This window comes from Streptomyces sp. NBC_01591 (genome assembly GCF_035918155.1).
Taxonomy (GTDB): domain Bacteria; phylum Actinomycetota; class Actinomycetes; order Streptomycetales; family Streptomycetaceae; genus Streptomyces.
In genome coordinates this window covers 6349336-6406537 of the sequence record NZ_CP109327.1, presented here as the reverse complement: position 1 = coordinate 6406537, position 57202 = coordinate 6349336, and the positions used below count along the sequence as shown (strand labels likewise).

Genomic DNA, 57202 nt, shown 5'->3' with positions numbered 1-57202 from the left:
GGTCGAAGCGCTGCAGCACGTCATCCCCGCCCGAACGGGATGGCTCGGCCGACACAGCTACCGGCAATGGACCAAGGAGGCCGCCGGTACGCAGACCGACCCGGCGCACTCCTGCCGACCGGACCGCACCGCGTGCGGCTGCCCCGGCATGCCGTACATGGTCGCGTGGATGGAAGAGGCCGCCAACACGCTCCGCGCCCTGGGCGACGACGCGTTCACCGGCATCGCCCAGGAAGCCCGGTCCGCCGGCGTCTCCCTCATCGTCTCGCTGCAACGCCCGTCCTACGACCAGATGTCGACCAGCACCCGGGCCTCTCTCCCGTCCGTGATCGCGCTCGGCTGCGACCCGAGGGACGAGGGTTTCAGCCTGCCCGAGTCCGTCATCGACCAGGGCGCCCACCCCGGAGCGTGGGGCAACCGCAAGCCCGGCTACTGCTACATCGTCTCGGGCGGTATCGACCCGGAGCGCTACGCCTCCCCCGGCCGCACCCAGCAGTTCACCACCCGGTCCGTGTCCGTCATGGAGATGCTCGCGCAGTGGGGCGTACGCAACGGCGCCGAGGCCGACCCGATCACCGCCGGAGCCGCCAAGGCGGTCGTCGGCCGCGCGTACACCGGCCGCCGCACCGACGAGACAGGGCAGGTTGCCGTGCCGGACCAGACCGACGACATCCAGACCGGCACCCAGCTCGACCCCGAGGACGCCGCCATGGACCCCGAGGCCGACCTTCCCCCGGCCCAGCAGGGTGACGACACCCCGCTGTTCGGTCAGGAAACCGGCCGCAAGCCGGGCCCGGAGGAAGCCAGGCAGTTGTTCGCCCGCGCGCTCGACGAGTTCGAGGCGGCCGGGCAAATGGTCATCGGACCGAAGGACTTCATGGACTGGTGCGACCGCAACAACCTCGGTCGGTCCTGGGTGTCCAAGCGGCTGAAGGACGCCGCCATGGAGGGCCGTCTCCAGCCGACCTCCCAGACCGGCCGGTGGCGCATCGTCCCCGTCCTCGCCGCCGCCTGACACCCGTCACATGTGACGGCCGCGTCACACCCAAACCCCTAGGCGGGAGCGGGTGTGACGCGCCCTCACAGCGGCCCGTCACACCCCCGTCACACCTACCCGACCCCCTGACCGGGGGCCCGGCGTCACACCCGACGCCGGGCCCCCGGCCCGCCCGGGAGGAGTACCCCGTGAACCGTCCCGCTCGCCCGCTCCCGATGACCGACGCCGAGGCCGCGGCCGAAGCCGCGCGTATCATCACCGACGCCTACCGGCCCACCCCCGAGACGCCCACCGCCTACCGCGACACGACCCCGCTGCCCCAGTACGGCAGCACGCCCCCGGTCGCCCAGCCAGGCATCCCGCCCATGTCCCAGAAGGCCACCGACGCGAGCAGGCTCATGCTGACCGCCGGACTCGCCACCGTGCCCCCCGGCCTGATCGCGATCGGCCTGCTCATCGCATCCCAGCACGCCGACCCCACCGTCCTCGCCCTGCTCCTCGGAGCCCCCGCCGTCCCGATCCTCGCCCTCGCCCGGCTGGTCCGCCGCGGCAAGGAAGCACTGCCGGACGTGCACCACCACCACTACAAGGGGCCCGTCCACCAGGACCGGCGCAACGTCCACACCACCACCCGTGGCGTGTGGGCCAAGACCACCAACCAGCAGTGAGCAGGGCGGCCCCCGTCTCGCCAAAGTCCGGGGCCGCCCTTGCCTGCCAGCACCTTCTACAGAACTGGAGACACCCAGCATGACCCATCCGATCCCGATCCGGCGAGACGGCCACCGGCCGCGCTTACTGGCACACCTGGAAACTGCTTTGGGGCTCGCGGCAGTCGGCGTGCCCGTGCTGCCCCTGCGGGCGGGGAAGCTCCCGTTCGGGAACTGCGCCGCCTGCCGGGACAACGCCTGTGGCGGCCGGCCGAACATGAAGACCGCCGGGCCCTGTCGGTGCATCGACATCTGCCACGGCTGGGCCGCCGCCACCGCCGACCCCGCCGTACTTCATTCCCTCGCTTGGGCGTCGGCGTGGCAGCAGGCGCAGGCCGTCGCCTACCACCCCGGCGGCGCCCGGCTCACCGTGGTGGACCTGGACGACGTCGACGCCGTCATCTGGGCCCGCGAATCGCTACCCGCCACCCGGACAGTGCTCACCACCCGTGGTGAGCACTGGATCTACCTGGGCTCGATGCGATCCGCGAACCACGTACGCCCCGGCGTCGACATCAAGTCGAGCATGGCCTACGCCCGGTGGCTCGGGCCTGGCACCGGCACCATGACCCGCCTGCCGGACGTCGTCCGCGCCCTGGTCGACAGGGAAGAGACCACCCCCGCCCGCGGCGAGGTGGTCTCTTCCCTCACCCGGTCGGCCACGTGGGATGCGACGGTGGCCACCGGATGCCGCCACACCGAGCGTTTCGTGCGTACCGGCTTGGACCGAGGCGTGGCCCTGGTCCGTGCCCGGACCGAATCCGGCGCCGGATCACAGGCGTACGGAGTCGCCCAGTTCCTCGCCAAGCAGCACACCGGTTGTCCCGGACCGTGCGGCCTGGACGCCATGGGACAGCAGATCATCGCTGCGGCCGTCTCCGTCGGTGTCCCCGAGGCATACGCCGAACGTGCCGTCACCAACGGCCTGTTCAGCCTCAATGCGGGGAGGACGGCATGACCACCCGCCCGCACCGCGCCAAGCAGACAGCGCCCTGGACGGCCTTGGGCGCGAAAGACGTCGGCCGCAAGGCCGTCCTTACTGCTGTTCGCCCTGACCAGCACGCGACCACCGTGTCCGGCATCCGCCCCGGTCTCCACATCCGGGGGCTGGACCGGGGCGGGATCCCTGTCGCGGACTGGCTGTGTGCCTGCGGCCACCACGAGCGGGCCCGGGGACGCCGAGCCGTCACCGAACTGAATGCCCGCGTACGCGTCGGGCAGTGCCCGCACCTCTCCCCCGAGCAGGACAGAAGGAACGCCGCATGACCGCCGATCTGTGGGAGGGCTTCAACGCCCTGGACGCCGAGACCATCGCCGGACCGGTCTGGGACGAGCCGGTACCCCTCAACCACCGCCGGGCCCTGCCCGCCTTCCCCGTGCACACCCTGCCGTCGTGGCTGGGTGACATGGTCGCGGCGGTGGCCGAGGAGACGCAGACACCGGCCGATCTGGCCGGGTGCCTGGCCCTGGGAGTCATCGCCACGGCGGCCGGTGGCCGGGCCACCGTGTGCGTGCGCGGGCACTGGCGCGAGCCGGTCAACCTCTACACCGCCGTCGCTCTACCGCCCGGCAACCGCAAGTCCGCCGTGTTCGCCCTCATGACCGGACCCCTGCTCGCCGTGGAGAAGACGCTCGTCGAACTCTCCGGCCCGCTGCGGGCCGAGGCCGAGACGACCGCCCGTCTCGCCAAGGCAGCAGCGGACAAGGCCGCCCAGAAAGCCGCAGCAGCCGAACCGGGACTGCGGGATCAACTGACCGCCGAAGCCGTCCACCTCGCCCAGCAGGCCGAAGAACTCACCGTTCCCTGCAAGCCCCAACTGGTCGCGGACGACGTCACCCCCGAAAGCCTCGCCACCCTGCTGGCGGAGCAGGGCGGGCGGATCAGCGTCATGTCCGCCGAGGGCGAGATCTTCGACATCATCGCCGGACGCTACTCCGGGGCCCCGAACATGGGCGTCTTCCTCAAGGGCCACGCCGGGGACATGGCCCGCGTCAACCGCCAGGGCCGCGAAGCCCAGCACATCGAGAACCCCGCCGTCACCATGGGTCTCGCGATTCAGCCCGAGGTCCTGGACGCGATCGGCCGGGTGAAGGGCGCCGACGGCCGGGGCTTGCTCGCACGGTTCCTCTACGCCAAGCCCGTCTCCCTGGTCGGCTCCCGCAACCTCACCCCGGAACTCATCACCGAGGAGACCGCCGCCACCTACGCCCAGCGCCTCGGCGGCCTGACGATGTCTCTCGCGGACTGGACCGACCCGGCCGTGCTCACGCTCAGCCCGGAAGCCGACGCGGTGATACTGGCCTATCAGAAGGTCACCGAGTCCCGTCTCGGCAAGGGCGGTTCGCTCGCCCCGATCGTGAAGTGGGCCAGCAAGCGGGACGGCGCCGTGGCCCGCATCGCAGGCCTCCTGCACCTGGCCACCCACCCCGACAACGGATGGGCCCTCCCCATCGAAGCGGCCACCATGGCCGCCGCGACCGAGCTGGGCGACTACTTCACCGCCCACGCACTCGAAGTGTTCGACGACATGGGCGCCGATCCCGCGCAGGAAGCCGCCCACCAAGTCCTCACCCACCTCAAAGACCAGCGACTGTCCGGCTTCACCAAGCGGGAGCTGTTCCGCGGACTGTCGCGCGGCGACTTCCCCGCCATGACCGACCTGGACCCCGCCCTGCTCCTGCTCGAAGAGCACGGCTGGGTACGCCAGCAGCCCCTGCCGCCGCGCACGGGGCGAGGTGGCCGGCCGCCGTCGCCCCGCTACGACACCCACCCCTCGCTCACCCCGCCGCTCGTCGGCGCGTGACAGAACCCCCATTCCGCTGACAGAACTGACACAACCCCCGCACCAGCCCGCTGACCTGCACAAACAGCCAAGATCACGGCTGTGACAAAACCTCCGGAAACTCTGACAGAACCTCCCCGCCCGGAAACGGGCGCTCTGACAGAACCCCCCACCTGGAGGTTCTGTCAGAGTTTTTCGAGGTTTTGTCACGACGCCGGAAACCGTAGAAAACCACAGGTCAGCGGGCTATCGGCGAGGTTCTGTCAGTTCTGTCACGGAAAACCGGCCCCACCACGCCGACCGGACGAACCGAGGAGCCCCCGGTGACCACCACCCGCGCCCCGGCAACCGACCCGCGAACCACCCTGCGCGCCGGACTGCCCGACCGCTACCTCACCCCCGAAGACCTCGCAGCCATGTTCAGCCTCCCGAGCGTCGAAACCGTCTACGCCTGGCGCAAGAAGCGGATCGGACCGCCCGCCATCCGCATCGGCAAGCACCTGCGCTACGACCCCGCAGCCGTCCGCGAATGGGTCGACAGCCTCAGCACGGACGAAGCCGCATAACGCCGACCACCACCAGCAGGGGCGCAACCCACAGGGGTTGCGCCCCTGCCGCATGACCACAGGAGCACCCCTTGGCAGGCCACATCCAAGACCGCTGGTACAAAACCGAAACGACCGACGGCAAGACCACCAAGGTCAAGACCGACCGCCACGGCACCGGCATGCGCTACCGCGCCCGCTACATCGGCCCCGACGGCACCGAGAAATCCAAGAGCTTCCCGGACCGGCAGAAGCGCCTTGCCGAGAAGTGGCTCACGGACATCGCGTCCGACATGTCTCGCGGCCAGTACATCGACCCGCGTGCGGCCCGAATCACCTTCAAGGGCTACGCCGAGAAGTGGCTCAAGGCCCACAGTGCGGATCTGTCCAGTCAGATCGTCACCGAACAACGGTTGCGCCTGCATGCGTTCCCCATCGTCGGCACGCGTCCCCTGGACTCGTTCCGCCCCGAGCACGTCCGTGAGCTCGTAGGCGCGCTGGAGATCAACCCCTCCGTCAGCGGCGCGTACGCGCGCAACATCTACGGCGACGTTCGAGCTGTGCTGAGCGCAGCTGTGGACGACGGGCTGTTGCCCCGGAATCCGTGCTCCGCGAAATCCGTCCGTCCGCCGGCCGTCGAACGGCGGCGCGTCGTGCCGTGGTCACCCGCACAGGTGCACGCGGTTCGCGCGGCGCTTCCCGAGCGGTATCAGACCATGGTGGACGCGGGAGCGGGCTGCGGGCTCCGACAGGGGGAGATCGTGGGGCTAGCTGAGGATGCACTCGACTTCGAGAACGGCATCCTTCATGTGGTCCGGCAGGTGAAGCTCATTCGAGGGAAGGCCGTGTTCGCCCCGCCGAAATGCGCCAGGGAGCGTGACGTGCCGCTGCCGCCCTCGGTGGCTGAGGCTCTGCGTGTGCACATGGATGCCTGCAAGCCGGCAGACATCACGCTGCCGTGGCGGAAGCCCGACGGGCCGAAGGTATCGGCCCGTCTCCTGTTCACGAACACTGCGCGCGGCGTGGTGTGGCGCAGCAATTTCAACATCCAGGAGTGGAAGCCTGCGCTCTCCACGGCTGGCCTCATCCCGGAGGCCGGGGAAGACGGCAAGCACGAATCCGCGCGCGAGCACGGCATGCATGCGCTGAGGCACTTCTACGCATCCGTTCTTCTGGACGCCGGGGAAAGCATCAAGGCCGTCAGCCAGTACCTGGGGCATACCGACCCAGCACTGACGCTGCGGGTGTACGCGCACTTGATGCCGTCGAGTCAGGAGCGTACGAGGAACGCCGTTGACCGAGTGTTCCTGCCCGCTGACCGCAAGCCGGACGGCCCAGAGACGGCCCAGTAGCAAGCAGCAAGCCCCCTACTTGTGCCAAACACGCAGGTAGGGGGCTTGATCGCACCCGGCGACTGTCAGTTCTCCGGGCTTAGGCATGGTTCATCCAGTGTCGCAGACAGAACAGTGAGGGCCCGCCGTCCTGTGGACAGCGGACCCTCACTCGTGAAATCCCAGGTCAGAGGCGTGTTCTCAGTCGGAACCCGTGCTCTCGGCCAAAACCCTTGCTCTCAGCCGGAACCGACGAACAGCACCAGCAGCAGCCAGACCACCGGGGCGGTCGGCAGCAGCGAGTCCAGCCGGTCCATGATGCCGCCGTGCCCCGGCAGCAGCGTGCCCATGTCCTTGATCCCCAGATCCCGCTTGATCATCGACTCGCCCAGGTCCCCGAGGGTGGCGCTGGCCGCGACCGCGAGGCCGAGCAGCAGCCCCTGCCACCAGGAACCGCCGTCGATCAGGAACTGCATGCACAGCGCACCGGCGACCATCGCGAAGGCGACGGCCCCGAACAGGCCTTCCCGGGTCTTGCCGGGACTGATGCGCGGCGCCAGCTTGTGCTTCCCGAAGCGCCAGCCGACGGCGTACGCACCCGTGTCGCTGACCACGGTCAGCAGCAGGAAGGTGAGCACCCGCCACGGTCCGTCGTCGGCGGTCAGGAGCATGGCGACGAACGTGGCGAGGAACGGTACGTAGAACGCCGCGAACACACCGGCCGTGACGTCCTTGAGGTAGCCCTCGGGCGGCTCGGTCATCCGCCAGACGAGCACCGCAAGCGCGGTCAGCGCCATCGCCACCCAGGCGCCTTCGGCGCCCCGCGCGTAACCGGCCACCACCATCGCCGCGCCGCCCACCGCCAGCGGGACGAGCGGCGCCTTGATGCCCTTGCGCTCCTGGAGCCGGGAGGTCAGCTCCCACAGGCCCACGACGACGGCGACGGCGATCACACCGACGAAGACGGCCTTCACGATGAACAGCGAGGCGACGATGACGGCGCCGAGCCCCACACCGACCCCTATGGCGGCTCGCAGATCACGGCCCGCACGTTTCTTCTGCGGGGGTGGCGGCGCGGTGGACATGGGCTCCTGCGGCTTCTCGTCACGGAACAGGGGACCGCCGCTCAGGCGTCCGGCCCCCTGGTCCCGGTCATCACGGTCGTCAGCGTCTCTACCTGCGTCGGGAACGTCCGGCACGATGGGCATGGGCCGAGTCTGCTGGGCGTCATTCACATCGTATGCAGGACCCGCCGGAGCAGCCTGCATCTCGGGCGCACCCCAGTGGCCGGCTCCCTGCGCGGCGCCCCAGGAAGAGTCGTTCATCAGACTTCGAGCAGCTCGGCTTCCTTGTGCTTGAGCAGCTCGTCGACCTGTGCGACGTACTTCGCGGTGGTGTCGTCGAGCTCCTTCTCGGCGCGACGCACCTCGTCCTCGCCCGACTCCTTGTCCTTGACCAGCTTGTCGAGGGTCTCCTTGGCCTTGCGGCGCACGGCGCGGATGGAGATCTTGGAGTCCTCGGCCTTGCCCTTGGCGACCTTGATGTAGTCGCGGCGGCGCTCCTCGGTGAGCTCCGGGAAGGTCACCCGGATGATATTGCCGTCGTTGCTCGGGTTGACGCCGAGGTCCGAGTCACGGATGGCCTGCTCGATGTTGCGCAGCGCGGTCTTGTCGAACGGCGTCACGACGGCCATGCGCGGCTCGGGCACCGAGAACGAGGCGAGCTGGTTGATCGGGGTCAGCGCGCCGTAGTAGTCGGCGACGATCTTGTTGAACATCGCCGGGTGCGCACGGCCGGTACGGATCGCGGCGAAGTCTTCTTTCGCGACGACGACGGCCTTCTCCATCTTCTCCTCGGCCTCGAGGAGGGTTTCTTCGATCACCACGTGCTCCTGCGTGTCTTGAGTGGGCCCGTCGTGCTCGGGCCCGGCGGGTCCTGCGTCGCGTCCTCACCTGCACGGTGTCCGACCGGCAGGCCGTTGTCCATCCTTCGGGGCCGGTCCCGGGGGATCCCCCGAGGGCCCGGACCTTCCCGTCGTACTCCGGGAAGGCCCCCCGGTCCTCAGGCCCGGGTGCTCCGGTCACTCACGAGCGTGCCGATCTTCTCACCCTTGACCGCACGGGCGATATTGCCGGCGGCGGTCAGCTCGAAGACGAGGATCGGCAGGTCGTTGTCGCGGCAGAGCGTGATGGCGGTGGCGTCGGCGACCTTGAGATCGCGGGCGAGAACCTCGCTGTACTCGAGCGCGTCGAACTTCACCGCGTCGGGGTTGCTCTTCGGGTCGGAGTCGTAGACCCCGTCCACCCCGTTCTTGCCCATCAGAAGGCCCTCTGCGTCGATCTCCAGCGCGCGCTGGGCGGCAGTGGTGTCGGTGGAGAAGTACGGCATCCCCATGCCGGCGCCGAAGATGACGACGCGGCCCTTCTCCAGGTGGCGCACGGCGCGCAGCGGGATGTACGGCTCCGCGACCTGCCCCATGGTGATGGCGGTCTGGACGCGGGAGTCGATGCCCTCCTTCTCCAGGAAGTCCTGGAGTGCGAGGCAGTTCATGACCGTGCCGAGCATGCCCATGTAGTCGGACCGGGCCCGGTCCATGCCGCGCTGCTGGAGCTCGGCACCGCGGAAGAAGTTGCCGCCGCCGATGACGACCGCGATTTCCGCGCCGTCACGGACGACCGCCGCGATTTCCCGGGCGATGGCGTGTACGACGTCGGGGTCGACACCGAGACCCCCGCCGCCGGCGAACGCCTCTCCGGACAGCTTCAGCATGAAGCGTCCGGCCACCTTGCCGTCGTCGCGCTTGTGGTCACCTTTTGCGGCGTCCGCGCCCTTGTTCATGGAGATTCTCCTCGTGCACATACGAAGAAGGCCATTGCCGGTGGGTCTGGTGTCCCTCAGCGGCAATGGCCTCCTCGTCAGATCTGCGGTCGTACGGCGTGAGTGCGGCCGACGACTGCACTAGACCCTATCGGGGTCCACCGTTGTTCGCGGACGGACTCAGATGCCGACCTTGATGCGCGAGAAGCGCTTCAGGGTGACACCGGCCTCGTCCAGAACCTTCTGGACGGACTTCTTGCTGTCCTTGGCGAAGGCCTGCTCCAGGACGACGACGTCCTTGAAGAAGCCGTTGACGCGACCCTCGACGATCTTCGGAAGGGCGGCCTCGGGCTTGCCCTCCTCGCGAGAGGTGGCCTCGGCGACACGACGCTCGTTCTCGACCGTCTCGGCCGGGACCTCGTCGCGGTTGAGGTACTTCGGAGAGAAGGCGGCGATGTGCTGCGCGACGTCCTTGGCGACCTCGGCGTTCTCCTTGTCGAGCTCGACAAGGACACCGACCTGCGGCGGGAGGTCGGGCATCGTGCGGTGCATGTACGCAGCCACGTAACCGCCGGTGAACTGCGCGAAGCGGTCCAGGACGATCTTCTCGCCGAGGTTGGCGTTGGCCTCGTCGACGTACGCCTGGACGGTCTTGCCGGCCTCGATCTCGGAGGCGAGCAGCGCGGCCAGGTCTGCCGGGGAGGTCGCGGCGACGTGGGCGGCGAGCGTGTTGGCGACGGTCTGGAACTTCTCGCCCTTGGCGACGAAGTCCGTCTCGCACTTCAGCTCGAGCAGAACGCCGGAGGTCTTGTCCTCGGAGATGAGGGAGACGACGGCGCCGTTCTCGGCAGAACGGCCCTCGCGCTTGGCGACGCCCTTCTGGCCCTTGATACGGAGCGCCTCGACGGCCTTGTCGACGTTGCCGTCGGCCTCGTCGAGCGCCTTCTTGCAGTCCATCATGCCGGCGCCGGTCAGCTCGCGGAGCTTCTTGACGTCAGCGGCGGTGTAGTTCGCCATGAGTCTGGGTTTCTCTCTCGAAGTCTGAAAGATCTACGGGTGAACGGCGGGGGCGGTGCCTGTGGCACCGGCCCCCGCCGTCATCAGCCGTGACGGGTGTCAGGCCTGCTCGGCGTCCGCGGCCGGAGCCTCGACAGCGGGGGCCTCAGCAGCAGCCTCGGCGGCGGGGGCCTCAGCGGCAGCCTCGGCGGCGGGGGCCTCAGCGGCCTCGGCGTCCGCGACCTTCTCGGTCTCGGCGGAGGTCTGCACCTCGGTGTCGGCCTTCTTGTCGCCCTCGAGCAGGTCGCGCTCCCACTCGGCGAGCGGCTCGCCGGCAGCCTTCTCGCCCGGCTTCGAGTCACCGGTGGCGGCACCGGAACGGGCGATGAGGCCCTCGGCGACGGCGTCGGCGATCACGCGGGTGAGCAGGGTGACGGAGCGGATCGCGTCGTCGTTGCCCGGAATCTTGTAGTCGACCTCGTCGGGGTCGCAGTTGGTGTCGAGGATCGCGACGACCGGGATGTGGAGCTTGCGCGCCTCACCGACGGCGATGTGCTCCTTCTTGGTGTCGACGATCCAGACGGCGCTCGGCACCTTCTGCATCTCGCGGATACCACCGAGGGTCTTCTCCAGCTTGGCCTTCTCGCGGGAGAGGACCAGGAGCTCCTTCTTGGTGAGGCCGGAGGCGGCCACGTCCTCGAAGTCGATGAGCTCGAGCTCCTTCAGACGCTGAAGGCGCTTGTAGACGGTGGAGAAGTTGGTGAGCATGCCACCGAGCCAACGCTGGTTGACGTACGGCATGCCGACGCGCGTCGCCTGCTCGGCGATGGCCTCCTGGGCCTGCTTCTTCGTACCCACGAACATGATGGAGCCGCCGTGGGCGACGGTCTCCTTGACGAACTCGTAGGCGCGGTCGATGTACGACAGCGACTGGAGCAGGTCGATGATGTAGATGCCGTTGCGCTCGGTGAAGATGAAGCGCTTCATCTTCGGGTTCCAGCGACGGGTCTGGTGACCGAAGTGGACGCCGCTTTCCAGCAGCTCCCGCATCGTGACGACGGCCATGGCCGTACTCCTTGAGGTGCTCGGTTGTCGCGACCGCAGGATTGCTGTCGCGCCTGACGCCCCGACGCGCCGTGCCACAAGGGACCGAGGAGCGCGGCCACCGTCCGCAGAGAGGGAGGTGGCGGGGCGTGCGAAGTCGACCCGGTGACCCGGATCGCCATAGGAAGTGTACGGGACGGCCCGGGTGCCGGGTGACGGCGCTGTCCACAACCGGCTGGTTGTCCACAGGTCCGGTTCATGATCCCCGCGGATCGGGGGGCTGCGGGACGGTTCTGCCATGCGATGCACAACTGATCCGACCGACCCGGCCGCTCCCGCGGGGTCCGCTTCCCCCCGCGTGCGGCAGGCGCTCGTGGTGGCGGTGGTGGCCCTGCTGGCGGTGGTGTGCGGCACACCGGTCGCCACGGCCGGAGGGCCGACGCCCGCGCCCGCTCCCGTGCCGGGGCCGGGGCCGGCACCCACGCCGGGACCGGTCGGCGACCGGGTCTGGCCGCTTGCTGGGCGGCCTGCGGTCGTACGGGGCTGGGAGCCCCCGGACGGCGCCTACGGGCGGGGCCACCGCGGAGTCGACCTCGCCACGGAGCCAGGCGCTGCGGTGCTCGCTGCCGCCTCGGGACAGGTCTCGTTCGCAGGGCGTGTGGCGGGGCGCGGGGTGCTGGCGATCGAGGTGTCGGGCAGCGGCGATCCGCCGCTGCGGACCACGTACGAACCGGTGCGCGCGCTCGTCGCGAAGGGCGAGAAGGTGACGGCGGGGCAGGTGGTGGCGGTCGTGGAGGCGGGGCCCTTCCACTGCGCGTCGGGCTGTCTGCACTGGGGACTGCGGCGCGGTGACACGTATCTGGATCCGCTGACGCTGCTGCCGCCGTCGCTGCTGCGACGGGGCCCGTCCCGGCTGCTCCCGGTGTTCGGCGTGCCCGAGCCCGAGCCCGAGCCCGAACCCGCGCACTCGGCCGAGGGGACCGGGGACGGGCTCGCCGCCCCCGGCGTTATGCTCGCGGTCGCCGCGACGCGGCGACCGCGTCAGTCCCGTACGCCCTGCACGCCTCGGAGAATCATGGTGACGGCGGTGTCCGCGATCACGGCCGGCTCCTCGGCCACGGCCAGTTCGATACGCCGCACCGCGGCGTCCACCGAACCCTGAAGCAACATCGCCGCCAGCCTCGGCTGTGCGTGGCCGAGGTCGCCGAGCGCCTCGACGATCATGGCGATCAGGCCGCCGTGCGCGGCCCTGATCTTCTCGCGCGCCCCGGCGTCCAGTTCGCTCGCCGAAATGGCGACGACCGCCCGGTGACGGCGGTCCCCGACGAGGTCGAGCTGCCGGCGCACATAGGCCTCGATCTTGCCCTCGGGCGTCGTGGCCTGCTCCATCGCGTTCTCGACCTCGGCCGCCCAGACGGGGAAGTCGACGGAGCAGAGCTCTTCGACGACGGCCGCACGGGAGCGGAAGTACTCGTACACGGAGGACCGGGCGAGGCCCGTGCGTTCGGCGAGGGCGGGGAAGGTCAACGCCTCCGTACCTCCCTCGGACAGCAGGGAGCGTGCGGCGTCCAGGAGGGCGCCGCGCTGCATGGTCCGGTGCTCGGCCACCGAGGCCGCTCGAATCCTGGGCACGCGTCCACTGTACGGCGACCGGTGTTCGAGAGGGCGCGTGCGGCCCTGATCGATGGCTGAAGCGGCCATGGCCGGCACCGGCCGCGAGTGGGTCTCAGCGTCCGGCGTCGGCCAGTTTCGCGCGCAGCTGCAGCACCGATTTGGTGTGGATCTGGCTGACCCGGCTCTCGGTGACCCCGAGCACATTGCCGATCTCGGCGAGGGTGAGGCCCTCGTAGTAGTAGAGCGTGACGACCGTCTTCTCGCGCTCCGGAAGCGTGTTGATGGCCCGGGCGAGCAGCCGCCTGAGCTCGCGGTCCTCGGCGACCTCCACCGGATTGTCGGCTGTGGTGTCCTCGAGCGTGTCCATCAGGCTGAGCCGGTCGCCGCCCTCGCCGCCGACATGGAGCAATTCCTCCAGCGCGACCACGTTCGCCAGCGACAACTGGCTGAAAACCGCATGCAGTTCCTCCAGCGCGATACCCATCTCCGCGGCGACCTCCGCCTCGGAGGGGGTGCGTCGCAACTGCGCCTCCAGCGTGGCGTAGGCGCGTTCCACGGCCCGCGCCTTCTGGCGCACCGAGCGCGGGATCCAGTCCAGCGCCCGGAGTTCGTCGATCATCGCGCCACGGATGCGGGTGATCGCGTAGGTCTCGAACTTGATCGCGCGCTCGATGTCGAACTTCTCGATCGCGTCGATCAGTCCGAAGACCCCCGAGGAGACGAAGTCCGCCTGCTCGACGTTGGAAGGCAGGCCCACGCTCACCCGGCCCGCCACGTACTTCACCAGCGGTGAGTAGTGCAGGATCAACTGCTCCCGCAGTCGCTCGTCGCCCGTGGACTTGTACGAACGCCACAACTCGTCGAGCGAGGAGGGTGCAGGGGGGCGCACAGTGCCACGCGCAGCCGGTGGTACTGCCGCGCGGTCAGACCCGGAGGTGTGCTGGGGCATGTGGTGCCTTGAGCCGTTCTGCTGTGAAGTGCTGGGACGTATGTCTGAGTCGGAATCCTTGTGAGCGTAGCGTGACTGTGATGTCGCGGTCCGCGCAGGATAGAGGATCAGCGCTGTGCGAATCTGGCCGATCCGACATGACTGAGGTCCGGGGCCGTCGCCGCCTGCGTCGGCCCCGGAGGCGTCACTGAAGGATCCGCCGAGGTCATCGGCATCACCTTTTCACCCGAATGCTCCAGGTCAAGTACCGCCTCGCCGCGCGTCGCCATTGCAAGTCGGTCGCGGCGTCAACTGCCATCCATCGCCATCCCGTTCGACGAACCCCAGTGAGTGCAGTTCGTACAGCCTGCCGAGCGCTTCGTCGGCGCTGGTTCCGGCGGCGCGGGCCACATCGCGCCCGCTGACGGCACCCCGGTACGGCAGTGCGTCGAGGACTCTGGCGGAGACCGCGTCCAGCTGGTCCCTGGGGTGCACGGGGCCGCGTCTGGCCGGGGCGAGTTCGCCGATCTCCCCCACCAGTTCGGCGACTTCCGAGGCATCGGTCACCAGAATGCCTTCTCCGCGGAGGAGTTCATGGACCCCTGCCGACAATCCACTGGTGGCGGGTCCCGGCACGCCCATGGTGAAGCGGCCGAGCCGCTGTGCGCAGCGCGCGGTGACCAACGAACCACTGCGGTATTCGGCCTCGACCACGACCGTCCCGCGCGTCAACGCGGCGATGACCCGGTTCCGGAGGATGAATCTGCTGCGGGTGGGATGATCGGACGGTGGTAATTCGCCGATGACGAGCCCCTGTTCCGCGATCCGTCCGATCAGCTCGGCGTGTCCCCGGGGGTAGGGGACGTCCACTCCGCAGGCCAGGACCGCCATCGTCGCCCCGCCGACGGCGAGCGCGCCGCGGTGCGCCGCCCCGTCGACCCCGAACGCGGCTCCCGACACGACCACCCATCCCAGCTCCGCGAGTCCCGCGCCGAGGCCGGCCGCCATGTGCGATCCGTAGGGTGTGCAGGCGCGGGCGCCCACCACGGCGACCGAGCGCAGCGCCCAGAGCCGCAGATCGCGGGGCCCCCGCACCCACAGGCCGGTCGGCCTGGCGTCCGCGAGGTCGTCGAGCTGACTGGGCCATTCCCGGTCACCGGGGCAGACGAACCGCCCGCCGAGCGCGGCGACCGCCGAGAGGTCCCGCCCGGGGGCGGCGCTCTCGGCCCGCAGCCGGTACCCGGCGAGCCGTTTCGGGGTCATTCCGCTCAACTGCTCCGCGGTGCCGTCCCTGGTGGTGATCCGCCGTATCAGCTCGACGGCACCGCACTCGCGCAGCCAGCGGCCGCCGTGCTCGTCCCCCGGCTCGATGATTCGGGTCAGGGCGGCCCTCGCCAACCGCTCCTGACCGCTCACCGCCATCCCCGGCCTCGCACCGGGCCCCTCCCCCTGGTCGTCTTCCGGAACCCGCCCCCGTACGTCCCCCGACGGGTCCTGCCCCTTCGCCCGCCCACCGTCCGCCTGCGGCTTCATGACGCCCCGGCGTTCGTCAGGGCGCCCCGCGAGATCCCGGTCCGCAGTTCCAGCGCGACCGCGATGTCGGACGCGTCCGGGCGGTCGGCGCCGCGCAGATCGGCAACCGTCCACGCCACCCTGAGAACCCGGTCCAGGCCCCGCGCGGTGAGCATGCCCCGTTCCATGTCCCGTTCGGCTTCCATGAGCGCGCCCGGTGCCGCGACCAGCCTGGTCCGCAGCTCATGGCCGGGCACCTCGCTGTTGGTGGACCACGCGGTGCCCGCCAGCCGGTCCGCGGCCCGCGCCCTGGCCTCCCGGACCCGGGCCGCGACGGAGGCTGTCGACTCGCCCCTGCCGCCCTGCCCCATCAGGTCCTCGCGCCTGACCGGGTCGACGAGCACTCGCAGATCCACCCGGTCGAGCAGTGGCCCGGAGAGTCTCGCCTGATAGCGCCTGACCGCGGACGGCGGGCACTCGCAGCCGGCCCCCCTGAGGCTGTGCCGGCCGCACGGGCAGGGGTTGGCGGCCAGCACCATCAGGAATCTGGCGGGCAGCCGCACCACCCCGGCGCTGCGTGCCACCACCACATGCCCCGATTCCAGCGGCTGGCGCAGCGCGTCCAGCGCCCGCACCGAGAATTCGGGCGCTTCGTCCAGAAAGAGAATCCCCCGGTGGGCCAGCGAGACCGCGCCGGGCCGCGGCAGTCCGTTGCCCCCGCCGACCAGCGACTGCATCGTCGCCGAGTGGTGAGGTGCGCAGTAGGGCGGCCGGCTGACCAGCGGCTCCCCCGGCGGCAGAATGCCCGCCACCGAGTGCACCGCGGTCACCTCCAGGGATTCCTTCCTGGTCAGCGCCGGCAGGATCGCCGGCAACCGCTCGGCCAGCATGGTCTTGCCGGCGCCCGGAGGTCCCGAGAGCAGCAGATGGTGACCGCCGGCCGCGGCGACCTCCAGGGCCTTGCGGGGCCGCTCCTGCCCCGCCACGTCCGCCAGATCCAGTGGGTTCCCGTCGCCCTGTCCGGCCCCGCGGGCGAGCTCGGTGCCGATGCCCGCGCCGGGCACCATCAGCCCGGCCAGCATGGTGTCGGGGCGCCCCTCGTCGTGCGCCTCCCGCTCGTCGGGCACCGGCTCCTCGCAGAGCACGGCGATCAGCTGCCGCAGGCTCCGTACGCCGAGGACGGAGACCCCGGGGACCAGCGCCGCCTCCCCCACCGTCTGTTCGGGCACGACGACCTGCCGGTACCCGGCCTCCGCGGCGGCGAGCACGGCCGGCAGCACGCCGCGCACCGGCCGCACCCGGCCGTCGAGCCCGAGTTCGCCGATCATCACCACATCGGCGATGGAGGCCGGATCGATCCGCTCGGCCGCCCCCAGCACCGCGCAGGCGACAGCGAGATCGAACCCGGATCCGCCTTTCGGCACGGAGGCGGGCGACAGGCCCACCGTGAGTTTCTTCTGCGGCCACTCGGCCCCCGAATTCACCACCGCGGCCCTGACCCGGTCCCGGCTCTCCACCAGGCTCTTGTCCGGCAGCCCCACCAAGGTGAACGCGGCCACCCCCGCCTCCAGGTCCGCCTGGACCTCCACCACCACACCCTCGACGCCGACGAGCGCCACCGAGCACGCCCGCGCGAACCCCATCAGGCCACCCCCCGCGCATGCTCGGCGACGGGCGCTCCGCGCCTGGGCAGCATCACGCCGACCAGGTCGATCCGGACCCCGCCGGACGGTGGGCCGCCGTGCCGGTCGATCCAGATGCCGGCCAGCCTCCGCAGCCGCTCCGCCTTGACCGGCGTAACAGCCGCCATCGGGTGCTCGAATGCACCCGCCCTGCGGGTCTTCACCTCGCAGACCACCAGTGCGTCGCCGTCCATCGCGACGATGTCGATCTCACCGGCCCGACAGCGCCAGTTCCGTTCCAGTACGGACATGCCGGCTTCGGCCAGCAGCCGCACCGCCAGATCCTCGCCGTACCGCCCGAGTGCCCCCCGTGCGTTCATTTCGGCACCACCTCCGGGACCGACTCTGACGCGTCCGGTCCCGGTTTGTGGATCTTGGTGGACAACTCGGGAATTGTGGATAACCCGGCCACCCGGAAGCGGGAATCAAGACCCCCTTTGAGTGGGCTCAGCCACCGGGAAGTTCGAGATCGCTCTTGTTGAGCTCCTCGATGTTGACGTCCTTGAACGTCAACACGCGTACCTGCTTGACGAACCTCGCGGGCCGGTACATGTCCCACACCCAGGCATCCGCCATCGATACTTCGAAAAACACCTCACCCTGAACCGAGTGCACCTGCATCTCGTAGTCGTTGGTGAGGTAGAAGCGCCGTTCGGTCTCGATCACATATTTGAACAGACCGACGACATCTCGGTACTCCCGGTAGAGCTTCAGCTCCATCTCGGTCTCGTACTTTTCGAGGTCCTCGGCGCTCATTGGCATGTTCCCCTTCAGCCGTGCGTCCCCCCATTGTGCGCCAGGCCCCGGGCCCCTGGGCGCTTAGGCGATTTCGGGGTCGAGAACCAGTGGCGTACGCGGAGGACCCTCGTCGAGCAGCGTGCGCAGCAACTCGGCGAGCCTGGTCGGGTACACCGTCTCACGCGCCGCCGACAGTTCGGCGGAGGTCCACCACCTCAGACCCGCGACACTGCGCTGCTCCAGCCCGGTCTGCCCACTGGTGTCGGTGGCGGTCTGCCTCGTACGTGCCAGGAAATACCACTCGTCCTGGTCCCAGCGGCGTCCGTCGAACGGGAATGAACACATCCGCTGCCAGAGCAGGGGGCCCAGCTCGACATCGGTGATCCCGGTCTCCTCCGTGAGCTCGCGCAGCGCGGCCTCCTCCCGGGTCTCGTCGCCCTCCAGGCCGCCGCCGGGGGTGAACCACCAGGTGCTCTCCGGATCCTCCGGTTCGAACCCGTGCATCAGGAGGATCCGGTCGTCGGGGTCCAGGAGCACCACCCTGGCGACCTTCCGCTTCTCAGTGCGCACCGGCGGTCACCCTTCCGCCCTTGTTCCGTGCCGATCGCGCGGACCGTGCCGCGATCGGGCCGTATGCCGCACCGCCCAGGATGAGCACCACGCCCACGAGAACGGCCCCGAGCTGCAGCCGCAGCGGTCCGGGCGAGGACACCCCGCCGGGGAGGGGGGCGAAGGCCCGTGGACGCTCGACCATGCCGTTCAGCGGCCAGGCGATGGCATCCACCCGGGCCTGTACGGCGTCGCGGGGGACGGAACCCTGGCCCGCGTCGTCCAGGTGGACCCGGGAGTCCAGTGAGGCTGTGCGTTCGTCACCCAGCAGGAAGAGCTGCCCCTTGGGCACCTCCGCCGTGAAGTTCTCGGCCGAGGCGCGGCCCTTCGTGTGCAGATACGGTTCGTCAAGGGGCTTGCCGTTGACCGTGAGCCGGCCGTCCTTCCCGCAGCAGGCGATCTTGTCGCCGCCGATCCCGACGACCCGCTTCACCATCGGCAGGTTGGCGTCCCACGTGGGATCGGTGAAGACGACCACGTCGCCGCGGTGCACCTCGCTGCCGTCGATCCGCTGCGCGAGTATCCGGTCACCGGCGTGCACCGTCGGCGTCATCGACTCGGTCGGCACCGTGTACGGCTTGTAGACCACCGCCCCCCAGGCGAACCCGCCGAGGAAGAGCACACAGCCGACGGCCACGGCCAGCCCCGACAGCATGCTGCCGAGCCGACCGTGGCCGTCCCCCGTACGTCCTTTTCCGCTCATCCCAGCGCCCCCACCTCGGAGATCGACAATCGCTGATCCGAGTCGGCACCCTACCCGGCGGTACGCCCGCTGGTCAGCCTCCTGCGGCGCCACAGCACGAGAGGCAGCGCACCCGCGACGCCGAGTGCCCCCGGGGCCAGGCCCGCCGCCACACTGATCCCCGGCTGGTCGAAGGTGTCCGGGACCGGCAGGGTCGCCCAGCGGTTGATCGGCCACGCCACCACCACGGCCCGCCCCACGACGTCCTCGACGGGCACGAAGCCCTTGGTCGCGTCCTCGGTGTGATAGCGCGAGTCCCAGGAGTTCTGCCGGTGGTCGCCCATCACCCAGATCTTGCCTTCGGGCACCTTGAACGGCCCGAACGGCTTGTCGTCGCACGCCGTGTCGCCCGGGAAGATGTACGGCTCGTCGAGCGCCTTCCCGTTGACCTCGACCGGACCGCCCTTCGCGCACTGCACGGTGTCGCCACCGACCGCGATCGTCCGCTTGATCAGGTCCTTCTCCTCGGTCGACGGCATCAGACCGATGAAACTCAGGAAGTCCTGCACCACGTTCGACTCAGGAGTCGGCTCCCCGGCCAGCCAGTTGTCCGGATCGTGGAACACGACCACCTCACCGCGGTCGGGCTCCCCGCCGAACCACGGCGTCAGCTTGTCCACCAGCACCCGGTCGCCCCGCTGGAGCGTGTTCTGCATCGAGTCCGAGGGGATCGAGAACGCCTGCACCAGAAACGTCTTGATCAGCAGCGCCAGCACCAGTGCGATGCCGATCAGCAGAGGCAGCTCCTTCCAGAAGGGACGCTGCTTCCTCGCCTTCCTGCCGTCCTCGTCCGCGGCCCGCTCTTCCGCGGGCACATCCGGATCCGGTGTCTCTCCTGCCGGATCGGGCGCAGGCTCAACGGGCTGGTCGGGCCTCTTCGCGGGCTCTCCATGTCCAGGTCGTACACCGGCAGCCACGTCACTCACATCCAGTCCTCACTCTGCGCCCCGCCTGCTCCAGGACCCTGTCCGAAAGGCCCCCTGCCCCGAACAACGAGCGGGAGTTCCTGAGGGCCACTGATCCACCGACCGCCCTGCCGTGCGCGGGCTGCCCGGCATCCCCGGGCCACCCACCACACAACCGCCCTCCGGTTACTCGGCGTGCTCGCCGAGCGACCGGAGGGCGGTTTCATCCGTACCGTCCGGTGCCCGCGTCACGGGCACCGGCATCCTTCATCACGTACCGGACGGCCCGGGCCGTCCGGTACCCCCTGTGCAGCTGTACTGATCGGTCGTCAAGATCCTATGAAGAACACCCGGCGAGCACTCCGCGTCTACTCGGCCTTGCCGCTTCCTTGATCACAACGTCATCGCGGCAGCCTGTCAAGTCAGCTCGATTCAACGGATCATGGCAGACCATCAGTCACTTCTGCCGAGCGGAATCCAGGCGGGCCCGCCTGCGTCGCCAGAGCACGATCGGGACAGCTCCGGCGATGCCGACCGCACCGGGCGCCATGGCCATCGCGGCGTTCAGGCCCGGCTGGTCGAAGGTCTCCGGGACCGGCAGCGTCGCCCAGCGGTTGATCGGCCACGCCACGACGATGGCCCGGCCGACGACCTCGTCGTTGGAGACCGTGCCGCTGCCCGGCAGTTCCTGGTGGTAGCGGGAGTCGCGGGAGTCCTGGCGGTGGTCGCCCATCACCCAGATCCTGCCTTCGGGCACCTTGATCGGGCCGAACGGCTCGTCGTTGCAGGGCGTGTTGCCCGGGAAGATGAACGACTTCTCGTCCAAGGCCTTGCCATTGACCACGACAGGGCCGTTCTCCCTGCACTCCACCGTGTCGCCGCCGATGGCGATGACCCGCTTGATCAGGTCCTTCTCCTCGGCGGACGGCATCAGGCCGATGAAGCTGAGGAACTTCTGGACCACATTCGGGTGGACCTCCTCGGTGTCGTCGAGCCAGCCGCCCGGGTCGTGGAAGACCACGACCTCACCGCGCTCGGGCTCCGCGCCGAACCAGGGGGTCAGCTTGTCGACCAGCACCCGGTCGCCCCGCTGGAGCGTGTTCTGCATCGAGTCCGAGGGGATCGAGAACGCCTGCACCAGAAACGTCTTGATCAGCAGCGCGAGAACCAGTGCGATGACGATCAGCAGAGGCAGCTCCTTCCAGAAGGAGCGTGGCTTCTTCACGGCCTTGCCACCGCCGTCCGGAGTGTCGCTGTCACTCCCCGCGCGGCCCGTCGTCCCGGCGGACCCGGCATTGCCCGACTGGTCCGGCCGGTCCTCGGGTTCCTCGCGTCCGGATCGTGCGCCGACGGCCAAATCCCCCACATCCACTCCTTACTCCGTGCCACCGCCCGCGCCCTAGCCGGTGCAGGCCCACCACTCCCATAACGAGCGGGAGTTCCGCAGGGGTCGGGAGAGGGATCATTCCGTTGAGATCCTGGGACGACACACTATTCGACGGGCCCGACGCAGGAGCCGTCCCGGCGCGCGCGTCAGGGACCGAGCCGAATGTCGCCGGCTCCTCCAGTTTCCGCCAGTGACCGAAGGGCCAGGCGATAACCACGGCCCGTCCCACGACCTCGTCCTCGGACACCGTGCCGTGTTCCGGCTCGTCCAGGTGATAGCGCGAATCAGCCGAATCGGACCGGTGGTCGCCCATCACGAAGATCCGGCCCGCCGGAACCTTTACCTCGAATTTGATGAGGGAGGGAGGGTTACCGGGATACAGATAGGACTCGTCGAGCGGTACGCCGTTGACGCTGATCCGGCCGTCCTTGCCGCAGCACTTCACCGTGTCGCCGCCGACCGCGATCACCCGCTTGATCAGATCCTGTTCGTCGTCGGAGGGCAGCAGCCCGATGAAGGTCAGCACCTCCTTCGCCTGCTTGACGACGACGGGCGGGTCCTTCTTGGCGACGTTCTCCTGATTCAGCCAGCGCCCCGGGTCCTTGAAGACGACGACATCGCCGCGCTGGGGTTTCGATCCGAACCAGGGCGTCAGCTTGTCCACGAGCACCCGGTCACCGATCCGGATGGTCTGCTCCATCGATCCCGAAGGGATCACGAAGGCCTGCACCAGGAACGTCTTGAGCACGAGCGCGATCAGCAGCGCGACAACGATGAGCAGCGGGATCTCCCGCGCGGCCGACACGCGTCGCCGCCGCTTGACCCTCCGGGCCAGCTTCCGCCGCTCCGCCCTGGTGGGCAGTGAGCGCGCGCCTTCCGGCTCGTTGCCGGTCGGCGGTGTCCCGGGTTCGGACCCGTTCCGCCCGCGACCGCGCTTACCCATGGCTCCCGCTCGGCGCCCGTACGGAGCCGAAGGCGGCGCTGTCCGGCACCGAGCCCAGCCGGCTCGGCGGCCAGCCGATCCAGTCCACCCTGCCGATCACCATGTCGACCGGGACCATGCCACCGCCCGGCTCTCCCAGGTGGTCACGCGAATCACGGGAGTTGCTGCGGTGGTCGCCCATCATCCACAGCTTGCCGTCGGGCACGACGATGTCGAAGGGGACCCGGGAGGCCGCGTCACCGGGATACAGATAGTCCTCGACGACCGGCCGACCGTTCACCTCGATCCGGCCCCGCTTGTCGCAGCAGACCACCCGGTCGCCGCCCACGCCCACCACCCGCTTCACGTAGTCGGTCTCGGCGGGCTCCGCCAGGCCCAGGGAAGCGGCCACCGAGTGCATCAGACCGGTGACGGGATTCTCCTGCGGGGGCTCCTGCACAAAGGATCCGGTGCCGTCGAAGACCACCACGTCGCCGCGGTGCGGCACGGAGCCGGAACGGTAGGCCAGCTTGTTCACCAGCACCCGGTCCCCCACCCGCAGCGTGGGCTCCATCGAGCCGCTGGGAATCAGGAAGGGCTGCACCACATAGTTGCTCAGGAGCAGTACGAAGACCGCGCAGACGGCGCCGAGCGCGGCGGTCCGCCGCCAGGAGACCGGAGCGGTCGGCAGGTCCGGGATACGCGAGGAGCGCGACCCTTCCTCCGGCGCCGTTGCGGGTGCGGAGGAGCGGTCGCGCTCCGAGGGCTTTGCTTCCGTGTCCATCGGGGCCAGAGCCTATCCGGCCGTCCTGTGGACCTGGGAGTCAGCTCAGTTGTCGCGCTTCTCCTTGATCTTCGCGGCCTTGCCGCGCAGCTCACGGAGGTAGTACAGCTTGGCGCGACGGACGTCACCGCGGGTGACGAGCTCGATCTTCTCGAAGATCGGGCTGTGCACCGGGAAGGTGCGCTCGACGCCGACGCTGAAGGAGACCTTGCGGACCGTGAAGGTCTCGCTGACGCCCGAACCCTGGCGACGGATGACAACGCCCTTGAACTGCTGGATACGGGAGCGGTTGCCCTCGATCACTCGGACGTGGACGTTGACGGTGTCACCGGGGCGGAACGCCGGGACGTCGGTACGCAGCGATGCGGCGTTGACGCCATCGAGCAGGGAAGCCATGTTGTCTGCTTTCTTCGCCGATGCCACAGGTCATCGACGGGAGATAGTGAGAGATGGGGGTGCTGATCGCGTCGGGCGGACGTCGTTCCCCCTGTGGCAGGGGCGTACGCCGGACGTACAGCAGCGGCCTATTCTTCCACGGCCTCGGGCCTGCGCCAAAATCGGCCGCCGGGCTCCGGTGACCAGCCGAGGATGGAGAGTATCTCGCGGTCCTTCTTGTCGAACCCCTCGGCGTCGCAACGCTCGATCAGATCGGGCCGGTTGAGGGCGGTACGACGGAACGCCTCGTCCCGGCGCCAGCGGGCGATCCGCCCGTGGTGGCCGCTGAGCAGCACGTCCGGGATACCCCTGCCGCGCCACTCGGGCGGCTTGGTGTAGACGGGCCCCTCCAGCAGATTGGCCATCGCGCCGGGGGCGAAGGAGTCGTCCCGGTGCGATTCGGCGTTACCGAGCACCCCGGGCAGCAGGCGGGCGACCGCCTCCGTGATCACCAGCACCGCGGCTTCCCCGCCGGCCAGCACGTAGTCCCCGATGGACACCTCGACGACCGGCATCCGGGTGGCGTACTCGTCGATCACCCGCCGGTCGATGCCCTCGTAGCGGGCCGGCGTGAAGATCAGCCACGGCCGCTCCGAGAGCTCGACGGCGAGCTCCTGGGTGAACGGGCGCCCGCTGGGCGTGGGCACCACGAGCACCGGGGAGTGCGCCCCGGCCTCGTATCCGCCCGCCAGGGCGTCGTCCAGGGCCTCGCCCCACGGTTCGGTCTTCATTACCATGCCGGGGCCGCCGCCGTACGGGGTGTCGTCGACCGTGTTGTGCCGGTCGTACGTCCAGTCGCGCAGGTCGTGCACATGGACATCGAGGCGGCCGCGTGCGCGGGCCTTGCCGACGAGGGAGACGTTCAGCGGTTCCAGGTACTCCGGGAAGATCGTGACGACGTCGAGGCGCATCAGATGTCCTTCCCGGCCGCAGGAGCCCCGTCCCCGTCGCCGTCTTCGTCCTCTTCGTCCCGCGCGGAGGCGATCACGGCCTGGCTCTCGTCGATCAGGCCGGGCGGCGGGGTGATCACCGCGCGCTGCTCCGCCAGATCGATCTCGGTGACGATCTCCTCGACGAAGGGGATCATCACCTCGCTGCCGTCCGGCCGCTCGACGATGAAGAGGTCCTGGGACGGCAGGTGTGTGATCTCGGTGATCCGGCCGATCTCGGTGCCGTCGGCGAGGACCACGTCGAGGTCCATGAGCTGATGGTCGTAGAACTCCTCGGGGTCCTCCGGGAGTTCCGCCGGGTCGACCTCGGCGATCAGGAGCGTGTTGCGCAGGGCCTCGGCAGCCGTGCGGTCGCGCACGCCCTCGAAGCGCAGCAGCAGCCGTCCGCTGTGCACCCGGCCGGTCTCGATCGTCAGCGGTCCGGCACCTGCCGGTTCGGTGGCGAGCACGGCCCCGGGTCCGAGCCGCAGCTCCGGCTCGTCCGTACGGACCTCGACGGTGACCTCGCCCTTGATGCCATGGGCACGGCCGATCCGCGCGACTACCAACTGCACCTTGTGTCTCTCCTGTCATACGACGACGGGCCGGGGTGGGCGCAAGGCCCTCCCCGGCCCGTGCCGGTGTTCAACTCTGTCAGCGAACCTGATCCACATCGACGAGGTCGACGCGGATGCCACGGCCGCCGATGGCGCCCACGACGGTACGCAGCGCGCGTGCGGTGCGGCCGTTACGACCGATCACCTTGCCGAGGTCATCGGGGTGGACCCGGACCTCCAGCACGCGACCACGGCGCAGGTTGCGCGAGGCGACCTGCACATCGTCAGGGTTGTCGACGATGCCCTTCACGAGGTGCTCGAGAGCCTCCTCGAGCATGCTCAGGCCTCGGTCGACTCGGCGGGCGCAGCCGCGTCAGCAGCCTCGTCCGCCTTCTTGTCGGCCTTCTTCGCCTTCTGCGTGATGGCCTCGCCCTTGGACTCCTCGCCGCCGTCCTTGGTCAGAGCCTCGAACAGGGCGCGCTTGTCAGCCTTGGGCTCCGGCTGCAGCAGCGGCGCGGGGGCCGGGAGACCCTTGTGGGCCTGCCAGTCGCCGGTGAGCTTCAGGATCGCGAGAACCGGCTCGGTCGGCTGGGCGCCGACGGACAGCCAGTACTGCGCACGCTCCGAGTTGACCTCGATGCGCGAGGGGTTCTGCACCGGGTGGTACAGGCCGATCTCCTCGATGGCCCGGCCGTCACGGCGGGTACGGGAGTCGGCGACGACGATGCGGTAGTGAGGCGAACGGATCTTGCCCAGACGCTTCAGCTTGATCTTGACTGCCACGGAAGTGGTGTCTCCTGGTCTATGACGTGGGTGGGCACAACGAAGATGCCACGTGGGGTTGCGGTACTCGGGTGCCCGATGGACGCGTCAGCCGGAGGAGAGAGGGGTCCTATGCGACTGTCGAGTACAGCTAGCCATTGTGCCACACCCCGCCGGGTCACCCCACCGCGACTGCGGCTTCCGGGATACGGAAGGGCTTTCCGCATCCTCCGCAGACGATCGGCGCCTGCGCCAGCACCGACGGGACGACCCGCACATTGCGTCCGCAGTCGCAGACGGCCTTGACGCGGACGCCTCCGCCGGAGGAACCGTGCCGGGCGGCCGGCCCGCGGAAGGAACGCTTGGTGTCGGCGGCGGTGGCGACCGTGTGCGCCTTGAGGGCGCGCTGCAGCCGCTCGATCGTCGGGCGGTAGCGGCGCTTGGCCTCGGGGTTGAGGGTGACCAGCGAGAAGCCGCTGCTGGGGTGGGGCTCTTCGGCGTGGTCGAGGCCCAGCTCCTCGGCGATCGCGAGGAATCTGCGGTTGTGGTAGCGGCCGGCGCGCGAAGTGTCGCGGACGCCTCGCGCGGCGGCGATGCCGTGGACTGCCTCGTGGAGCAGTCGCTCGAAGGAGAGTTCGGCGCCGCAGGCGGACGAGGACTCTCCGATCAGGGACTCGGGAGCGGCTAGATCCGGCAGCTCGGGGTGGTACCGCTGAATGTCGGCCCACGCCTGCGCCAGCTCTGCGGCAAGTACAGGTGGTGTCGTGCTCACGTCGTGACAACGAGCACGAGTGCCCCGGTGTTCCGATTCCGGGCCATCCCAAATAATTTGCACGTACCAGTCAGTTGCCCTTGCATGCGTCCCGACGAGGGCGGGTGCGCAGATCTGCGGAGAAGCCTCACAGCTCACACCAAGGTGGTACGTAGCGACGCGTACGCCCGGACGCGTAGGCAGCCACCGTACGCGGGGCGCCGGACGCCCGTGGCGGCGGGGTGGGGCGTCAGTAGGCGCGTGCCACCAGGGCGACAGTACCGGGCGCATCGTCCGAATCGGGCACCGACCCGTCCCCGGCGACCAGGCACCGTACGGACACGCCGTGCTCCGCGAGCCGGGCCTCCCCCGCCGGGCCGAGGACCGACCAGGCGATACGCGCCCAGCCGCCCGCGACCGCCGCCTCCACGGCCTCCTCCACGGTCGCGACCTCGCTGGTGGCCGACTCGCGCCGGGCCCGGGACTCCCGCAGCAGCGCCGCCTGGTCCTCCTCCAGGACCGCCGGAAGCAACGCGGGCAGGGCCTCGACGGCGACCGGTTCTTTCCCGCCGGGGACGCGCCGGGCCAGCATCGCGGTGCCGTTCACCAGATCACGCGGACCGATCTCGATCCGCACCGGCACCCCCTTCAGCTCCCAGTCGACCGCGCGGCGGCCGAACGGGGTGTCGGTGCGGTCGTCGACCTCGGTCCTGATGCCCGCCGCGCGCAGCCGCTCCCCGACGGACCGGACCGCGCTCAGCACGGCCTCGTCCTCCTTGACCGCGAGGACGACCGCCTGGACGGGCGCGAGCCGCGGCGGCACCCGCAGCCCGTGGTCGTCGCCGTGCGCCATGATCAGGCCGCCGACCATCCGGGTCGAGGAGCCCCACGAGGTCTGCCGGACCAGCTCCTGTCGGCCCTCCCTGGACAGGTAGCTGGTGTGGAAGGCCTTGGCGAAATTGGTGCCGAGCTCGTGGCTCGTACCCATCTGCAGGGCCTTGCCGTCCCGCATCATCGCTTCGAGCGTGAGCGTGTTGACGGCCCCGGCGAACCGCTCCGCCGGGGTCTTGCGGCCGAGGACCACATCGATGCCCAGCACATTGACCATGAAGTCCGCGTACACGTCGCGGTGGATGTACGCGGCGAAGTCCCGGGCCTCCTCATCGGTGGCGTGGGCGGTGTGGCCCTCCTGCCAGAGGAATTCCGTCGTACGGAGGAATACCCGCGGGCGCATCTCCCAGCGCACGACGTTCGCCCACTGGTTGATCAGGAGCGGCAGATCCCGGTAGCTCTGCACCCACTTCGAGAAGTACTCGTTGATGATCGTTTCGGAGGTCGGCCGCACCACCACGGGCTCTTCGAGCTCTTTCCCGCCGCCGTGGGTGACCATGGCGAGCTCCGGCGCGAAGCCCTCGACGTGCTCGGCCTCGCGTGTCAGGTAAGACTGGGGGATGAAGAGCGGGAAGTAGGCGTTCCGGGCGCCCGCCTTTTTGATACGGGCATCCATCTCCTGCTGCATCCGCTCCCACAGGCTGTATCCGTACGGCCGGATGACCATGGTGCCGCGCACCGGGCCGTTGTCCGCGAGTTCGGCCTTGTTGATCAGATCCTGGTACCAGCGGGGAAAGTCCTCGGCCTGGGGCGTGAGAACGGGTGCCTTTGCCATGGCGCGCATCGTACGGCGACACGGCCCACCGCACGGGGCGACGGGCCCCGGCGCCACGGGCCTTCCCCACGGACGCATCACTGCTCCACGCAACCATTGCCATCGGCCCCCTGGACGCGGACGCGAATGCGCAGTTCTCTGACATACGGGGGAAGCGGGCGCACACAGCGGGGGAAGCATCCACTCGGGCACTACCGATCGGGCACGGCCGACCTCTCGGCGGATTGGGGCGCTTTCATGACACGCACGCTCGTCCGGCACCACAGCCACGCGGAAACGTCCACCCCGGTGGACCCCGGTAACCGTGCCCGGGACTGGGCCGAGATCCAGGAGCGGATGCTGACACCGCTGTACGAAGCGGTGTACGAGCGGCTCGAGGTGGGATCCGGTACCCGGCTGCTCTCCCTGGGCTGCGGCTCCGGTCTCGCGCTGCTGATCGCCGCCGCCCGGGGCGCGCGCGTCACCGGCGTGGACACCGACCTCGAACGTCTGGCGCTCGCCCGGACCCGGCTGCTGCCCGATCCGGGCAGCGACGCCGGCCCTCCGGCCGGGCGCCCGCGGCTCCTGGAGGGCGATCCGTCCGAGGCCCGGCCGTCCGACGGGACGCCGTACAGCCTGATCACCGCGTTCACCCCGATCGGCTGCTCGTCCGACGACGGCGAGGGGCTCGTGGCCGCGCTGCGGTCCGCGGTGCCCCTGGCCGCGCGGGGCAGCACCGTGGTGCTCACCGGCTGGGGTCCACCGGAGCGCTGTGCGACGACGCCCGTGCTGCGGGTGGCGGGGCGGCTGTCCGACCGGGACCGGGCCCCTCGCACCGGCGGCTGGCAGCCGTCGGGCCGGGACGACCTGGAGGAGCTGGCGTTCCGGGCCGGTCTGAACCCGGACGGCTCGGGCCGGGTGGCGTGCCCGTTCGGGTACGCGGACATGGACAGCGCGGTGCGGGGGCTGCTCTCCACCCGGCTCTTCGACGCGGCGGTACGGGCGACGGACCGGGCCCAGGTGGAGAAGGAGGTCGCGGTGGCCCTTCATCCGCACCGGCACGGCGACGGAACGATCTGGATGCCGAACGTCTTCCGTTATCTCGTGTGCACCACGTGAGCGGCTGCGCCGTCCGTTACTTGGCCATCCGGGTGATGCCGGCCGCCCGGTAGGCCTCGGCCTCGTCCAGCGTCTCGTTCGCCAGGAGCGCGGCGGACAGCGAGTCGAGCCTGTCCCGGTTCTCGCGCAGGAGCCGGCAGGCCACCTCGTAGCACTCGTCGACGATCCGCCGCATCTCGCCGTCCACCGCGTCGAGCGTGGCGGGGGCCGCCGACAGCCCGTACGCCTGCTGGGCATCGCTCGGGATCGCGGTCAGCCTGCCCACCTTGTGGCTCATGCCCCAGCGGCCGACCATGCCGCGGGCCAGGTTGGTGACCTGTTCCAGATCGCTCTCCGCGCCGGTGGTGATCACGCCGAAGACCACCTGCTCGGCCGCCATGCCGCCGAGCGCCCCGACGATGCGGCCGCGCAGATACTCCTCGGTGTACGCGTACTTGTCGGCGTCCGGCGTCGAGAGCGTGACGCCCAGGGCCCGGCCGCGCGGCACGATGGTGACCTTGCGGACCGGATCGGCGCCCGGCTGGACCATGCCGAGCAGCGCGTGCCCGCTCTCGTGGTACGCGGTCCTGCGGCGTTCCTCGTCGGACATGACCAGTGAGCGTTCCGCGCCGAGCTGGACCTTCTCCAGGGCGTCCGAGAAGTCGGGCTGGGTGACCTCGGACTGTCGGCGCTTGACCGCCAGGAGCGCGGCCTCATTGGCCAGGTTGGCCAGATCCGCACCGGTCATTCCGGGGGTGGTGCCGGCCACCTGGGCCAGGTTCACATCGTCGGCGAGCGGGATCTGCCGGGTGTGGATCTCCAGGATCGCCTCCCGGCCTGTCCGGTCCGGCGGGCTGACCTGGACGATCCGGTCGAAGCGGCCGGGCCGGGTGAGGGCGGGGTCGAGCACGTCGGCGCGGTTGGTGGCGGCGAGGACGACGACGCCCTCCGAACCGGAGAAGCCGTCCATCTCGGTGAGGATCTGGTTGAGCGTCTGCTCGCGCTCGTCGTGGCCGCCCATGCCGGAGCCGCCGCCGCGGGCCCGGCCGATGGTGTCGATCTCGTCGATGAAGACGATGGCGGGGGCGACCTTGCGCGCCTCCGCGAAGAGTTCCCGGACCCGGCTCGCGCCGACGCCGACGATCATCTCGATGAACTCGGAGGCCGATGCCGAGAAGAACGCCACTCCGGCCTCGCCGGCGACGGCACGGGCCAGCAGGGTCTTGCCGGTGCCGGGCGGTCCCGCGAGCAGTACTCCGCCGGGCATCCGGGCGCCCATCTGCCGGTACGCCTGCGGGTTCTTCAGGAAGTCAACGACGTCATTGAGCTCGCCCTCGACCTCGTCGATCCCGGCCACGTCCTTGAAGGTGGTGCGCTTGGTGCCCTCCAGCTCGACGGGCTTGGGCGGGGCCTTGCGCCCGAAGCCGCCCATCCCGCCGCCCATTCCCCTGGACATCCGCCGGGCGATGAAGACCCAGAGCAGCACGAGCAGCAGCATGGGCGCGAGCGAGATCAGCAGGTTGGCGAGGAAGCTGCGCTGCTGAACGACCGGCTCGGCGGTGACCGTGACGTCGTCCTTGACCAGTTCGGCCCAGAGGTTGTCGTCCGCGAAGGCCGGCCGCTGGGTGACGAACTTCGTGTACTTGTCGTCGCTCCCCGGGACCTTGGCCTCCTTCTTGAGCTGCCCCTGGATGGCGTCGCCCTTGGAGTAGATCTTGGAGACGTTGCCCGAGGTGACCTGCTTGCTGAACTCCGTGTACGCGATCGTCCGCTGCTCCTCCCCGTTGAAGAAGGACAGCACCAGATTGGCGATCAGATAGACGGCGAGCGCGGTCAGCAGCAGACCGCCCCAGCCTCCCGGCATCTTCCGGCCCGGCGTCGGGGGCGGTGGCGCGCCCTCGGAGCGCCACGGCTGATCGGTCCGATCGCGGGGAGGTACGGGGTTGGTCACGCGCGCTCCTCTGCCGACTGCCGTTGAAGCGACAGTAAGGGAGGAATGCGGGCAAAGCCCTCCCAGGGCCTGCCCGATGGGCCCTTGGAGGGACGGCGTACGACGGCCGTGGCAGGGGCGGGCGCCGGGGCCGGACACGCCGAAGGGGGCGCCCGCAGGAAAGCGGGCGCCCCCTCGGGGACATCACCGGGCCGCTACGGCCCGTCGGAACACGGGCCGGTTCAGCCCATGAACTTCTTGAACTCGTCCGGCAGCTCGAAGTTCTTGTCGTCCTGCGCCGGCAGACCGAGCGCGCCGCCCTGCGCCGCCTGCTCGCGACGGGCCGCCGCGGCCTGCTCCTCGGCCTTGCGCTTCATCGGGTTGCCGCTCTTGCGCTTGCCCTTGGCCTGCTTGACCTGCTTCTTCTGCCGGCCCGGGCCACCGCCCATGCCCGGCATCCCGGGCATCCCCGGCATGCCGCCGCCCTGGGCCATCTTCGACATCATCTTGCGCGCGTCGAAGAACCGCTCCACCAGGTTCTTCACCGCGCTGACCTCGACACCGGAACCCTTGGCGATACGGGCCCGGCGCGAGCCGTTGATGATCGTCGGCTCGGCGCGCTCCTTCGGGGTCATCGACTTGATGATCGCGGCGGCACGGTCCACGTCGCGCTCGTCGATGTTGTTGATCTGGTCCTTGATCTGCCCCATACCGGGCAGCATGCCGAGCAGCTTGGAGATGGAGCCCATCTTCCTGACCTGCTCCATCTGGGACAGGAAGTCGTCGAGCGTGAAGTCCTTGCCCTTGCTGGACGCCAGCTTGGAGGCCATTTTGGCGGCCTCTTCCTGACTGAAGGTCTTCTCCGCCTGCTCGATCAGGGTGAGCAGGTCACCCATGTCGAGGATGCGGGACGCCATGCGGTCGGGGTGGAAGGCGTCGAAGTCGTCGAGCTTCTCACCGTTCGACGCGAACATGATCTGCTTGCCCGTGACGTGGGCGATCGACAGGGCCGCACCACCGCGGGCGTCACCGTCGAGCTTGGAGAGCACCACGCCGTCGAAGCCGACGCCGTCGCGGAAGGCCTCGGCGGTGTTGACCGCGTCCTGGCCGATCATCGCGTCGACGACGAAGAGGATCTCGTCGGGGCTGACGGCGTCGCGGATGTCCGCGGCCTGCTGCATCAGCTCCTGGTCGATACCGAGGCGGCCGGCGGTGTCGACGACGACGACGTCGTACTGCTTGGACCGGGCGTACTCGATCGAGTCCTTGGCGACCTGGACCGGGTCACCGACCCCGTTGCCCGGCTCGGGCGCGTACACCGCGACACCGGCGCGGTCGGCGACGACGCTGAGCTGGTTGACGGCGTTGGGGCGCTGGAGGTCACAGGCGACGAGCAGCGGGGAGTGGCCCTGGCCCTTGAGCCAGAGGCCGAGCTTTCCGGCGAGGGTGGTCTTACCGGCACCCTGGAGACCGGCGAGCATGATGACGGTGGGCGCGGTCTTGGCGAACCGCAGCCGCCGGGTCTCGCCACCGAGGATGCCGACGAGCTCCTCGTTGACGATCTTGACGACCTGCTGGGCGGGGTTCAGCGCCTGGGAGACCTCGACGCCGCGCGCCCGCTCCTTGACGTTGGCGATGAAGGCGCGGACGACGGGCAGCGCGACATCCGCTTCGAGCAGGGCGATACGGATCTCGCGAGCCGTGGCGTCGATGTCCGCCTCGGACAAGCGGCCCTTGCCCCTGAGGTTCTTGAAAGTCGCGGCAAGGCGGTCGGAGAGAGTATCGAACACGGCGCTCGTCGGTCCTCAGGGTCGGGGGCAAAGTGGATTCGGTACCCCAGGGTATCCGGCTCGGAAGAAACGATGACCCCCTGCCCGGGAAATCCCGGACGCGGGCCACGCCGGGTGCTTCCCGTGTCACGCCCGAAGCGCGGCCTCCACCGCGTTCGCCACCGCGAGCGCCCGCTCCTCGGGCAGCGGCTTCCCGTCCTTGTCCGTGACATAGAAGGCATCCACCGCGTTCGCCCCCAGGGTCGACACGTGTGCGCTGCGCACCCGTACCTCGCTCTGTTCCAGCGCCCGGCCGATCCGGTGCAGCAGTCCCGGGGCGTCCTGGGCCCGCACCTCGATCACCGTCGCCAGCCGGGAGCCGGCCGCCGCGACGGTCACCCTCGGCGGCGGGGCCTTCACCCCGCGGCGGCGCGGGTAGGCGGCCTCGCGTTCGGCGAGCCGGGCCCGGATGTCCAGGGAGCCGTCCAGGGCGCGTACGAGGTCGGCGCGGAGCCGGGTGGCCTGGGGCAGCGAGCCGTACTCGGCCGCGACCCGCCAGCTGAGCAGCAGCACGTCGGCGGGGTCGCCCAGCTCGGTGGGGAGCTCCACGGCGCGCAGGTCGGCGGCGCGCACGGTGAGGCGGTGCAGGGCGAGGACGCCCGCCGCCGCGGGCAGCACGCCGGGCCGGTCGGGCAGCGCGATGTGGAGCTCGACGCCGACGGGTTCCGGTTCGCCGTCCTCGTTCGGGTCCTCGGCCTGGGCGCGCAGGGCGAGGACGGGTTCGCCGGTGCGCAGGGCCTCGACGGCGAGGCGTTCCTGTTCGGCGCCGGGTGCGGCGGGTTCCGGTTCCTCCGGGGCCCGGCCGGCGAGCACGGCGGCGACGCGCCCCACGAGGTCGGCGACGAGGGAGGCACGCCAGGAGGACCAGGCGGCGGGCCCGGTGGCGAGCGCGTCGGCCTCGGTGAGCGCGTGCAGCAGCTCCAGGGTGGAGGCGGTGCCGACGGCGGTGGCGACGGAGCTGACGGTCGCCGGGTCGTCGAGGTCGCGTCGGGTGGCCGTCTCGATGAGCAGCAGGTGGTGGCGTACGAGGGTGGCGACGACGCCCACGTCGTGCTGGTCGAAGCCGATCCGGGCGGCCATGTCCCGGGCGATGACCTCACCGGCGACGCTGTGGTCGCCGGGCCAGCCCTTGCCGATGTCGTGCAGGAGGGCTGCGACGAGGAGCAGGTCGGGGCGGTGGACGCGGCGGGTGAGGGAGGAGGCACGGACGGCCGCTTCGACCAGGTGGCGGTCGACGGTCCAGGTGTGGACGGGGTTGCGCTGGGGGCGGCAGTGGACGCGTTCCCAGTCCGGGAGCAGCCGGGTGATGAGCCCTTCGGCTTCGAGCGCCTCCCAGACGGGGACAGTGGCCTCGCCCGCGCCGAGGAGGGTGACGAGTTCCTCGCGGGCCTCGGCGGGCCAGGGCACCGGCAGCGGGCGCGCGGCGGTGGCGAGCCGGCGTACGACGTGGCGGGAGAGCGGGAGCTCGGACTGGGCGGCCGCGGCCGCGGCGCGCAGCACGAGGACGGGGTCGCGTTCGGGGCGGGCGGTGCGGGCGAGGACCACTTCGCCGTCGGCCTCGACGACGCCCTCGGCGAGCGGGGTCCGTGCCGGGGCGGCTGCCTTGCCGCCGCTCAGCATGGCGCGCAGCCGGGGGCGCACGGACCGGGAGCGCAGGACGCGGTTGACCTCGCGCCAGGTGACGTCGGTGGCGTACGAGATGGTGCGGGCGGCCTCGTAGACCTGGCGGAGCAGGGCGTCCGCGTCGAGCAGGCCGAGCTCGCCGGCGACCTGGTCCTGTTCCTGGAGGGCGAGGCGGTCGGTGGCGCGGCCGGTGCTGAGGTGGAGGGCGTCACGGGCGTCGAGAAGGACGCGGCGGGCTTCGGCGAGCCCTTCGCGGGGGGCGTCGGCGACCCAGGACGCGGCGACGGCGCGCAGGGCGGTGGCGTCCCGCAGTCCGCCGCGGGCCTCCTTGAGATCGGGTTCGAGGAGGAACTGCAGCTCGCCCTGGCGTTCGGCGCGTTCGCGGCAGAGTTCGTGGAGTGCGGGCAGGCGCTTGGGGGCCTGATTGCGCCAGTCGGCGAGGATCGCGGTGCGCATCGCGGCGACGAGTCCGAGGTCTCCGGCGACCGGCCGGGCGTCGAGCAGGCCGAGCTGGACCTTGAGGTCCTCGCCGGCCGTCCTGCGGGCCTCGGCGGGGGTGCGTACGGAGTGGTCGAGGGCGAGACCGAGGTCCCAGACGGGGTACCAGACGCGGTCGGCGAGGGCGGCGACGGCCGCGGGGTCGGCGTTCCCGTCGTGCAGGAGCAGCAGGTCGAGGTCGCTGCGCGGGGAGAGTTCACCGCGTCCGTAGCCGCCGACGGCGACGAGGGCGGCTCCGTGGACGCCCGTCTGTCCGGCGGCGGCGGTGAACAGTGCGGTGAGCCAGTCGTCGGTGAGCGATGCGAGGGCCGTACGGCGCGGCGGCCCGGACCGCGCCTTCTCCTGGAGGAGGCGCAGCCGGGCCGCCGCGTAGCCGCCGGGTGCCGAGTCTGCGGATTCGGTGGTCGTTCCGGTGCTCGTCACCCGGCTGCCTTTCGTTTCGGGAGCGTCGGTCAGAGTGCGTCCGGGCCGCGTTCGCCCGTCCGTACCCGGACCGCGGTGTCGACCGGCACGCTCCAGACCTTGCCGTCACCGATCTTGCCGGTCCGGGCGGCCTTCACGACCACGTCGATGAGCTGTTCGGAGTCCTCGTCCTCGACCAGGACCTCGATACGGATCTTGGGTACGAGGTCGACGGTGTACTCGGCGCCCCGGTAGACCTCGGTGTGGCCGCGCTGGCGTCCGTATCCGCTGGCTTCCGTGACCGTGAGGCCCTGGACGCCGAAGGCCTGGAGGGCCTCCTTGATCTCGTCCAGCCGGTGTGGCTTCACGACTGCGGTGATGAGCTTCATGCGTCCACCTTCTTCGTCTTCGCTGCTGCCGTGCTGCCCGGGGCGGAGCTCGTGGTGCGCGGGGCCGCGCCGCCGCCCGCGCCGCTGAAGTCGTACGCGGTCTCGGCGTGTTCGACCTGGTCGATGCCGGAGATCTCGTCGTCCTCGGGGACCCGCATCCCGATCGTCCGGTCCAGGAGGAAGGCCAGGATCGCGGAGACGACGAGAGAGTACGCGAGGACGGCGAAGACGCCGACGGCCTGCTTGCCGAGCTGTTCCAGGCCGCCGCCGTAGAAGAGGCCCTTCGCCTCGGACTGGACGCCACCGGTGGCGAAGAGGCCGACGAGGAGGGAACCGGCGATACCGCCGACGAGGTGGACGCCGACCACGTCCAGGGAGTCGTCGTAGCCGAACCGGTACTTCAGGCCGACGGCCATGGCGCAGAGCACACCGGCGATCGCGCCGACCGCGATGGCGCCGAGCGGGCTGACCGCGCCGCCGGACGGGGTGATGGCGACGAGTCCCGCGACCGCGCCGGAGGCCGCGCCGAGGGTGGTGAAGGAGCCGTGGCGGAGCTTCTCGTAGCCGAGCCAGGCGAGCATCGCGGCGGCGGTGGCGACCTGGGTGTTGACGAACATCACCGCGCCGACGCCGTCGTCGTTGCCGAGCCACGAGCCGGCGTTGAAGCCGAACCAGCCGAACCAGAGCAGACCGGCGCCGAGCATGACGAGCGGCAGGCTGTGCGGCCGCATCGGGTCCTTCTTGAAGCCGACGCGCTTGCCGATGACGAGGATCACGCCGAGCGCAGCCGCACCGGCGTTGATGTGGACGGCCGTACCGCCCGCGAAATCGATGACGCCCATCTCGAAGAGCCAGCCGCCCGCGCCCCAGACCCAGTGGGCGACGGGGAAGTAGACGACGGTGACCCAGAGCGTGATGAACAGGGCCCACGAGGTGAACTTGACCCGGTCGGCGAGGGCGCCGCTGATCAGTGCCGGGGTGAGCACGGCGAACATCAGCTGGAAGACGGCGAAGACGTAGACGGGGATCGTATAGCCGTCCCAGAGCTGGGTGACGCCGATCCCGCTGAGTCCGAGGTAGTCAGAGCTCCAGCCGACGACGGAGCCGATGTCGGTGCCGAAGGCGAGGCTGAACCCGAAGAGCACCCAGAGGATCGTGACGATCCCGAGGCTGATGAAGCTCATCATCAGCATGTTGAGGGTGCTCTTGACGCGGACCATGCCTCCGTAGAAGAAGGCCAGGGCCGGGGTCATGAGCATCACCAGGGCGGAGCAGATCAGCATGAACCCGGTGTTGGCGGCAGACAGTGTCGGGGTGTCTGCGGCAAGCGTCGTGATGCCTGGGGGCATCGGCGTCTCCTCGTCGTCGGTGCGGCCGCGTGCGGGCGATGGGAGCGGCACCACGTGCGGGACCACTGGGGAAAAGGTGCGGGCCGGTTATGGCCATGAGATTCGCCCAGCGCGGTTTCCGCCGATGCCGCACGGTGTTTCACCGTGGTGACGAAGAGGTCCGGTGTGTTACGTCGCCATGAACCAGCGGTGGCGTGACCTGTGCCGGGCCTGCCCTGCGGCCGTGGCCGCATACGGTGCGGTTACGACTCTTCCGTACGGGCACGGCAACGCGAACCGGCCACGCCGACCACCCGCTGACCTGGCAATCGGGGGAGCCGAAGTCGGTCTGTGCGGGGTGGTCGCCGTGGCCGGGGCCGGGGGTGCTGCTCAGACCGCTTCCGCGGTCTCCGGCAGCTGCTCGGTGAGGAGATCGGTGAGCCTGGCGACATCGGGGATGTCCCCGAAGTCCCTGGCGGCGGTGTCGACGGTCTTGCGGAGCCGGGTGTTGACGCGCTCGGAGCGGATCTTCCTGGCGACGCGCAGGGCCTTCTCGGCCAGCACCGTGGACTGTTCGGGCTCGCGCTTGAGGAGGTGGACGGTGGCGAGGCCGATCAGGTTGAGCGCGTACGACCGCTGGTGCTCGTCGTCCTCGCCGAAGAGCTGGACGGCCTTCTCCATCAGGGGCTCGGCGAGCGTGGCGTACGTGGGGCTGCGGCCCGCCACATAGGCGAGGTCTCGGTAGGAGTGGGAGTTCTCGCCGCTGAGCTCGGCCTCGGAGAAGAAGCGGATCCAGTCGGGCTCGGGCTCGCCGTCGATCCCCACGTCGAGGAAGGTGTCCTCGGCCATCCGGACGGCCCGCTTGCACTTGCTGGGCTGGCCCATGTTGGCGTAGGCACGGGCCTCCATCGCATACAGCATGGCCTGGGTGCGCGGGGTGGCGCAGTCCCGGCTGCCGTACTGCGCGAGGTGGATCAGTTCGAGCGCGTCGTCGGGCCGTCCGAGGTGGATCATCTGGCGGCTCATGCTGGACAGGATGTACGAACCCAGGGGTTTGTCACCGGCCTCCTTGGAGGCGTGCAGCGCGAGGACGAAGTACTTCTGGGCGGTGGGCTGGAGGCCGACGTCGTAGCTCATCCAGCCCGCCAGCTCGGCCAGCTCGGCGGCGCACCGGAAGAGCCGCTTGGCAGTGGCCGCCGGCTGCGGTTCCTGCAGCAGGTCGGTGACCTCGTGGAGCTGTCCGACGACGGCCTTGCGTCGCAGTCCGCCGCCGCACTGGGCGTCCCACTGGCGGAACATCGCGGTGGTGGACTCCAGCAGATCGAGCTCGGGGCTGGAGAGCCGGGAGGGCCGGCGGGCCGCGGCCGCCGGTTCCGGTTCCGCGGAGCCGGCGGTGGAGACGGGCACCAGCCAGCGCTGCATGGGCTCGATGAGCGCGGGTCCGGCGGCCAGGGCGAGCGAGGAGCCGAGGAAGCCGCGGCGGGCGAGCATGAGGTCGCTGCGGGAGAACTCGCTGAGCAGTGCGACGGTCTGCGGGCCCGCCCAGGGCAGGTCGACGCCGGACACGGACGGCGACTGGTGCGCGGAGCGCAGTCCGAGGTCCTCGATGGCGACGACGGCGCCGAAGCGCTCCGAGAAGAGCTCGGAGAGGATGCGCGGGATCGGCTCGCGCGGCTGCTCGCCGTCGAGCCAGCGCCGCACCCGGGATGTGTCGGTGCTGATGTGGTGGGCACCCATCTGCCGCGCCCGGCGGTTCACCTGGCGGGCGAGCTCGCCCTTCGACCAGCCGCTTCGCACGAACCATGAGCTCAATTGCCCGTTGGGGCGCTTGCCGGCATTCGAATCGCCTGCGCCGCTGCCACTCACTGGAACGCCCCCATCCCGCTGAAATACCTGTCGCGCGAACCTTTACCAGAATGCCCTGAGCCGATGCCGCCCATGCGGCGGGTTGCGCACCGTCGAACAGGAAATCGGGTTGCCTCTGGCATACCCACGGGCGCACATACTTCCATGGTTCGCGTACCGACGGTAATCCTACGATCACCCTTCGGGCGAGGGTGATTACAGAAACGCCACCATTCGCCACCCCTTCGAATGAACGCCACCCCCGTCGGGCGCGATTCACTTGACACACGGCGATCAGCAGGGTGCGCAGTGATGCGGAACGGGGCGCGCGAAGGATGTCGCACGACCCCGAATGCCACCGGCGCACTCCGGATCGACGGCGACGACGGAGCGTCATGACTCGAGCCCGCGTCGTAACCACCGGCCAGTCGGACCCGTTGGAGGGGGCATGGGCTTCACGATCGGCGGCATCCGCGAGATGCGCACCGGCTCACGGCGCCGCGGCCGTGCGGCCGAGTGCACGGCAGTGGCCGAGTACACGGGACTGTGGGGCTGGGCCGTCGCGCCGGGAGCGCGAGCCGCGGCCGGCCGCTGCTCCTGCGGGCAGGCGAGCTGCCCCTCCCCCGGCGACCATCCACTGGACTTCGCCCCCGAGGTCCCCGCGGGCGCCACGCTCGACGCGGCGGCCGACGCGTGGGGCCGGACGCCGGGCGCCTCGATGCTGCTGCCGGTGGGGCGCACCTTCGACGTCCTCGATGTCGCCGAGGCGGCCGGGCGCCGGGCCCTGGTGCGGATGGAGCGGATGGGGCTGCCGCTCGGCCCGGTCGCGGTGACCCCGGCCGGGCGGGCGCAGTTCTTCGTGGCCCCGGGTGCCGCCGCCGAGCTCCCCCAGCTGCTGTACCGGATGGGCTGGGACGACGCGGGGCTGGATCTGCGGGCGCTGGGGCCCGGCTGCCACATCACCGCCCCGCCGTCCGACAAGGGCGGCCTGGGCCCGGTCCGGTGGCTGCGCCCGCCGGTGCTGGACACGGCGGCCGCGCCGCCGCAGGCGCGGCTGCTGCTGGGCACGCTGGCGTACAGCTGCCATCGCGCGCCGCTCTGCGGCTGAGCACGCCGACATCGGAAACGGTCCCGTACGACGCCGAAGAGCCCGACCGCAGCTGCATCATGCGGTCGGGCTCTTCGTGATCAGGTGATCGGACGCTTCGTGTGCGGCGCCCGGTGTCAGTCCCCGATCAGGGCGTCCACGAACGCCTCCGGCTCGAACGGGGCCAGATCGTCCGGCCCCTCGCCGAGACCGACCAGCTTCACCGGTACGCCCAGCTCGCGCTGGACGGCGATGACGATGCCGCCCTTGGCGGTGCCGTCCAGCTTGGTGAGCGCGATGCCGGTGATGTCCACGACCTCGGCGAAGACCCGGGCCTGCACCAGACCGTTCTGGCCGGTCGTGGCGTCGAGGACGAGCAGGACCTCGTCGAGCGGTCCGTGCTTCTCGACGACCCGCTTGACCTTGCCGAGCTCGTCCATCAGCCCGGTCTTGGTGTGCAGCCGTCCGGCGGTGTCGATGAGGACCACATCGGCACCCTCGGCGATACCTTCCTTCACCGCGTCGAAGGCGATCGACGCGGGGTCGCCACCCTCGGGGCCGCGCACGGTGCGGGCGCCGACGCGCTCGCCCCAGGTCTGGAGCTGGTCGGCGGCGGCCGCCCGGAAGGTGTCGGCCGCGCCGAGCACGACGCTGCGGCCGTCGGCGACGAGCACCCGGGCCAGCTTGCCGGTGGTGGTGGTCTTGCCGGTTCCGTTGACGCCGACGACCATCACGACGCCGGGGGTGTCGAGGCCGCTCTCCGTCTTGACCGCACGGTCGAAGTCGGTGCCGAGCAGGTTGAGGAGCTCCTCGCGCAGCAGCGCGCGCAGCCCGTCGGGGGTACGGGTGCCGAGCACGCGGACGCGCTCACGGAGCCGCTCCACCAGTTCCTGGGTGGGTGCGACGCCGACGTCGGCGGTGAGGAGGGTGTCCTCGATCTCCTCCCAGGTGTCCTCGTCGAGGTTGTCCCGGGACAGGAGCGTGAGCAGCCCCTTGCCGAGGGAGTTCTGCGAGCGGGCGAGCCGGGCGCGCAGCCGTACCAGACGGCCGGCGGTGGGCTCGGGCACTTCGAGGGCGGGGGCGGCGGGCGCCTCCGGCTCGACGGCCTCGGGGGCCTCCTCGGCGGGAGCCTCGGCCTCGGGCGGGCCGACCTCCTCGATGGTGCGGCGCGGTTCCTCGCGCGGCGTTTCGGCTTCCTCGCCGACATGGGGCTCGGCGGGAGGAGTGATGGTCGGCGTGCTCGACGGTGCCGGGGGCAGCTGCTTCTTCTTGCGGCTGCTGACCACGAGCCCGCTGATCACGCCGACCGCGACCAGGGCGATGACTACAGCAAGGATGACGAATTCCATAACCCACCCAGTATCAGTCACGTCCGCCCGAGGGGGCCGCCCCGAGGGATCCCCCGAGTATCCCCTTGGTCGTTATGCACCTTTTGGAGGTAAAGGTACGATCCTGCCTGTGGAGACCCGTGGCCTGGAGCCAGTCCCCGACAACGAGCGCACCGGCCGGGTCCGGACCCTCTTCCCCACCTGGGTCGGCGCGAACCTGACCGTGCTCCTGCTCACCGTCGGCGCGGGGCTCGTCGTCTTCAACGGGCTGAATCTCTGGCAGGTGCTGGTGGTCGCGGTCATGGCCTCGGTCATCGGGTTCGGGCTGGTCGGGCTGGTCTCGATCGCGGGCAGGCGGGGCGGAGCCCCCGGCATGGCGCTCTCCCGGGCCGTTTTCGGACAGCGCGGCAATCTGCTGCCCGGCGCGCTGACCTGGGTCGCCCGCTGGGGCTGGGAGACCGTGAACGCGGTCACCGGCACCTACGCGGTGCTCGCCGTGCTGAATCTGCTCTTCGGCGTCACGGGCAGCCACCGGCTGACCCTGGTGACCCTGCTCGCCTTCGTGGGATGCAGCTGCCTGGTGTCCGGGCTGGGCATGGGGGCGCTGCGGGTGTGCTGCACATGGTCGGCGTACCTCTTCGGTGGCGTCAGCGTGCTCGTACTGGTCCACCTGATCGGCACGACCGACTGGCGGGACGCACTGGGCAGGCCCCCCGGACCGGCGACGATGATGATCGCCGGGGTCGGCACCCTGGCGGCGGGCGGTATCAGCTGGGCCCCGTCGGGCCCCGACTTCGCCCGCTATCTGCCGCGCACGGCCTCCGGCCGGGCGATGGTCGGGGCGGCCGTGGGCGGCGCCGGGATCGTGTATCTGCCGATGGTGCTTATGGGGTCCGTGATGGCGGTCGCCGAGCCGGGCCTGGCCGTCACCCGTGACCCGGTCGCGTTCATCGGCCCCTTGCTGCCCGACTGGCTCTCGGTGCCGTATCTGCTGTTCGCCGTGGTCGGCATGGTGCTGATCAACTCGATGTCGCTGTATTCGGCCGGATTCACCGCACAGACGCTGGGATTCATGGTCCCCCGCACCTGGGCGGTCGGCGTGAATGCCGCCATCAGCCTCTTTCTGGGCGCGACGCTGATGCTCACGGCCACGCGTTTCCTGGATTCCTTCATCTCCTTCCTGACGCTTCTCGCCGTGACGTTCTCCGCATGGATCGGGGTCTTCGGCGTGGATCTGCTGCGGGGCCGTACGTACGATCCGGTGGCGCTCCTGGACACCACGCCGAGCAGCGCCTACTGGTACACCGGAGGCTTCGCCGTGCCGGCCGTGGCCGCGTGGGCCGCGGGCCTGGTGACGGGCCTGCTCTTCACCGGCGTGCGGTGGTTCACCGGGCCGCTCGCCACCACCTGGGTCGGGCGTCAGGGGCTGGGCTGGACGGCCACGATCACCGTCTCCGCCGCGCTGTACGCGGTCCTGCCGCGTTCCGCCGGACGGGCCCGGAAGAACGCCGCCGGCACACCCCTACACTTCTGACGCCTCATCAGATACTGTCCCGCCTCGCCTGGGCCTGTCCGACCCTGATCCGCCGGACAGGCCCTGGTCCGCCCGACGATGGGGACAAGTGTCATGGCCTTCACAGTGGTCCGGTTCAATCTCGTCGATCCCGATGCCACCCCCGAGCCGCTCTCGGCCCGTTACCGCGCCGCGCTGGAGATGGCCGCGTACGCCGACGAGCACGGCGTCGACACCGTACAGACCGAGGAACACCATGGCGCCGCCAACTCCTGGCTGCCTTCTCCCTTCGTCTTCGCGGGCTCGGTCTTCGGCGCCACCCGCCGGATCGCGGTCACCGTCTCGGCGGTCATCGGTCCGCTGCACGACCCGCTGCGGCTGGCCGAGGACATCGCGGTCCTGGACCTGCTGAGCGCCGGCCGGCTGGTCACGGTGGCGGGGATCGGTTACCGGCCCGAGGAGTACGAACAGGCGGGGGTCGAATGGGGCAGGCGCGGCAGGCTCCAGGACGAGCTCCTGGAGACGCTGCTGCAGGCATGGACCGGTGAGCCGTTCCCGTACCGGGGCCGTACGGTCAGGGTCACGCCGCGCCCGTACACCCCGCCGCACCCGCTGCTGCTGGTGGGCGGCAGTTCGCGGGCGGCGGCGCGGCGGGCGGCCCGGTTCGGGCTGCCGTTCTTCCCGAGCGCGCATCTGCCGGAGCTGGAGGCGTACTACCAGGAGCGGCGTGCCGAGTTCGGGACGGACGGCTTCTGCATGATGCCCGCCGCCGAGACACCACTGCTGCATGTGTCGACGGACCCGGACCGGACCTGGGCGGAGTACGGCGAGCACTTCCTGCACGAGGCGCGCACGTACGCCTCCTGGCAGTCCAAGGACATCCGCTCCGCCGTGCGTTCGGCGGCGACGACGGTGACGGAGCTGCGGGCCGAGGGGGTCTACCGGGTCGTCACCCCCGACGAGTGCGCCGCGGCGGCCGTGGAGCTGGACAGTCTGGTGCTGCATCCGCTCTGCGGCGGGATGCCGGTCGAGGAGGGGTGGCGCAGTCTGCGGCTGTTCTGCGAGGCGGTCGCACGCTGACCCGTACCGGCCAAACCGCCCCGGCCCGCGGGTGCGGGCCGGGGCGTTCCGGACAGAGGAGCGGGGCAGCGGGGATCAGCCCATCTCCTCCAACGCCTTGCCCTTGGTCTCCTTCACGAACTTGAGCACGAAGGGGATCGAGAGCGTGGCGAAGCATGCGTAGATGATGTACGTGCCCGACAGGTTCCAGTCGGACAGGCTCGGGAAGCTCGCGGTGATCGCCCAGTTGGCGATCCACTGCGCGGACGCGGCGACGCCGAGCGCGGCGGCGCGGATCTTGTTGGGGAACATCTCACCGAGGAAGACCCAGACGACGACACCCCACGACAGGGCGAAGAAGAGCACGAACACATGGGCCGCGACGAGCGCCACGACGCCCTGGGTGCTCGGCAGTTTGCCGTCGACCAGGTCGGCGGAGAAGGCCCATGCCTCGAAGGCGAGGGCGATGGCCATACCGGTGGAGCCCACCAGCGCGAGCGGCTTGCGGCCCACCCGGTCCACCAGGACCATCGCGATGACGGTACCGATGATGTTGATGATGGAGGTGGTGAACGACCAGAAGAACGAGGCGCTCGGATCGATGCCGACGGACTGCCAGAGCGTCGCGGAGTAGTAGAACGCCACGTTGATGCCGACGAGTTGCTGGAAGACCGACAGGCCGATACCGACCCAGACGATCGGCAGGAAGCCGAAGCGGCTGCCGAGCAGGTCCTTGAAGGTGGACTTGTGCTCGCGGTGCATGGCGATCTCGATCTCGGCCACCCTGGCGTCGAGGTCGACGTTCTTGCCCTCGACCTCCTCAAGGATCTTCCGGGCCCGCTCCTTCTTGCCGATCGAGATCAGGAATCGCGGCGACTCGGGGATCGCGAGGGACAGAAGTCCGTACAGGACGGCCGGGACGACCATGACGCCGAGCATCCACTGCCAGGCTTCGAGGCCGCCGATCTTCCCGCGCTGGTCGCCGTCGGCGAGCTGCAGGATGCCGTAGTTGACCAGCTGGGAGATGGCGATGCCGATGACGATCGCCGCCTGCTGGAAGGAGCCGAGCCGGCCGCGGTAGGCGGGCGGCGAGACCTCCGCGATGTACGCCGGGCCGATCACCGAGGCCATGCCGATGGCGAAGCCGCCGATGATGCGCCACATAGCCAGGTCCCAGAGCGCGAACGGGAGCGCGGAGCCGACGGCGCTGATGGTGAAGAGCACGGAGGCGATCTGCATGCAGCGGATACGGCCGATGCGGTCGGCGATGCGCCCCGCGGTGGCCGCGCCGATCGCACAGCCGATCAGGGCGATGGCGATGACCTGGGCGAGCGTTCCCGAGCCGATGTCGTAGCGGCTGCGGATCGCCTCGACGGCGCCGTTGATGACGGAGCTGTCGTAACCGAACAGGAAACCGCCCATCGCGGCGGCGGCGGTGATGAAGATGACATGGCCGAGGTGGTCCGGGTGGGCCGCTCGGGCTCCGGACGCCGGTCCCTGCGATGTGCTGGTCACATGAACTCCTGATGCCTGGCCGCGTCGTCAGGTGTGGGGGGGAACTGTTCCAAGTGGCGCATAACTCCTCGACTGCCACCACTTGAAAGCAAAAACGACGTTGCAGAGGCTATTCGTTCAAATTTCGAAGTCAACATCAGACCAGTGCGCACAACTACCCAGAAACACCCAAAATGCATGTTGAAGTGTTGAAGATTGAGTAAAGCCTCAGCGGAGGCGCTGGCTGATGACCTTCGAGACGCCGTCGCCCTGCATCGAGACGCCGTACAGCGCGTCGGCGACCTCCATCGTCCGCTTCTGATGCGTGATCACGATGAGCTGCGAGCTCTCCTGGAGCTCCTCCATGATCCGGATCAGCCGCTGGAGATTGGTGTCGTCGAGCGCCGCCTCGACCTCGTCCATCACATAGAACGGGCTCGGCCGGGCCTTGAAGATGGAGACCAGCAACGCCACCGCCGTGAGCGAGCGTTCACCGCCGGACAGCAGCGAGAGCCGCTTGACCTTCTTGCCGGGCGGCCTCGCCTCGACGTCCACACCGGTCGCGAGCATGTTGTCCGGGTCGGTCAGGATGAGCCGGCCCTCGCCGCCCGGGAAGAGCCGCGAGAAGACGCCCTCGAACTCGCGGGCCGTGTCCCGGTACGCCTCCGTGAACACCTGCTCGACCCGCTCGTCGACCTCCTTGATGACCTGTATCAGATCGGCCCGGGTCTTCTTCAGGTCTTCGAGCTGCTCGGAGAGGAACTTGTGCCGCTCCTCCAGCGCCGAGAACTCCTCCAGGGCAAGCGGATTCACCTTCCCGAGTTGCTGATACGCCCGTTCGGCCGACTTCAGCCGCTTCTCCTGCTCGGCCCTGACGAACGGCTTCGGCTGGTTGCGCGGATGCTCCGGGTCCGGCGGCAGCTCCTCGCCCGCCGCGGCCGGTGACGGCGGTACGAGCTGGTCGGGGCCGTACTCGGCGGCCAGCCCGGCCGGCTCGACACCCAGCTCCTCCAGCGCCTTCGCCTCCAGCTGCTCTATCCGCAGCCGCTTCTCGGCACCGAGCACCTCGCCGCGGTGGACGGAGTCGGTGAGCTTGTCCAGCTCGCTCTTGAGGTCGCGGCCCCGGCCGCGCTCGGCCGCCAGGTCCCGTTCCCGCTCCGCCTTCGCGGCCTCGGCCACGACCCGCTCCCGCTCGGCCCGTACGACGGACACCTCGACGTGCGCGAGCAGCTGACGGGCACCGGACGCGACGGCGGAGGCCACCGCCGCCTCGTGCCGCAGCCGGGCCCGGCGCCGCTCGGCGCGGGCGCGGGCCTCCCGCTCGGCGCGGGCGCCCCGGTCGAGGGAGTCCGCGCGGCCGGCGAGCGCCTTGACCCTCTCCTCGTGGGTGCGCACCTGGAGACGGGCCTCCATCTCGGTCTGGCGGGCGTTGGCACCGTCGGCGGCGAGCCGGTCCCGTACGGAGGTGTCCGGCTCCTCCTCCACCGGCATCTCCTCGGCGACGAGCAGCCGCTCGGCCAGCTCCTCGGCCTCCTCGGTCGCCCGTTCGAGGGCCTCCTGGGCGCGGGCGGCCGACGCGGTCATCCGCTCGGCCTCACCGGCCGCGCCACGGGCCTGACCGGCCAGCCGCCCGAGCTGCTGGGACACCCCGGACTTCTCCCGCTCGGCGGCCCGGCGCCGCTCCCCGAGCTCCTCGACCAGCCCGGCACCGGCCCGGCGCCGCTCCCCCGCGATCCGCTGCGCCTCGGTCAACTCGGCGCACTCTACGGCCAGTTCCTCCAGCTGGGCGGCGGCCTCGTCGACCGAAGCCTGTACTTCGAGGAGGCTCGGCGCCCCGGCGGAACCGCCGTGCGCGAAGTGGGCCGAGAGAATGTCGCCCTCGGCGGTCACGGCCGTCAGCTCCGGGTGTACGACGACGAGGTCCTCGGCGTCCTCCAGGGTGCCGACGACCACCATGTCCCGCACCAGCCTGCGTACGGCGCCCATCAGTTCGACGGGCCCCCGCACCAGATCGCCCACGGCGGGCGGCCCTTCGGCTCGCCCCCCTTGCACTTGCCCCTGCCCCGGTACGTGCACAGCAGCCACATCGGCAACACCAGCACCATCGACACCACCAGCACCACCGGCCCCAGGGGCACCCCCCTGATCGGGTACCCCGGCGCGCCGCACCCCGCCCAGCAGCAGCGCGGCCCGCCCCGCGTCCTGCTTGCGCAGCAGCCTGATCGCCTCCGCCGCCGTGGCCGGGTCCGTCACCGCGACCGCGTCCGCCGCCGCGCCCAGAGCCGCCGCCACCGCCACCTCGTGCCCCGGCGCCACCGTCAGGAGTTCCGCGGCCGGACCGAGCAGCCCCGACAGCCGGTCCCGCGCTCCGAGCAGCGCACCCGTGCCGTCCTTGCGGCGCAGACCGAGGGCCAGCGCCTCGTGGCGGGCCGCGACCGCCGCCCGCTTCCGTTCCGCGGCGGTGGCGGCCTCCCGGGCCGCGGAGAGCGCCGCCTCCGCCTCCGCGAGTTCCCGCTTGGCGGCATCGTGCCGCTCGCCGAGCTCCTGATCGCCGGCGTCCAGACCCTCGACCTCCGCCTTGAGCTCTTCGTACTCCTCCTGGGCGGTGACCGCCCGCTGCCGCGCCTCGTCCCGGGAAGCGGCCAGCCGGTCGATCTCGGCCTGCGCCGAACCGGCCCGGCCGCGGGCCGCGTTGACCTGTCCGTTCAGCCGGGCGAGCCCTTCGCGGCGGTCCGCGATGGCGCGGGCGGCGTCCTTGAGCCTGCGTTCCTCGGCCGCCAACTCCCGTTCCAGCTCGGCACGGTGGGCCGCGGTGTCCTCCAGCGCGTGTTCCGCGGCCTCCAGCGCGGCCGCCAGCTCCGCCTCCTGCTCGCGGATCCGGGCCGCCTCCCGTTGCATGTCCTCGGGGTCGCGACCGCGCCGCTCCTCCTCCGGAGGAGCGGAGGCGCTCTTCACCCGGGCGTCGGCCAGCGAGATCGTGCCGCGCACCCGTTCGGCCAGCTGGGACAGCTCGTACCAGGTCTGCTGGGCCCGCTGGAGCCGCGGCGCCAGTCGTCGTACCTCGTCCTCCAGCTCCGCCTCACGCGCCAGGGCCGCCTTGAGTTCCGCCTCCGCGGCCTCCCGGCGCTGCTTGAGCGCAGCCTCGTCGGCGATCTCGCTGCGCAGCGCCGTGCGCAGCCGCACCAGGTCGTCGGCGAGCAGCCGCAACTTGGCATCGCGCAGGTCGGCCTGGATGACGGCGGCCCGGCGCGCCACAGCGGCCTGCCGGCCGAGCGGTTTCAGCTGCCGCCGCAATTCGTCGGTGAGGTCCTGGACGCGCGCGAGGTTGGCCCCCATGGCGTCCAGTTTCCGCAGCGCCTTCTCTTTCCGCTTGCGGTGCTTGAGCACACCCGCGGCTTCCTCGATGAACGCGCGACGGCCCATCGGATCGGCGTGGAGCACGGAGTCCAGCTGGCCCTGACCGACGATGACATGCATCTCGCGGCCGATGCCGGAGTCCGAGAGGAGTTCCTGGATGTCCAGGAGCCGGCAGGTGTCGCCATTGATCTGGTACTCGCTGCCGCCGTTGCGGAACATGATCCGAGTGATCGTCACTTCGGCGTACTCGATGGGCAGTGCGCCGTCGGAATTGTCGATGGTCAGCGATACTTCGGCCCTGCCGAGCGGCGGACGCCCGGTGGTTCCGGCGAAGATCACGTCTTCCATCTTGCCGCCGCGCAGGGATTTGGCGCCCTGTTCTCCCATGACCCAGGAAAGCGCGTCCACCACATTGGACTTTCCGGACCCATTGGGGCCGACGACGCATGTGATGCCGGGTTCGAACCGCAGTGTCGTGGCGGAGGCGAACGATTTGAAACCACGCAGGGTCAGGGCCTTGAGGTGCACGCCGCCGGACTCTACCTTTCGCTCTCGGTTTCGCTGATGAAGGTGCAGGGCACATCAGACGTTAAGGGAAGGGGTGTACGCCGGGGGCGGGTCCCGCACAGGTCCGGACGGAAAAGGATCCGAAGGATCCGAACGGAAAAAGAAAGAAGGGACGCCGAAGCGCCCCTTGTAAATCTTGTGCGGTGTTACGTGCGGTGTGCTGGTGCAGCTGCGCATGGCGGATCGAGGACATGTCACGTGGGTGACAGCTCAAGAGCAGTGATCTTCAGTGATCCGGCGACGATCCGGGTGATGATCTCGGACGGCTGACGCGTACGTCCCGACCGGCCCCTGGGGGCCATCGGTCAGGTCAGCGCCGGCTCCGCCTGAGGTACGTCGATGTCGATGCTGTCGAGCAGCGACTCTTGGTGCTGGGCGGCGGCATTGAGCGCGTCGTTCTCGTCCTGAATCCGTACGAGCTCGGATTCAAGATCCTGGACGCGCTGCTGGAGCCGTCGCATCTCGGCGAGGAGTCGCGGGTCGGAACCGCCGACGTAACCGAGAAGCGCCTTTGCCATGATGGATGGTCCTCCACACTGAGTGACCGACCGATGCGGTGTGGGTCGTGAGGGAATCGCACCCGCGGTGCTCGGCAGCGCTCTGTAGTCACTGCTGTTCTGCTGCCAAACAGCTCTGCCAAACAGCTAAGGTGCGCGGGGATTTCAGCGTCTCACCAAAAAGTTTGACGGTCAACACGATCACACCCTGTAGAGGCGGGCAGCCCGGGGGCGCGCGGCTTGGCGATCATGCGGCGCGACTCTCCTGCGGGACCCTGCGGGGCGTGGAGATCATCCTTACTCCCGCAGCCTGGCACGGTAACCGAATCTTGGCAACCACCCGGACATTCCGCAGGTCATTTCATGTGTACGCAGATGAGCGCGCCGCCCGGTAACCCCTCGCCCTGTTTCGAACACGGTCCGAACGCGACCTCTTTCGCACCCCCGGAACGGACCCGGATCAGCGGATCGCGAAGCCCTCGTAACCGCCGCGCGGGGTGTCCCATATCTCAGTGACCCCGTCGACTCGGCCGGGTGTGTCGTCCGAACGCAGCCAGTCCAGCAGGCGGTGGCAATTCTCACGTCGCCCCTCGGCGACGACCTGCACCCGGCCGTCGTCGAGATTGAGCGCGAATCCGGTGAGGCCCCCGATCTCCAGGGCGTTTGCCCTGGTGAACCAGCGGAACCCTACTTGCTGTACTCGGCCGCGTACCCATGCGGTGAGTCGTACATCTTCGTTCATGGCCGAACGCTAACCGCCCAATTGCTCTCGGAGCACTTCCTGCCGTTGGGCCATGGCGTACAGTCCCGACGCAATGGCCTCACCCGAACGGGTGAAGCGTATTGACGCCGGAAGCGGCGTCCAGACCGTCAGAAGGGCTCAGCAGATGGGACGCCACCGACGCTCCGCCGCAGCTCCCGCCGCTGAGGACCACGCGGCGGGGGGTGCGGGCCGCAGCCAGGGCGGGCACCGCAGGAAGCGGTCCGGAGCGCCTGGCCGTACGGGACTGATCGGCGTCTCCGCGGCCCTTGCCGTGGGAGCCGTGGCGGTGGCCTCCGGCCTGGTACCCGGCGGCGACACCTACACGGTGGGCGGTGGCGTCGCGGACCAGGTGCGTTCCGGGGGCGCCCCCGATCTGCTGACCCAGGGCGGCTCCACCACCGCACCGGCCGACCGCGGTACCGCGTCCGACCCGGCCAGCCGCGGCGTCGGACGGGCCGAAGGTCCGACCAGTGCGGAGTCCCCCACCGGATCCCCCGCGTCCGCTTCGAAGTCGTCCGGGCCGGCCGAGCGGACGAAGCCGTCCCGGTCGGCGCCGTCGCAGACCCCTTCGGCCGAGACCGACAAGAGCACCGCCCCCGCAGCCGAGAAGTCGTCGGCCGCGCCGAAGGCCTCTGCCTCCGCCCCCGCGACCCGCAGCGCCGCGGCCCCGGCCCCGACCGACGCCTCCGCCCAGTCCGCCGTGCTGGCCCTGGTCAACCAGGAGCGCGCGAAGGTCGGCTGCAGCCCGCTGACCGCCAGCGCCTCGCTCGCCTCGCTCGCCCAGGACTTCAGCGCGGACATGGCCGCCCGTGGCTTCTTCGACCACACGGACCCCGATGGCCGGACTCCCTGGGACCGCGCCTCGAAGGCCGGTGTGCAGGGCCTCGCCGCCGAGAACATAGCCCGCGGCCAGGCCGACGCGCAGGCCGTGATGGATTCCTGGATGAACAGCGACGGCCACCGGGCGAACATACTCAACTGCGACTACAAGACGCTCGGCATCGGTGTGCACTACGGCTCCGGCGGCCCCTGGTGGACCCAGGACTTCGGCTTCTGACCGCCAGCACCCCGGCACTTACCCGGGGAAAGCGCACTCCTACGGTGAGCGCTGCGCGGGCGTACGCTGCCCGCATGGACGAGAACACCTCTCTGGACGCGCTCGCCTTTGATGTGTTCTCCAGACAGTGCCCCTCACGCGGCACGCTGGAGCATGTCACCGGGCGCTGGGGCAGTCTCACGCTGGGAGCGCTGCACGAAGGCGGCTTCCGCTTCAACGAACTCCGCCGCCGGGTCGACGGGGTGAGCGAGAAGATGCTCTCCCAGACACTCCACGCCCTGGAACGGGACGGTCTGGTCCACCGCGAGGCCCAGCCGACCAATCCGCCGCGCGTCGACTACGAGCTGACGCCCCTGGGCCGGCACGTGGCCGAGCGGCTGCTCGCGCTGATCCAGCTCGTCGAGGGCCGGATGCCCGAGGTGCTCCGGGCCCGTGACCGCTACGACGAGACGCACCCCACGCCTTAGACCGACCGGCAATTGGGGGGCGGCGTCGCGGGGCTGGGTGCGCGCATCTGCCGCGTTGTCGTCAATCACCATGGCTCCGCCATGCCTCAATCCTCCGCCTTGCAGCTGCACGCGCCCAGCCCCGCTCCTTCTCCCACCCCCCAATTGCCGGTCGGTCTTAGACGGTCGCGCGCGGCGGCCGCTGGCAGCGCGGGCAGAAGTAGCTGGAGCGGTTCATCCAGGGGCGGCGGCGCATCGGCGTACCGCAGCGGTGACAGGGCTCGTCCTCGCGTCCGTAGGCGTCGAGCGAGCGGTCGAAGTAGCCGGACTCGCCGTTCACATTGACGTAGAGGCTGTCGAAGCTGGTGCCGCCCTGGTCGAGCGCCGCGTTCATCACGTCGCGGACATGGCCGAGCAGTTCGGCCGACTTGGGGCGGGTGAGGGTCGCGGTCGGCCGGTCGTAGTGCAGTCTGCTGCGCCAGAGCGCCTCGTCCGCGTAGATGTTGCCGACGCCGCTGATCAGCGACTGGTCGAGCAGGGCCCGCTTGACGGTCGTACGGCGCAGCCGCAGGGCCGCGTGGAAAGCGGCGTCGTCGAACGCCGGGTCCAGTGGGTCGCGGGCTATGTGCGCGATGGTGTCGGGCAGCCCGTCGGGAGTGTTCTCGTGGAGCGAGAGCCCGCCGAAGGTCCGCTGGTCGACGAAGCGGAGCTCGGTGCCCACGGCGTCGTCGAAGCGGATCCGGATGCGCAGATGCTTCTCGTCCGGTGCGTCCTGCGGCTGTACGAGCAGCTGGCCGCTCATGCCGAGGTGGCCGAGGAGCGAGCTGGACGCGTCGTCCAGCGGCACCCAGAGGTACTTGCCGCGACGCATCGCCGTTCCGAAACGGGCGCCGCCGAGCCGGGCCGCGAAGTCCACACCACCGGCGAGATGGCGGCGGACCGCGCGCGGGTGCAGCACCTCGACGTCGCCGACCGTGCGGCCGGTGACCCAGCGTTCGAGACCACGTCGTACGACTTCGACCTCGGGCAGCTCGGGCACGGTGTCGCTCCTGAAGGGATGACCTGAGAAAAGAGTACGTTTCCGGACAGGACGAACCCCCCGGTGCGCGGGGGCACCGGGGGGTTCTGGGGGTCAGGCCGGAGCCGCGTCCGTGGACGGCGACGGGCCTGCAGGGGTGTCGGCGGCCCCTCCGTCGGCTGCGGCCTTCGCCGCAGCCGCCCGTTCCTCCGCGGCGGCGCTGATCTCGCGCCAGGCGGACTCCGCCGCCTGCTGCTCCGCTTCCTTCTTGCTACGGCCGGTGCCGGTGCCGTACGAGACACCACCGACGCGAGCAGCAGCAGTAAAGGTCTTCTCGTGATCCGGGCCGGTCTCCGTGACGAGGTACTCGGGGACTCCGAGGCTCTCGCCGGCGGTGAGCTCCTGGAGACTGGTCTTCCAGTCCAGGCCGGCACCGAGGTTCGAGGACCTGTCGATCAGCGGGTCGAAGAGCCGGTGGACCAGCTCCGAGGCCGCGCTGAGGCCCTGGTCGAGATAGACCGCACCGATCACCGCTTCGAGGGTGTCGGCGAGGATGGATGCCTTGTCCCGGCCTCCCGTGCCCTCTTCACCCCGGCCGAGCCGGATGAAGGAGCCGAGTTCGAGGCCGCGGCCCACTTCCGCAAGCGCACGCGAGTTGACCACCGCGGCCCGCAACTTGGCCAGCTGGCCTTCGGGCAGGTCGGGGTGGGTGCGGTACAGCGTGTCCGTGACCACCAGGCCGAGCACCGAATCCCCGAGGAATTCGAGCCGCTCGTTGGTGGGCAGACCGCCGTTCTCGTATGCGTACGAACGGTGGGTCAGCGCACGCACCAGAAGGGCGGTCTCGAGTTGGTACCCGAGCCGCCCTTCCAGAAGCGTGTGGGACGAGGCTGTGTTGACGTTGTCTGCCTTCTTCTTGGCGTTGGACAACTCAGACATCGGGCCTCTCACCAGCCGCTCAGACCTCGAGGACCTGGCGCTTGTTGTACGTGCCGCAGCTGGGGCACGCGATGTGCTGCAGCTTCGGCTCCTGGCAACGCTCACACGAAACCAGGGTGGGGACCGCAGCCTTCCACTGCGACCGGCGGTGGCGCGTGTTGCTGCGCGACATCTTCCGCTTCGGAACAGCCACGGCTACTTCTCCTGCTTCTCGTCGACGCCCGCTTCGGCGCCGCCCATGTTGTCCTTCTCGCCGTCCTGAACGGTGTCGGCGAGTCCTTGCAATGCCGCCCAACGGATGTCGACGGCATCATGGTGGTGGCCGGGGTTCTCGTCCAGCCTGATTCCGCATTCGGAACACAGGCCGGCACAGGACTCCCGGCACACCGGCTGCATCGGCAGTGCGAGCACCACCGCATCGCGCAGCACTGGTTCGAGGTCGAACAGGCCGTCCTCGATGAAGAGCCTGTCCTCGTCGTCCTCGGCGTCGTCGGCCGGCTCCGCCTTGCTGCTGCGGCCCCGGTCATCGGCGTCAGGGTACGAGAACATCTCCTGGAAGTCCGCCGCAACCTCTAGGCGCAGCGGCTCCAGACACCTTACGCACTCCCCCTCGGCCGACGCACGGGCGGTGCCTGTGACAAGCACCCCCTCCATGACCGACTCGAGGCGGAGGTCCAGCTCCACGGGTGCGCCTTCCGGCACACCGATGACCCCTTCGATGCCGAGGACCGACGGCGGACCAGGTGCGTCCACCGGGCGGGAGAGCCGCTGGAGGGCACCGGGACGCCGGCCCAGCTCGTGCGTGTCGAACACGAGGGGGTTTCGGTGGTCGAGGTGGCCGTTCAGGGCTTTTCCTGCTTTCGAAATCATGTGCAACGCACATCGTGGGGAGGGCCGCCCGGATTCGGAGTCGAAGCAGGCAGCCGGGATCGCGGACATACGCGCGACCGAAGAGCCAGGATACTGGACGTGCCGCCCAGCTCCCAATCCGGGCCGTCGGGGCCGCCTGCCCCCGGGCTCCGGTCCCGTCCGGTCAGCGCTCCTGCTCGTACCGGCGGAGCTGGTCCAGGTCGATCATGCTGGTGTCGAACAGGCTGGTCTCGTCGAGGGCGCTCTCGCCCTGCTGCTGGAGAGCCTGCTGCGGCTGCACGGGCTGCTGCTGCCAGCCGTCGTACCCCTGGACCGGGACCTGGGCCTGGCCCTGGCTCTGGTCGTAGCCCTGCTGCTGATAGGCCGCGGCGTACGGGTCCGGCTGCTGCTGGTACCCGTAGACGTCCTGCTGCGGCTGGTCCTGGTACGCGTAGGTCTCCGCGTAGCCCGGCTGGGCCTGGGCGGGGAAGTGCGGCTGGGCCTGCTGGTGCACCGGCTGCGGCTCCGGGGTGGCGATCTCGGCGAGGCCGGCCCAGTGGTCCTCGTCGCTGATGTGTGCCTGGTTGCCCGCCGCGTCCTGGGCGGCCACGTGGGCACCCAGTTCGTCGGTGGCGACCCGGCCGTGCAGCTTCTGCCGGCCGCGGCCGACCGCCTCCAGGGTCTTGGCGAGCACGGCCTCGAAGGCGCCCAGCTTGGTGTCGACGTATTCGTCCGCCCGGCGCTGGAGCGTGGCGGGGTCGGTGCTGCGCTCGGGGGCCTCGGCGAAGTCCGGGTCCTCGTAGCCCTGCTCGTCGAAGGGCTGGCCACGGCCGAGGAGCTTCTCGCGGCCCCGGTCGACGGAGCCGATCGTCTTGGTGAGGACGACCTCGAAGTTGGCGAGCTTGCTGTCGACGTACTCGTCGGCTTCGGCGCGGACCTCGGCGGCCTCCCGGCGGGCCTCTTCGAGGATGCGGTCGGCCTCGCTGCGGGACTGCCTGGCGACCTCGGTGTCGGAGATCAGCGAGGTGCGCTCGGCGCGGGCGGCCCCGATGATCCGCTCGGCCTCCTGGCGGGCCTGCTCGGCCAGCTGTTCCTGGCCGCCGATGAGCTCCTGGGCGTGGGCGAGCGAGCCGGGCAGGGCCTCGCGCACCTCTTCGAGCATCGCGAGCAGTTCGGCGCGGTTGACCACGCACGAAGCCGACATGGGCATCGACCGGGCGTTCCCGACCGTTTCGACGATCTCGTCGAGCTTCTTCTGCACGTCCACCGTGTGCTCGCCACTCTCTACAGCCGATTGGAGACGGACGGGACGACTGTACGGCCAGTCGGCGCCCGTCCGACACCTGGTGACGGGCCGTCAGCTCTTCAGTCCCGGGCGAGACGCTCGGTGAGGGCCTGGTGGACCGGCGGGGGGAGCAGGTGGGAGACGTCGCCGCCCCAGGTGGCGACCTCCTTGACCAGGGAGGACGACAGGAAGCTGTAGGTGGGATTGGTCGGCACGAAGAGCGTCTCGACGCCGGAGAGGCCGTTGTTCATCTGGGCCATCTGGAGCTCGTAGTCGAAGTCGCTGACGGCCCGCAGGCCCTTCACGATCGCCGGGATGTCGCGCTGCTTGCAGAAGTCGACCAGGAGGCCGTGGAAGGACTCGACCTGGACGTTGCCGAAGTCCGCGGTGACCTGGCGGATCAGGTCGATCCGCTCGTCGACCGTGAACAGGCCCTTCTTGGACTGGTTGATCATCACCGCGACGTGTACGACGTCGTACAGCTTCGAGGCGCGGCCAATGATGTCGAGGTGTCCATTGGTGATGGGGTCGAACGACCCCGGACAGACGGCGCGGCGCAACTTGGTTCCCTCGCTCTCCGGTGCGGTCATCGTGCGTCTTCGCACGTAGAGGCGGCGCGACCGTACCAAAGCGTTCCTTCGCCGTAACGGCGGGCCCGCAATGGTTCGAATCCCTCGGGCCAGCCGAATTCTCCGCCTCTGGTGCTGCGTTCCACGGTGACGAGGGCGTCGGCCGTGAGCCAGCCCTGGGCACGGAGTGTGAGCAGTATCTCGCCAAGATCGTCGTCGGTGACGGCGTACGGCGGGTCCAGGAACACCACGTCGTACGGCTGGGCCGGTGCCGGTCCCGTCACGACCTGTTCGGCTCTGCCGGTGCGGA

At 70.1% G+C, this 57202-nt stretch carries 55 protein-coding genes and 1 pseudogene (2 of these 56 running past the window's edge); 14 read left to right on the top strand and 42 right to left on the bottom strand.

Going from position 1 to position 57202, the window contains the following annotated elements:
- The 7 genes from traB to OG978_RS29620 all read left to right on the top strand — a co-directional run.
- Nucleotides 1-1015, top strand: partial view of a plasmid transfer protein TraB gene (traB, locus tag OG978_RS29650; RefSeq protein ID WP_326768128.1) — the 3' portion only. 989 nt of this gene lie to the left of the window's left edge; 1015 of the gene's 2004 nt are visible here — the last part of the coding sequence; its start codon lies off the left edge, out of view; it ends in the stop codon at nt 1013-1015.
- A gap of 197 nt (nt 1016-1212) precedes the next feature.
- On the top strand, nt 1213-1665 hold the full coding sequence (locus OG978_RS29645) for a hypothetical protein (RefSeq protein WP_326770207.1): 453 nt from the start codon (nt 1213-1215) through the stop codon (nt 1663-1665).
- A gap of 79 nt (nt 1666-1744) precedes the next feature.
- Nucleotides 1745-2662 carry a DNA primase gene (locus OG978_RS29640; protein ID WP_326768127.1) on the top strand — a complete coding sequence of 306 codons (918 nt, stop codon included), beginning with the start codon at nt 1745-1747 and terminating at the stop codon, nt 2660-2662.
- The gene (locus tag OG978_RS29635; RefSeq protein ID WP_326768126.1) at nt 2659-2970 is read left to right on the top strand and encodes a hypothetical protein; all 312 of its coding nucleotides are present in this window, start codon (nt 2659-2661) and stop codon (nt 2968-2970) included. The genes OG978_RS29640 and OG978_RS29635 overlap by 4 nt, the downstream gene beginning before the upstream one ends.
- Nucleotides 2967-4508 carry a YfjI family protein gene (locus OG978_RS29630; RefSeq protein WP_326768125.1) on the top strand — a complete coding sequence of 514 codons (1542 nt, stop codon included), beginning with the start codon at nt 2967-2969 and terminating at the stop codon, nt 4506-4508. The genes OG978_RS29635 and OG978_RS29630 overlap by 4 nt, the downstream gene beginning before the upstream one ends.
- A gap of 302 nt (nt 4509-4810) precedes the next feature.
- A complete protein-coding gene (locus OG978_RS29625) occupies nt 4811-5053 on the top strand; it encodes a helix-turn-helix transcriptional regulator (protein WP_326768124.1) in 243 nt (80 codons plus the stop codon).
- Between the two features lie 71 nt (nt 5054-5124).
- Nucleotides 5125-6384: a tyrosine-type recombinase/integrase gene (locus OG978_RS29620; RefSeq protein WP_326768123.1), complete on the top strand. Its 1260-nt coding sequence runs from the start codon at nt 5125-5127 to the stop codon at nt 6382-6384.
- A 218-nt stretch (nt 6385-6602) separates the two neighbouring features.
- Here the strand turns inward: OG978_RS29620 and OG978_RS29615 are convergent, their stop codons facing one another.
- The 5 genes from OG978_RS29615 to rpsB form a co-directional block, all read right to left on the bottom strand.
- Entirely contained in the window at nt 6603-7688 is a 1086-nt protein-coding gene (locus OG978_RS29615; protein WP_326768122.1) for a phosphatidate cytidylyltransferase, read from the bottom strand.
- On the bottom strand, nt 7688-8245 hold the full coding sequence (gene frr / locus OG978_RS29610) for a ribosome recycling factor (protein WP_072487217.1): 558 nt from the start codon (nt 8243-8245) through the stop codon (nt 7688-7690). Before frr ends, OG978_RS29615 begins: the two co-directional genes overlap by 1 nt.
- Nucleotides 8246-8424: 179 nt before the next feature.
- A complete protein-coding gene (pyrH, locus tag OG978_RS29605) occupies nt 8425-9201 on the bottom strand; it encodes a UMP kinase (protein ID WP_326768121.1) in 777 nt (258 codons plus the stop codon).
- A gap of 159 nt (nt 9202-9360) precedes the next feature.
- Nucleotides 9361-10197: a translation elongation factor Ts gene (tsf, locus tag OG978_RS29600; RefSeq protein ID WP_326768120.1), complete on the bottom strand. Its 837-nt coding sequence runs from the start codon at nt 10195-10197 to the stop codon at nt 9361-9363.
- A 99-nt stretch (nt 10198-10296) separates the two neighbouring features.
- Entirely contained in the window at nt 10297-11241 is a 945-nt protein-coding gene (rpsB, locus tag OG978_RS29595) for a 30S ribosomal protein S2 (RefSeq protein ID WP_326768119.1), read from the bottom strand.
- Nucleotides 11242-11518: 277 nt separating this feature from the next.
- On the opposite strand from rpsB, the pseudogene OG978_RS29590 reads away from it, so the two are divergent.
- A pseudogene (locus tag OG978_RS29590) lies at nt 11519-12028 on the top strand (peptidoglycan DD-metalloendopeptidase family protein); the annotation flags it as partial.
- A gap of 233 nt (nt 12029-12261) precedes the next feature.
- Here OG978_RS29590 and OG978_RS29585 read toward each other — a convergent pair.
- The 19 genes from OG978_RS29585 to proS form a co-directional block, all read right to left on the bottom strand.
- Nucleotides 12262-12828 carry a TetR/AcrR family transcriptional regulator gene (locus OG978_RS29585; protein ID WP_326770206.1) on the bottom strand — a complete coding sequence of 189 codons (567 nt, stop codon included), beginning with the start codon at nt 12826-12828 and terminating at the stop codon, nt 12262-12264.
- 118 nt (nt 12829-12946) lie between these two features.
- Nucleotides 12947-13783: an RNA polymerase sigma factor WhiG gene (gene whiG / locus OG978_RS29580; RefSeq protein WP_326768118.1), complete on the bottom strand. Its 837-nt coding sequence runs from the start codon at nt 13781-13783 to the stop codon at nt 12947-12949.
- Nucleotides 13784-14023: 240 nt separating this feature from the next.
- Nucleotides 14024-15184 (bottom strand): DNA-processing protein DprA, encoded by a 1161-nt coding sequence (dprA, locus tag OG978_RS29575; protein WP_326770205.1) that lies wholly within the window; start codon nt 15182-15184, stop codon nt 14024-14026.
- 107 nt (nt 15185-15291) lie between these two features.
- Nucleotides 15292-16917, bottom strand: coding sequence for a YifB family Mg chelatase-like AAA ATPase (locus OG978_RS29570; protein ID WP_326768117.1), 1626 nt, complete (start codon nt 16915-16917; stop codon nt 15292-15294).
- A complete protein-coding gene (locus OG978_RS29565; RefSeq protein ID WP_326768116.1) occupies nt 16917-17276 on the bottom strand; it encodes a YraN family protein in 360 nt (119 codons plus the stop codon). The genes OG978_RS29570 and OG978_RS29565 overlap by 1 nt, the downstream gene beginning before the upstream one ends.
- Before the next feature lie 127 nt (nt 17277-17403).
- Nucleotides 17404-17712 (bottom strand): DUF2469 domain-containing protein, encoded by a 309-nt coding sequence (locus OG978_RS29560; RefSeq protein ID WP_003965949.1) that lies wholly within the window; start codon nt 17710-17712, stop codon nt 17404-17406.
- Between the two features lie 63 nt (nt 17713-17775).
- Nucleotides 17776-18264, bottom strand: coding sequence for an NUDIX hydrolase (locus OG978_RS29555; protein ID WP_326768115.1), 489 nt, complete (start codon nt 18262-18264; stop codon nt 17776-17778).
- Complete coding sequence (lepB, locus tag OG978_RS29550) at nt 18254-19006, bottom strand: signal peptidase I (RefSeq protein WP_326768114.1); 753 nt, start codon at nt 19004-19006, stop codon at nt 18254-18256. Before lepB (OG978_RS29550) ends, OG978_RS29555 begins: the two co-directional genes overlap by 11 nt.
- Nucleotides 19007-19056: 50 nt before the next feature.
- Nucleotides 19057-19860, bottom strand: a complete 804-nt coding sequence (gene lepB / locus OG978_RS29545; protein WP_442817761.1) for a signal peptidase I — start codon at nt 19858-19860, stop codon at nt 19057-19059.
- 547 nt (nt 19861-20407) lie between these two features.
- Nucleotides 20408-21307 carry a signal peptidase I gene (gene lepB / locus OG978_RS29540; protein ID WP_326770203.1) on the bottom strand — a complete coding sequence of 300 codons (900 nt, stop codon included), beginning with the start codon at nt 21305-21307 and terminating at the stop codon, nt 20408-20410.
- Entirely contained in the window at nt 21207-22280 is a 1074-nt protein-coding gene (gene lepB, locus OG978_RS29535; RefSeq protein WP_326768113.1) for a signal peptidase I, read from the bottom strand. The genes lepB (OG978_RS29540) and lepB (OG978_RS29535) overlap by 101 nt, the downstream gene beginning before the upstream one ends.
- Entirely contained in the window at nt 22273-23043 is a 771-nt protein-coding gene (gene lepB, locus OG978_RS29530) for a signal peptidase I (RefSeq protein WP_326768112.1), read from the bottom strand. The genes lepB (OG978_RS29535) and lepB (OG978_RS29530) overlap by 8 nt, the downstream gene beginning before the upstream one ends.
- Nucleotides 23044-23088: 45 nt before the next feature.
- Nucleotides 23089-23439, bottom strand: coding sequence for a 50S ribosomal protein L19 (gene rplS / locus OG978_RS29525; protein ID WP_093899094.1), 351 nt, complete (start codon nt 23437-23439; stop codon nt 23089-23091).
- A 128-nt stretch (nt 23440-23567) separates the two neighbouring features.
- Entirely contained in the window at nt 23568-24389 is an 822-nt protein-coding gene (gene trmD / locus OG978_RS29520; protein WP_326768111.1) for a tRNA (guanosine(37)-N1)-methyltransferase TrmD, read from the bottom strand.
- A complete protein-coding gene (gene rimM / locus OG978_RS29515; RefSeq protein ID WP_326768110.1) occupies nt 24389-24982 on the bottom strand; it encodes a ribosome maturation factor RimM in 594 nt (197 codons plus the stop codon). The genes trmD and rimM overlap by 1 nt, the downstream gene beginning before the upstream one ends.
- 79 nt (nt 24983-25061) lie before the next feature.
- Nucleotides 25062-25301: an RNA-binding protein gene (locus OG978_RS29510; protein ID WP_005311361.1), complete on the bottom strand. Its 240-nt coding sequence runs from the start codon at nt 25299-25301 to the stop codon at nt 25062-25064.
- A gap of 2 nt (nt 25302-25303) precedes the next feature.
- Entirely contained in the window at nt 25304-25747 is a 444-nt protein-coding gene (gene rpsP / locus OG978_RS29505) for a 30S ribosomal protein S16 (protein ID WP_326768109.1), read from the bottom strand.
- A 157-nt stretch (nt 25748-25904) separates the two neighbouring features.
- Nucleotides 25905-26498 carry a hypothetical protein gene (locus tag OG978_RS29500; RefSeq protein ID WP_030928573.1) on the bottom strand — a complete coding sequence of 198 codons (594 nt, stop codon included), beginning with the start codon at nt 26496-26498 and terminating at the stop codon, nt 25905-25907.
- A 229-nt stretch (nt 26499-26727) separates the two neighbouring features.
- On the bottom strand, nt 26728-28143 hold the full coding sequence (gene proS, locus OG978_RS29495; RefSeq protein WP_326768108.1) for a proline--tRNA ligase: 1416 nt from the start codon (nt 28141-28143) through the stop codon (nt 26728-26730).
- Between the two features lie 237 nt (nt 28144-28380).
- Between proS and OG978_RS29490 the strand changes: the two genes are divergently transcribed.
- Nucleotides 28381-29241 (top strand): class I SAM-dependent methyltransferase, encoded by an 861-nt coding sequence (locus tag OG978_RS29490; RefSeq protein WP_326768107.1) that lies wholly within the window; start codon nt 28381-28383, stop codon nt 29239-29241.
- 16 nt (nt 29242-29257) lie between these two features.
- Here OG978_RS29490 and ftsH read toward each other — a convergent pair whose 3' ends face one another.
- The 6 genes from ftsH to nsdA all read right to left on the bottom strand — a co-directional run bounded on the left by ftsH (nt 29258) and on the right by nsdA (nt 39085).
- Nucleotides 29258-31171: an ATP-dependent zinc metalloprotease FtsH gene (ftsH, locus tag OG978_RS29485; RefSeq protein ID WP_326768106.1), complete on the bottom strand. Its 1914-nt coding sequence runs from the start codon at nt 31169-31171 to the stop codon at nt 29258-29260.
- Between the two features lie 221 nt (nt 31172-31392).
- Nucleotides 31393-32940 carry a signal recognition particle protein gene (gene ffh, locus OG978_RS29480; protein WP_326768105.1) on the bottom strand — a complete coding sequence of 516 codons (1548 nt, stop codon included), beginning with the start codon at nt 32938-32940 and terminating at the stop codon, nt 31393-31395.
- 126 nt (nt 32941-33066) lie between these two features.
- Nucleotides 33067-35523 (bottom strand): [protein-PII] uridylyltransferase, encoded by a 2457-nt coding sequence (locus tag OG978_RS29475; protein WP_326768104.1) that lies wholly within the window; start codon nt 35521-35523, stop codon nt 33067-33069.
- A gap of 29 nt (nt 35524-35552) precedes the next feature.
- The gene (locus tag OG978_RS29470; protein WP_299533529.1) at nt 35553-35891 is read right to left on the bottom strand and encodes a P-II family nitrogen regulator; all 339 of its coding nucleotides are present in this window, start codon (nt 35889-35891) and stop codon (nt 35553-35555) included.
- The gene (locus tag OG978_RS29465; protein WP_326768103.1) at nt 35888-37240 is read right to left on the bottom strand and encodes an ammonium transporter; all 1353 of its coding nucleotides are present in this window, start codon (nt 37238-37240) and stop codon (nt 35888-35890) included. The genes OG978_RS29470 and OG978_RS29465 overlap by 4 nt, the downstream gene beginning before the upstream one ends.
- Before the next feature lie 369 nt (nt 37241-37609).
- A complete protein-coding gene (nsdA, locus tag OG978_RS29460; RefSeq protein ID WP_326768102.1) occupies nt 37610-39085 on the bottom strand; it encodes a transcriptional repressor NsdA in 1476 nt (491 codons plus the stop codon).
- Between the two features lie 427 nt (nt 39086-39512).
- Between nsdA and OG978_RS29455 the strand changes: the two genes are divergently transcribed.
- Nucleotides 39513-40172: a bifunctional DNA primase/polymerase gene (locus tag OG978_RS29455; protein ID WP_326768101.1), complete on the top strand. Its 660-nt coding sequence runs from the start codon at nt 39513-39515 to the stop codon at nt 40170-40172.
- Nucleotides 40173-40288: 116 nt separating this feature from the next.
- On the opposite strand, the gene ftsY is transcribed toward OG978_RS29455, so the two are convergent.
- Nucleotides 40289-41500: a signal recognition particle-docking protein FtsY gene (ftsY, locus tag OG978_RS29450; RefSeq protein WP_326768100.1), complete on the bottom strand. Its 1212-nt coding sequence runs from the start codon at nt 41498-41500 to the stop codon at nt 40289-40291.
- Nucleotides 41501-41609: 109 nt separating this feature from the next.
- Between ftsY and OG978_RS29445 the strand changes: the two genes are divergently transcribed.
- Both OG978_RS29445 and OG978_RS29440 read left to right on the top strand, forming a co-directional pair.
- Nucleotides 41610-43013, top strand: coding sequence for a purine-cytosine permease family protein (locus OG978_RS29445; protein WP_326768099.1), 1404 nt, complete (start codon nt 41610-41612; stop codon nt 43011-43013).
- A 93-nt stretch (nt 43014-43106) separates the two neighbouring features.
- Nucleotides 43107-44072 carry an LLM class flavin-dependent oxidoreductase gene (locus OG978_RS29440; RefSeq protein WP_326768098.1) on the top strand — a complete coding sequence of 322 codons (966 nt, stop codon included), beginning with the start codon at nt 43107-43109 and terminating at the stop codon, nt 44070-44072.
- 75 nt (nt 44073-44147) lie between these two features.
- Here the strand turns inward: OG978_RS29440 and OG978_RS29435 are convergent, their stop codons facing one another.
- The 4 genes from OG978_RS29435 to OG978_RS29420 form a co-directional block, all read right to left on the bottom strand.
- Nucleotides 44148-45566 carry a sugar porter family MFS transporter gene (locus tag OG978_RS29435; RefSeq protein ID WP_326768097.1) on the bottom strand — a complete coding sequence of 473 codons (1419 nt, stop codon included), beginning with the start codon at nt 45564-45566 and terminating at the stop codon, nt 44148-44150.
- Between the two features lie 207 nt (nt 45567-45773).
- Nucleotides 45774-49430 (bottom strand): AAA family ATPase, encoded by a 3657-nt coding sequence (locus OG978_RS29430; RefSeq protein ID WP_326768096.1) that lies wholly within the window; start codon nt 49428-49430, stop codon nt 45774-45776.
- A 344-nt stretch (nt 49431-49774) separates the two neighbouring features.
- Nucleotides 49775-49987 (bottom strand): hypothetical protein, encoded by a 213-nt coding sequence (locus OG978_RS29425; protein WP_018551753.1) that lies wholly within the window; start codon nt 49985-49987, stop codon nt 49775-49777.
- A 439-nt stretch (nt 49988-50426) separates the two neighbouring features.
- The gene (locus OG978_RS29420) at nt 50427-50708 is read right to left on the bottom strand and encodes an acylphosphatase (protein ID WP_026242487.1); all 282 of its coding nucleotides are present in this window, start codon (nt 50706-50708) and stop codon (nt 50427-50429) included.
- Between the two features lie 145 nt (nt 50709-50853).
- On the opposite strand from OG978_RS29420, the gene OG978_RS29415 reads away from it, so the two are divergent.
- Both OG978_RS29415 and OG978_RS29410 read left to right on the top strand, forming a co-directional pair.
- Nucleotides 50854-51786: a CAP domain-containing protein gene (locus tag OG978_RS29415; RefSeq protein ID WP_326768095.1), complete on the top strand. Its 933-nt coding sequence runs from the start codon at nt 50854-50856 to the stop codon at nt 51784-51786.
- A gap of 74 nt (nt 51787-51860) precedes the next feature.
- A complete protein-coding gene (locus tag OG978_RS29410; protein ID WP_326768094.1) occupies nt 51861-52253 on the top strand; it encodes a winged helix-turn-helix transcriptional regulator in 393 nt (130 codons plus the stop codon).
- A 157-nt stretch (nt 52254-52410) separates the two neighbouring features.
- On the opposite strand, the gene mutM is transcribed toward OG978_RS29410, so the two are convergent.
- The 7 genes from mutM to rsmD form a co-directional block, all read right to left on the bottom strand.
- Nucleotides 52411-53271, bottom strand: a complete 861-nt coding sequence (mutM, locus tag OG978_RS29405; RefSeq protein WP_326768093.1) for a bifunctional DNA-formamidopyrimidine glycosylase/DNA-(apurinic or apyrimidinic site) lyase — start codon at nt 53269-53271, stop codon at nt 52411-52413.
- 93 nt (nt 53272-53364) lie between these two features.
- On the bottom strand, nt 53365-54189 hold the full coding sequence (gene rnc / locus OG978_RS29400; RefSeq protein ID WP_326768092.1) for a ribonuclease III: 825 nt from the start codon (nt 54187-54189) through the stop codon (nt 53365-53367).
- A 19-nt stretch (nt 54190-54208) separates the two neighbouring features.
- Nucleotides 54209-54382: a 50S ribosomal protein L32 gene (rpmF, locus tag OG978_RS29395; RefSeq protein WP_003965982.1), complete on the bottom strand. Its 174-nt coding sequence runs from the start codon at nt 54380-54382 to the stop codon at nt 54209-54211.
- 2 nt (nt 54383-54384) lie between these two features.
- A complete protein-coding gene (locus OG978_RS29390; protein ID WP_326768091.1) occupies nt 54385-55059 on the bottom strand; it encodes a YceD family protein in 675 nt (224 codons plus the stop codon).
- A 163-nt stretch (nt 55060-55222) separates the two neighbouring features.
- The gene (locus OG978_RS29385; RefSeq protein WP_326768090.1) at nt 55223-56305 is read right to left on the bottom strand and encodes a cell division initiation protein; all 1083 of its coding nucleotides are present in this window, start codon (nt 56303-56305) and stop codon (nt 55223-55225) included.
- A 98-nt stretch (nt 56306-56403) separates the two neighbouring features.
- Entirely contained in the window at nt 56404-56883 is a 480-nt protein-coding gene (coaD, locus tag OG978_RS29380; RefSeq protein WP_326770202.1) for a pantetheine-phosphate adenylyltransferase, read from the bottom strand.
- A 26-nt stretch (nt 56884-56909) separates the two neighbouring features.
- Nucleotides 56910-57202 carry the 3' portion of a 16S rRNA (guanine(966)-N(2))-methyltransferase RsmD gene (gene rsmD / locus OG978_RS29375; protein WP_326768089.1) on the bottom strand. Its footprint extends 292 nt past the window's final position, so only the last 293 of its 585 coding nucleotides appear in the window; its start codon lies off the right edge, out of view; its stop codon occupies nt 56910-56912.

Excerpts from the sequence above, each read along its gene's own strand:
- OG978_RS29645 (WP_326770207.1), top strand. The coding sequence starts at position 1,213 with ATGACCGACGCCGAGGCCGCGGCCGAAGCCGCGCGTATCATCACCGAC.
- OG978_RS29640 (WP_326768127.1), top strand. The coding sequence starts at position 1,745 with ATGACCCATCCGATCCCGATCCGGCGAGACGGCCACCGGCCGCGCTTA.
- OG978_RS29635 (WP_326768126.1), top strand. The coding sequence starts at position 2,659 with ATGACCACCCGCCCGCACCGCGCCAAGCAGACAGCGCCCTGGACGGCC.
- OG978_RS29630 (WP_326768125.1), top strand. The coding sequence starts at position 2,967 with ATGACCGCCGATCTGTGGGAGGGCTTCAACGCCCTGGACGCCGAGACC.
- OG978_RS29615 (WP_326768122.1), bottom strand. The coding sequence starts at position 7,688 with ATGAACGACTCTTCCTGGGGCGCCGCGCAGGGAGCCGGCCACTGGGGT.
- pyrH (WP_326768121.1), bottom strand. The coding sequence starts at position 9,201 with ATGAACAAGGGCGCGGACGCCGCAAAAGGTGACCACAAGCGCGACGAC.
- tsf (WP_326768120.1), bottom strand. The coding sequence starts at position 10,197 with ATGGCGAACTACACCGCCGCTGACGTCAAGAAGCTCCGCGAGCTGACC.
- rpsB (WP_326768119.1), bottom strand. The coding sequence starts at position 11,241 with ATGGCCGTCGTCACGATGCGGGAGCTGCTGGAAAGCGGCGTCCACTTC.
- whiG (WP_326768118.1), bottom strand. The coding sequence starts at position 13,783 with ATGCCCCAGCACACCTCCGGGTCTGACCGCGCGGCAGTACCACCGGCT.
- dprA (WP_326770205.1), bottom strand. The coding sequence starts at position 15,184 with ATGGCGGTGAGCGGTCAGGAGCGGTTGGCGAGGGCCGCCCTGACCCGA.
- OG978_RS29570 (WP_326768117.1), bottom strand. The coding sequence starts at position 16,917 with ATGGGGTTCGCGCGGGCGTGCTCGGTGGCGCTCGTCGGCGTCGAGGGT.
- OG978_RS29565 (WP_326768116.1), bottom strand. The coding sequence starts at position 17,276 with ATGAACGCACGGGGGGCACTCGGGCGGTACGGCGAGGATCTGGCGGTG.
- OG978_RS29560 (WP_003965949.1), bottom strand. The coding sequence starts at position 17,712 with ATGAGCGCCGAGGACCTCGAAAAGTACGAGACCGAGATGGAGCTGAAG.
- lepB (WP_326768114.1), bottom strand. The coding sequence starts at position 19,006 with ATGAGCGGAAAAGGACGTACGGGGGACGGCCACGGTCGGCTCGGCAGC.
- lepB (WP_326768113.1), bottom strand. The coding sequence starts at position 22,280 with ATGGGTAAGCGCGGTCGCGGGCGGAACGGGTCCGAACCCGGGACACCG.
- lepB (WP_326768112.1), bottom strand. The coding sequence starts at position 23,043 with ATGGACACGGAAGCAAAGCCCTCGGAGCGCGACCGCTCCTCCGCACCC.
- rplS (WP_093899094.1), bottom strand. The coding sequence starts at position 23,439 with ATGGCTTCCCTGCTCGATGGCGTCAACGCCGCATCGCTGCGTACCGAC.
- trmD (WP_326768111.1), bottom strand. The coding sequence starts at position 24,389 with ATGCGCCTCGACGTCGTCACGATCTTCCCGGAGTACCTGGAACCGCTG.
- OG978_RS29510 (WP_005311361.1), bottom strand. The coding sequence starts at position 25,301 with ATGCTCGAGGAGGCTCTCGAGCACCTCGTGAAGGGCATCGTCGACAAC.
- proS (WP_326768108.1), bottom strand. The coding sequence starts at position 28,143 with ATGGCAAAGGCACCCGTTCTCACGCCCCAGGCCGAGGACTTTCCCCGC.
- OG978_RS29490 (WP_326768107.1), top strand. The coding sequence starts at position 28,381 with ATGACACGCACGCTCGTCCGGCACCACAGCCACGCGGAAACGTCCACC.
- OG978_RS29470 (WP_299533529.1), bottom strand. The coding sequence starts at position 35,891 with ATGAAGCTCATCACCGCAGTCGTGAAGCCACACCGGCTGGACGAGATC.
- OG978_RS29465 (WP_326768103.1), bottom strand. The coding sequence starts at position 37,240 with ATGCCCCCAGGCATCACGACGCTTGCCGCAGACACCCCGACACTGTCT.
- OG978_RS29455 (WP_326768101.1), top strand. The coding sequence starts at position 39,513 with ATGGGCTTCACGATCGGCGGCATCCGCGAGATGCGCACCGGCTCACGG.
- ftsY (WP_326768100.1), bottom strand. The coding sequence starts at position 41,500 with ATGGAATTCGTCATCCTTGCTGTAGTCATCGCCCTGGTCGCGGTCGGC.
- OG978_RS29440 (WP_326768098.1), top strand. The coding sequence starts at position 43,107 with ATGGCCTTCACAGTGGTCCGGTTCAATCTCGTCGATCCCGATGCCACC.
- OG978_RS29425 (WP_018551753.1), bottom strand. The coding sequence starts at position 49,987 with ATGGCAAAGGCGCTTCTCGGTTACGTCGGCGGTTCCGACCCGCGACTC.
- OG978_RS29420 (WP_026242487.1), bottom strand. The coding sequence starts at position 50,708 with ATGAACGAAGATGTACGACTCACCGCATGGGTACGCGGCCGAGTACAG.
- OG978_RS29415 (WP_326768095.1), top strand. The coding sequence starts at position 50,854 with ATGGGACGCCACCGACGCTCCGCCGCAGCTCCCGCCGCTGAGGACCAC.
- OG978_RS29410 (WP_326768094.1), top strand. The coding sequence starts at position 51,861 with ATGGACGAGAACACCTCTCTGGACGCGCTCGCCTTTGATGTGTTCTCC.
- rnc (WP_326768092.1), bottom strand. The coding sequence starts at position 54,189 with ATGTCTGAGTTGTCCAACGCCAAGAAGAAGGCAGACAACGTCAACACA.
- OG978_RS29390 (WP_326768091.1), bottom strand. The coding sequence starts at position 55,059 with ATGATTTCGAAAGCAGGAAAAGCCCTGAACGGCCACCTCGACCACCGA.